We start from the raw sequence: 56978 nt of genomic DNA, 5'->3' as shown, positions 1-56978 counted from the left end.
GCGTGACGGCCAGCTGTTCAGCTTCGGTGACCCGGTGCCGTTCAAGGTGAAGGTCACCGACCCCGAGGACGGCCGCGCGATCGACTGCGCCAAGGTGAAGGTCACCTTCATCCTCGGCCACGACAGCCACGGCCACCCCCTCACCTCGGCGAACGGCTGCTCCGGCACCCTCCAGACCAGCGCCGACGGCGGCCACGACGAGGACGCCAACATCTTCGGAGTCCTCGACGCCGAGTACACCGACGGCGGAGGCGGCGGCCAGGCCCCGCTGACCACCCACGACCAGAACGTGCTCCAGCCCAAGCACCGCCAGGCCGAGCACTATGGCGAGGCCTCCGGCATCACCGTCCAGTCCAAGGCCACCACGCACGGCGGCAAGACCGTCGGCGACATCGACAACGGCGACTGGATCTCCTTCACGCCCTACTCCCTGAGCGACGCCAAGAAGATCACGGCACGCGTCTCCTCCGCCGGCGCGGGCGGCACCCTCGAGATCCGCGCGGGCTCCCCGACCGGCCGCACGCTGGGCCGGGCGACCGTACCGGTGACGGGCGGCTGGGACACCTTCCAGGACGTGAGCGCCGATCTCGCACACGCCCCGCGCGGCACCACCACGCTCTACCTCGTCTTCAAGGGGAGCGGCACCGGAGCGCTCTACGACGTGGACGACTTCACCTTCACGACGAGCTGACGGGGGGTGACGGTCATGCGCACATCGGTACGCATGCTGACCGTGGGTGCCGCTGCCGCCCTGCTCCTCGGCTGTGTGTCGGGACCGGCGGCGTCGAAGGGCGCGCACGGTCCCGACAGGAGCCGGGTGCTGGTCTTCTCGAAGACCGCGGGCTTCCGGCACGACTCGATCCCCGAGGGGATCGCGGCCGTACGGGAGCTGGGTGCCACGGGCGGCTTCACGGTCGACACCACGGAGGACGCAGGCGCCTTCACCGCACGCAACCTGGCGCGGTACGACGCCGTCGTCTTCCTCTCGACGACCGGTGACGTCCTCGACACCACCCAACAGGCCGCCTTCGAGCGGTACATCAAGCGGGGCGGCGGCTATGTGGGCATCCACGCGGCCGCCGACACCGAGTACGACTGGGCTTTCTACGGCGGCCTCGCGGGCGCGTACTTCCAGTCGCACCCCGCGATCCAGCCCGCGACGGTCACCGTCGAGGACCGGTCCCACCCGGCGACCTCGCAGCTCCCGAGATCCTGGGAGCGCACGGACGAGTGGTACAACTACCGCTCGAATCCGCGCGAGCGGGCCCACGTCCTCGCCTCGCTCGACGAGTCCTCGTACACCGGCGGCACGATGAGCGGCGACCATCCGATCGCCTGGTGCCAGGAGTACCGGGGCGGCCGCGCCTTCTACACCGGGGGCGGCCACACCAAGGAGTCCTACGCCGAACCCGCCTTCCGGCAGCACCTGCTGGGCGGCATCCGGTACGCCATCGGCGCCGCCCAGGCCGACTGCCGCCCGGAGAACGGCTACCGGCCGCTCTTCGACGGCACGGCCGGGTCGCTGGCGGCGTGGAAACAGGCGGGCCCTGGTTCGTTCTCGCTGAGCGACGACGGCACGCTGACGTCGCACGACGGCCTGGGGATGCTCTGGTACGCCGGTTCCGGGTTCGGCTCGTACTCGCTGAAGCTGGACTGGCGGGTGGCCGGGGACGACAACTCCGGAGTGTTCGTCGGGTTCCCGGAGTCCGACGACCCCTGGTCGGCCGTCGACAACGGCTACGAGATCCAGATCGACGCGACCGACGCCCCCGACCGCACCACCGGGGCCGTGTACAGCTTCCAGTCCGCCGACCTCAAGAAGCGCGACCGCGCGCTGAACCCGCCGGGGGAGTGGAACACGTACGAGATCCGCGTGGAGGGCGAGCGCCTCCGCGTCTGGCTCAACGGCGTGAAGATCAACGATTTCACCAACACCGATCCGGTACGAAGCCTGCGCGACGGACACATCGGCCTCCAGAACCACGGAGCCGACGACCAGGTGTCCTTCCGCGACGTCCGGATCAAGGAACTGCCCGCGAAGGGCGACTGACCGGCGGCGGGCGGGGGACGCCGGACCCCCGCCCGCCGTCTCGCTCCACCGCGATTCTCTCTCCTCCCCCCTGTGTGGCTGACGTACGACAAGGAGGCTGCCCATGTCACCCATGCCCGCGTCGCTTTCCGAACCTCGGGTGGGGGTGTGGCTGATCGGAGCCCGCGGCTCCGTCGCCACCACCGTCATCGCGGGCTGCGCGGCTCTCACCGCAGGCCTGCACCCCCCGACGGGCATGGTCACCGAGACATCCCTCTTCGCCGAGTGCGGCCTGCCCACCCTGTCCTCCCTCGTCTTCGGCGGCCACGACACCATCGACTGCCCCCTGCCGAAACGGGCCGAGGCACTGGCCGCCGGCGGTGTCCTCCCGCACGGCCTCCCCGCGGCGATCGCGGCCGAACTGGAGGCCGCCGACGCGGAGATCCGCCCCGGCGGCCCCGCCCCCGGCGACACACGGGACGAGTCCGAACTGGTGGACGCCTTCGCGGCCGACCTGCGCGACTTCGTACGACGACGGGACCTGACCCGGGCGGTCGTGGTGAACGTGGCCTCCACCGAACCGGCACCGGTGGGCCCCGCCCTGCCCCCGAGCTCGCTCTACGCGGCGGCAGCGCTGGCGGTCGGCTGCCCCTACGTGAACTTCACCCCGTCCACCGGCCTGCACCACCCGGCGTTGGCCTCGCCGGCACGCTCCAGCCGCCTCCCGTACGCCGGCCGCGACGGCAAGACGGGCCAGACCCTGCTGCGGTCGGTGCTCGGCCCGATGTTCGCGCAGCGCGCGCTGGCGGTCCGCGCCTGGTCCGGCACCAACCTGCTCGGCGGCGGTGACGGCGCCTCCCTCGCCGACCCGGCCGCCGCCGCGGCCAAGAACGCCGGCAAGGAACGCGTCCTCGCGGACACCCTGGGCGGTGCCCCGCAGGGCGAGGTCCACATCGACGACGTACCGGCCCTCGGCGACTGGAAGACCGCCTGGGACCACATCGCCTTCGACGGCTTCCTCGGCACCCGGATGATCCTCCAGACCACCTGGCAGGGCTGCGACTCCGCACTGGCGGCGCCCCTGGTCCTCGACCTCGCCCGCCTGGTGTCCCGCGCGCACGAGGCCGGTCTCTCGGGCCCTCTGAGCGAACTCGGCTTCTACTTCAAGGACCCGGTGGGAGACGGGCCCGCGGCGCTGGGTGAGCAGTACGCGGCCCTCGCGGGTCTCGCGGGGCGGCTCCGCACACTCCCCGGGGAGACCCGATGACGCCGCACTCCCGCAGACCGGACCGACCGTCCACGACGAGCCCGACGCCGAACCGGAGCCCGCGAGCGAGTAGACCCGCCAGGGCCTGGGCCGAACTCCTACGCCTGCCCGCCCTGTTCACCGTCCCGGGCGACGCCCTCGCCGGAGCCGCGACCACCGGTGCCCGCCCCGACCCCCGCACCCTGCTCGCCATCGCCTCCTCCCTCTGCCTGTACGAGGCGGGCATGGCCCTCAACGACTGGGCCGACCGGACCGAGGACGCCCTCGAACGCCCGCACCGCCCGCTGCCGTCCGGACGCATCCGACCATCCGCGGCCCTGGCCGCCGCAGGCGCCCTCACGGCGGCGGGCCTGGCCCTGGCGGCACGCGCCGGACGCCCGGCCCTCACGGTCGCGGCCCCTCTCGCGGCCACCGTGTGGGCGTACGACCTCGCGCTCAAGCGAACCCCCGCCGGGCCGGCGGCGATGGCCACCGCGCGCGGCCTGGACCTGCTCCTCGGCGCGACGGCCACCGGCGGCAGCGCCCGCCCCGCCCTGCCCGCGGCGCTGACCCTGGCCACCCACACCCTCGCGGTGACCACGGTGTCCCGCGGCGAGACCCGCGGAGGTTCGCCGCTCGCACCGCTGGCCGCGCTCGCCACGACGGGCACGCTGGCCTGGAGGCTGACGAAGGCTCCGCAGGCTCTGCGGACCCAGAGGGCCTCGGGGACAGTCCCCTCCCGGCGCCCCGCCGCGGACGCCCTGCACACCGCCCTCACCGCCGCCTTCGTCACCACCTCGGGCCGCCCCCTCCTCCACGCCGCCCTCAACCCCTCACCCCCGCTCACCCAGCGAGCCGTCGGCGGCGGAATCCGCGCCATGATCCCCCTCCAGGCCGCCCTCGCGGCCCGCTCCGGCGCCCTGACCTCCGCCCTTCTCACGGCCGCCCTCGCCCCGGCGGCCCGCCACTTCGCGAGAAGGGTGAGCGTCACATGACCACAACACCCCGGCCCACGAACCCCGGCCCCCACCCCCTCCGCTTCGGCTACGGCACCAACGGCCTCGCCGACCTCCGCCTCGACGACGCCCTCGCACTCCTCGCGGACCTCGGCTACGACGGCGTCGGCCTGACCCTCGACCACATGCACCTGGACCCCCTGGCCCCGGACCTCGCCGCCCGCACCCGGAAGGTGGCCCGGAGACTGGACACCCTCGGTCTCGGCGTCACCGTGGAAACCGGCGCCCGCTATGTCCTCGATCCGCGCCGCAAGCACGGCCCCTCGCTCCTCGACCCGGACCCGGCCGACCGGGCCCGCCGCGTCGACCTGCTCATCCGCGCCGTCCGGATCGCCGCCGACCTCGGCGCCCACGCCGTCCACTGCTTCAGCGGGGTACTCCCGGCCGATATGGCCGCGACGGCCAACCCACCCAACACGGCCGAGGCAGCCAACCCGGCCGCCACGGCCAACCCGGCCGAGGACATCGCCTGGAAGCACCTCGCCGAGGCACTCACCCCCGTGCTGGACGCGGCCACCCACGCCGGCATCCCGCTCGCCGTCGAACCCGAACCCGGCCATCTCCTCGCCACCCTCGCCGACTTCCACCACCTCCGCCGTCTCCTCGGCGACCCGCCCGCTCTCGGCCTCACCCTCGACATCGGCCACTGCCAGTGCCTGGAGCCCCTGCCGCCCGCCGACTGCGTCCGCGCCGCCGCGCCCTTGCTGCGGCACGTCCAGATCGAGGACATGCGCCGCGGCCACCACGAACACCTCCCGTTCGGGGACGGGGAGATCGACTTCCCGCCCGTACTCGAAGCCCTGGCCGCCACCGGCTACCAGGCGCTGACCGTCGTCGAACTGCCCCGCCACTCCCACGCGGGCCCCCACTTCGCCGCACAGTCCCTCCCGTTCCTCCACCGCGCGGCCCGGGCGATCCCCGACGGCGCCGAAGGGAGCACCCCGTGAACCACCACCCACACGCACCTCACGGCAGCACGGCGAGCCACCCGGCCGAACCCGCCCTCGCCGCCCTGCACGCCCGCCTGAACACCTCCCTCGCGCCCACCGCCCGCGCCTGGCTGGACCAGGCCCTCGACGAGGCCGCCGACCACCCCGGCACCCACGGACCCATCTCCATCTGGGAGTTGCGCATCGCCGAGGCTGGCCGCCGCTGCGGTCCCGAGCACGCCGACGCCGCCCGCGTGCTCCTCCTGCACGCCGCCCGCGCCGACCCGGACGCACTCGCCCGCGTCTACCGGCAGGGCACGGCCGCCGAACGCCGGGCCGTCCTGCACGCCCTGCCCCACCTCGTGCCCGGCCCCGACGCACTGCCCCTCGTCGAGGACGCCCTGCGTACCAACGACACCCGGCTCGTCGCCGCCGCCCTCGGCCCCTACGCCGCCCGCCACCTGGACGCCCACACCTGGCGGCACGCCGTCCTCAAATGCCTGTTCACCGGCGTACCCGTGGACGTCGTGGCCGACCTCGCGCCGCGCGCCCACGCGGACGCCGAACTCGCCCGGATGCTCGGCGACTACGCGCGCGAACGCACCGCCGCGGACCGTCCCGTCCCCGAGGACCTGTACCGCGTCCTGGCACTGACCGAGCCCACCGCCGCCCCCGCCGGCCCGTGCGGCGGCTCCCGCACAGCCCGCAAGGAGTCCTGATGCGCATCTTCGACCCCCACATCCACATGACGTCACGAACCACCGACGACTACGAGGCCATGTACACCGCCGGTGTCCGCGCCCTCGTCGAGCCCTCCTTCTGGCTCGGCCAGCCCCGCACCTCGGTCGCCTCCTTCCTCGACTACTTCGACTCCCTTCTCGGCTGGGAACCCTTCCGCGCCGCCCAGTACGGCATCGCCCACCACTGCGCGCTCGCCCTCAACCCCAAGGAGGCGAACGACCCCCGCTGCGTCCCCGTCCTCGACGAACTGCCCCGCTATCTCGTCAAGGACCAGGTCGTGGCCGTGGGCGAGATCGGCTACGACTCGATGACCCCCGCCGAGGACACCGCCCTCGCCGCCCAGCTGCAACTCGCCGCCGACCACGAGCTCCCCGCGCTCGTCCACACCCCGCACCGCGACAAGCAGGCTGGCCTGCGCCGCACCCTCGACGTCGTCCGGGAGTCCGCCCTCTCTCCGGACCGCGTCCTGGTCGACCACCTCAACGAGAACACCGTCAAGGAGGCCAAGGACAGCGGCTGCTGGCTGGGCTTCTCCGTCTACCCCGACACCAAGATGGACGAGGAACGCATGGTCGCCGTCCTGAGGGAGTACGGGCCGGAGCAGGTACTCGTCAACTCGGCCGCGGACTGGGGCAGAAGCGACCCCCTCAAGACCCGCCGCGTCGCCGACGCCCTGCTGGCCACCGGGTTCACCGACGACGACGTCGACCAAGTGCTGTGGCGCAACCCCCTCGCCTTCTACGGCCTCAGCGGACGGCTGAACCTCGACGTCACCACCCCCGACATCACCCACGCAGGCAACTCCATCCTCCGCGGCGGGGAGTGAGCGATGCGCTTCCGCCATCCCGACGGCTCCACCGTCCACCTCGCCTATTGCACCAACGTCCACCCGGCCGAGACCCTCGACGGCGTCCTCGCCCAACTCCGAGACCACTGCGAACCCGTCCGCCGTCGGCTCGGCCGCGACCGGCTCGGCATCGGCCTGTGGCTGGCCAAGGACGCCGCCCACGCCCTCGTCACCGACCCCTTCGCCCTGCGTGGCCTGCGCACCGAACTCGAACGCCGCGGCCTCGAAGTGGTCACCCTCAACGGCTTCCCCTACGAAGGCTTCGGCGCCGAAGAGGTCAAGTACCGCGTCTACCAGCCGGACTGGGCCGACCCCAGACGGCTCGCCCACACCACCGACCTGGCCCGAGTCCTCGCCCAGCTCCTGCCCGACGACGTCACCGAGGGCAGCATCTCCACCCTGCCGCTCGCCTGGCGCACCGCCTACGGCCAGGAGCGGGCGACGGCAGCGCACACCGCTCTGACCACGCTCGCCGAACGCCTCGACGCCCTCCACGAACTCACCGGCCGCTCCCTGCGCATCGGCCTGGAACCGGAACCCGGCTGCACCGTCGAGACCACCCGCGACGCCCTCGCCCCACTCACCGCGATCGGTCACGACCGCATCGGCATCTGCGTCGACACCTGCCATCTCGCCACCTCCTTCGAAGACCCGCGCACCGCCCTGGACGCGCTCACACAGGCCCGCGTCCCCATCGTCAAATCCCAGCTCTCAGCCGCCCTGCACGCTGAACACCCCCATCTCCCCGAAGTCCGTACGGCCCTCGCCGCCTTCGACGAACCCCGCTTCCTGCACCAGACCCGCACCCGCACCGCCGCGGGCCTGCGCGGCACCGACGACCTCGGCGAGGCCCTCGCCGGTGACGCCCTGCCCGACGCCTCCCCGTGGCGCGCCCACTTCCACGTCCCGCTGCACGCGGCCCCCGCCGCGCCCCTCACCTCCACATTCCCCGTCCTGCGGGCCGCACTGACCCGCCTTGTCGGCGGCCCGGACCCCCTCACCCGCCACCTGGAGGTCGAGACCTACACCTGGCAGGCCCTCCCGCCGGATCTGCGCCCCCGTGCCCGTGCCCAGCTCGCCGACGGCATCGCCGCCGAACTCACCCTCGCCCGGGACCTGTTGACGGACCTCGGCCTCAAGGAGCTGCCGTGACCCCACCACCACAGGAGCCGGCCCGCCCCACTCCTCTCCTCGTCCTGGACGTCGTCGGACTCACCCCCCGTCTCCTCGGCCACATGCCCCATCTCCAGGCCCTCGGCCAGTCCGGCTTCCGCGCCCCGCTCGGCACCGTCCTGCCCGCCGTCACCTGCGCCGCCCAGTCCACCTTCCTCACCGGCACCCACCCGTCCGAGCACGGCATCGTCGGCAACGGCTGGTACTTCCGCGAACTGGGCGACGTACTGCTGTGGCGGCAGCACAACGGTCTGGTGTCCGGCGACAAGCTGTGGGACGCCGCCCGGCGCGCGCACCCCGGCTACACGGTCGCCAATATCTGCTGGTGGTACGCCATGGGCGCCGACACCGACATCACCGTCACTCCCCGTCCCGTCTACTACGCCGACGGCCGCAAGGAACCCGACTGCTACACCAGGCCCCCGGCCCTGCACGACGAACTCACCGAGAAATTCGGCACGTTCCCCCTGTTCCACTTCTGGGGTCCGGGCGCCGACCTCGTCTCCAGCCGCTGGATCATCGACGCGACCCGCCACATCAACCGCACCCGCCGACCGGACCTGACCCTCTGCTACCTCCCTCACCTCGACTACGACCTCCAGCGCTTCGGCCCCGACGACCCGCGCTCCCTCCAGGCGGCCGCGGACCTCGACGCGGCCATGGCTCCCCTCCTCGACGACGCGAAGACGGAAGGCCGCACCGTCGTCGCGCTCTCCGAGTACGGCATCACCCGCGTGGACCGCCCCGTCGACATCAACCGCGCTCTGCGCCGCGCCGGACTCCTCGAAGTGCACACGCAGGACGGCATGGAGTACCTCGACCCGATGGCGTCCCGAGCCTTCGCGGTCGCCGACCACCAGATCGCCCATGTCTACGTGCGCCGCCCCGAGGACCTGGAGGCCACCAAGGCAGCCCTCGCCGACCTGCCCGGCATCGAGCGGCTGCTCGACGACGAGGGCAAGAAGACCCACCACCTCGACCATCCGCGTTCCGGCGAACTTGTCGCCGTCGCGGAGCCGGACGCCTGGTTCACGTATTACTACTGGCTCGACGACGCCCGCGTGCCCGACTTCGCGCAGCTCGTCGAGATCCACCGCAAACCCGGCTACGACCCGGTCGAACTCTTCATGGATCCCCTCGACCCCTACGTCAAGGTGAAGGCGGCCACGGCACTGGCCCGCAAGAAGCTCGGCCTGCGCTACCGCATGGCGGTCGTGCCGCTGGATCCCTCACCTATTCGCGGCAGCCACGGGCGCCTTCCCACGAGCGACGACGAAGGTCCGCTCCTCATCTGCTCCACCCCCCACACCGCTCCCGGCCGCGTCGCGGCCACCGAAGTGAAATCCCTGCTGCTCGACCTGGCCGGCCTCACCTGACGAGACCTGACAAGGCGTGACGAGCAACTACAGAAAGTGAAGCACGCGCCACTGACAACGCGTCCGGCGAACGCTTCGCACGCCTCTGACCTGCGCACGAGCAGCAGACCGCCGGGCACCCGACACCGCCGTACACCGATCCGAAAGAGAGAAACCGTGACCGCGTTCAACGACGAATCCCCCGCCGGCGACGCCCTGCGCCGCACTCTCGGCATCAACCGCCGCCGTTTCCTCAGCACCTGCACCGCCGTCGCGACCGCGGCGATCGCCGCACCCGTCCTCGGCGCCTCACCAGCCCTGGCCCAGGACCGGGACAGAGGCCACGGCCACGACCACGGCGGTGACGTCCTCGTCCCCGCGAACAAGCGCGGCATCATCCTCTACACCGTCCGGGACGCCACGGGCCGCGACCCGCTCGCCACCGACCTGCCCTCCGGTTTCCGCGAGGTCTTCAAGCAGCTCTCGCGCTTCGGCTACCGGCAGGTGGAGTTCGCCGGATACGGCCAGCACGCCAACGCTCAGGGCGGCGCGAACCTGGAGTCCGTGCAGGGCGCCAAGCTGCTGCGTTCCTGGCTCGACGAGTACGGGCTGCGGGCGCAGGGCAACCACGGCTTCATACCCTCGTCCTGGCCCTTCACCGTGGCCGACCTGGACACCTTCAAGAAGCACCTGGAGATCGCCAACATCCTCGGCATGGCGCACATGGGCACCGGTGGCGACCCCACCGGCAGCGCCTACCGCGCCGACTGGGACGTGGCCGCCGACAAGTGGAACGCGCTCGGCGAGATCGCCCGCCGCGAGGGCATCAAGCTGTACACCCACAACCACGACGCGGCGTACGGCTTCCTGCTCGACGGGGGCCCGCTGGACGCCCAGGGCAACCCGACCCGCAGCTCCGGCATCCGCAAGTTGGAGTACTTCCTGAAGAACACCGACCCGAAGGTGGTCTGGCTGGAGATGGACATCTTCTGGGCGCACGTGGCCCAGTACAAGTTCCACACGTACACGGCCCACGACGGCGCCACCCGGGAGAAGGTGTTCGATCCCGCCGGGCTCGTCGTCCGCAACAACAAGCGTTACCCGCTCTTCCACGCCAAGGACGGCGTCGTGAACACGACGAACGGCATGGGCTACGACATGGTGCCGTTCGGCACCGGCGTCATCGACTACACCACGTTCTTCTCGCGCGTCGGCGCCCGGAACTACCACAACCCGATGGTCGAGCAGGACAACGCCCCGAGCGCCACGGACCCCGGGCAGTCACTCACGCACGCGAAGATCGGCTACGACAACCTCGCGGCCCTCCGCAAGCGGTGTCACTAGCATCGCGGGAGTGCACCTGCACCGGGCGGCCCTCCCCACAACGCGCCACGTGGGGAGGGCCGCCCGATTCTGTGCTCCGTGCTCAGTGTCGGTAAGAGACCTTTCAACCCGTTGGCCAGGGGACCTCTCAGCCCGCGGGCTGCGGCTGGGGAGTGAGCACCTCGCCCTCGCGCCCGGGCTGCTTCAGCAGCAACGCGATCGCCGCCGCCAGCATCGAGATACCGCCGGCCAGTGCGTAGGCGCCGTTGTATCCCCAGGCCGCGACCACCATCGAGCCGAGACCGCCGCCGAACAGGCCGCTGATCAGCTTGCCGCTGTACACCAGGCCGTAGTTGGTGGCGTTGTAGTTCTCGCCGAAGTAGTCCGGGGTCAGTGCCGCGAACATCGGGTAGAACGCGCCGCCGCCGAATCCGGAGAGGAAAGCGAAGAACAGGAACAACCACTCGCTCTTGATGTTCCCGGCCCAGATCACGCCGAACTGCGCGAGCCCCAGCACGACGATGACGAACACCAGGGTCAGTTTGCGGCCCCAGGTGTCGGACAGCCAGCCCACCACGGCCCGCCCGATGCCGTTGATGACGGCCATGATGCCCATGGAGGACGCCGCCACCAGCGGTCCGAAGCCCACCTCCTTGGCGAAGTCGACCTGGAAGGAGATCCCGAAGATCGACACGCCCGCTGTCATGACCAGCGTGATCCACATCAGGGGCAGCACACCCGTCCTGATGGCCTCCTTGGGCGTGTACTGCTTCACCGCGGGAGGGTTCTTGGCGAGGGCGGCGGAAGTCTTGCTGTTGCCGCCGTACGTCAGCGGGTCGATGTCCGCGGGCCACCAGTTCTTGGGCGGGTCCTTGAAGAAGAACGCGCAGGACAGCACGACGATCATCACGTAGCAGCCGATGAGGTCCAGGACACGGTGGTAGTTCCCGGTGTCGAACGCGTAGTTGAAGATGAAGATGAACGGCAGCGAGCCGTACGCGAATCCGCCGTTGACGAATCCGGTCCGCGCGCCCCGGCGTTCGGGGAACCACTTGCCGACCATGTTGATGCAGGTCGCGTACACCAGGCCGGAGCCGAGACCGCCGATGACACCGAAGCCCAGGATGGCCAGGAGCACGTTGCTCAGGTGCGAGAGGGCCAGGAAGCCGATCACACACATGACCGCGCCGACGTACATGGCCCTTCGGGCGGTGAGGATGCCCCGCTCCCGCAGCCAGCCCGCCGGGAAGGCTATGCCGGCCTGGAAGAAGACCCAGACGCTCAATATCCAGAAGGTGTTGCTCTGGGTCCAGCCATGGGCGTGGGACAGGGTGTCCTCGGCCGAGCCATACGCGTATTCGAAGACGCTGATGGCCATCATGGCGATCCACGGCAGATACACCATGAACTTCCGGGAGTGGCCCAGGATGTCCCGGTCGGACTCACCGATCCGGTAGACACGGCCCCGGGTGTCGGTGACTTCGCGGTACGAGCGGTTCGAGGCGTCGGCTGAGGCCGACGCGCCCTGGGTGGCGATGGGTTCTGTCGTCATGTCACGCCATCTCCTCGCCGAGCGGTTGCGGGTTGGGGACGATGCTCCGGGCTTTCGGCCGGCCCGGTGATTTGAGGAACAGCGCCAGCACGGCGGAGGCGAGGCCGATGGAGCCCGCGAGGACGAAGGCTCCGTGGTAGTCCCACGCGCCGACGACGACCGCGCCCATGCCCGAGCCCACAAGGCCCGAGATCAGCTTCGAGCTGTAGACCATTCCGTAGTTGGACGCGTTGTTGTTCTCGCCGAAGTAGTCCGCCGTCATGGCCGCGAACAGCGGGAAGATCGCCCCGCCGCCGAATCCGGAGACCATGGAGCAGAACAGGAAGAACGGCATGCTGCCCATCTGGCCGGAGACCAGGACCCCGAACTGCGCGGAGCCCAGCACCAGACAGACGATGATCAATGTGTTGCGGCGTCCGCAGCGGTCGGAGATCCAGCCGATCACGCCGCGTCCCGTGCCGTTGACGATCGCCTTCAGGGACATCGCGGTGGCCACGATCCCGCCCGCGAATCCCATGTCCTTGCCGAACGGCACCTGGAAGGCGATGCCGAAGATGTTGATCCCGGCGGTGCACAGCAGACAGAACCACATCATCCACAGGACGGGTGTACGGGCGGCCTCCTTGGGGGTGTACTGCTTCACGGCGGGTGGGTTCTTCTCCAGCGCCCGGCGGATCCTCGGGTCGTCGGACACCTTCAGCGGGTCCACGTGCGGGGGCCACCACCCCTTGGGCGGGTCCTTGAAGAACCAGCCGGCGAAGGCGACCACGGCACAGCAGACCAGGCCCACCGTCACCAGGACGCCCTGATAGTTCCCGAGGTCCATGTACGAGGTGAACAGGAAGACGAAGGGCACCGAGCCGTAGGCGAAACCGCCGTTGACCAGGCCCGTCTTGCCGCCCTTGCGCTCCGGGTACCACTTGCCGACCATGTTCACGCAGGTCGCGTAGACCAGGCCGGCGCCGATGCCGCTGAACATGCCGAAGCCGATGTACGCGACGGTCACATGCGGCGCGAACGCCAGGGAGAGGTACCCCAGGACCGTGCCCAGCGCGCCGAGCATCATGGCGTACCGCGCGGGCAGCCGTCCGCTCTCCCGCAGTTGCCCGGCGGGGAAGGCGACGGCGGCCTGGAAGAAGATCCAGACGCCCATCAGCCAGAAGATGTGCCCACTGCCCCAGAGATGGGCGTCGTGCAGGGTGTCCTCGGCGGAGGTGAACGCGTACTCCGAGGAACTGATGCCCAGCATCCCCATCCAGGGGAAGAGCACCATGGTCCAGCGTGGTCGCCCCATGATGTCCCGATCGGTCTCGCCGACGCGGTACAGGCGGCCGTTGCGATCCGTCACCTCCCTGTAGGGGACGGATGTCGATAGGTCGGTGGTTGTCATGTCGGTTCAGCACCCCTCGCGTCGAAAGATCTGGCCAGCGCCCCCTGTCCAAATGCCTTTCGTGTGCGCACGGGTCCTGGGGGCGGCCGACGCGCACCGTCGGCCGCCCCCGCCCTGGTTCACCTCATGAACCGCCCCCCAACAGGCCCGCCGCCCGCGCCCAGCGATACTTCGCGCCGAGCACGGCCACCGGCTTCTCCGTCGTGTACGGGTACGCCACGACCCCCCGCTCGTACAGGTACTGGCAGGCCTCCTCGACCTCGACATCGCCCGCGAGCGACGCCACCACGGGCTTCTCGATGCCGCGCGCACGGAATTCGGCCACCACGCGCGCGGTGAGCTCGGCGAAGACCATGGGCGGGGTCACGATGGTGTGCCAGTAGCCGAGGACGAGCGCGTGGATGCGCGGGTCCTCCAGGCCCAGCCGGATCGTCGCCTCGTACGTCGACGGCGGCTCGCCCCCGGTGATGTCCACCGGGTTACCCGCGGCCCCGAAGGGCGGGATGAAGGCCTTGAAGGACGCGTCCAGGTCCGGCGGGATCTCCATCAGGGACAGGCCGTTGTCCGTCACCGCGTCGGACAGGAGCACACCGCTGCCGCCCGCGCCCGTGATGATGACGACGTTGTCGCCCTTGGGGGTGGGAAGTACGGGCAACGCGCGCGCGTACTCCAGCATTTCGTTCAGCCCCGGAGCCCGGATCACGCCGGCCTGCTTCAGGATGTCCTCGTACACGGCGTCGTCGCCCGCGAGCGCGCCCGTGTGCGAGCCGGCGGCCTTCGCCCCGGCTGCCGTACGACCCGCCTTCAGGACGACGACCGGCTTCTTCGGGACCGTCGCGCGCGCCGCCGCCACGAAGGCACGGCCGTCCTTCAGGTCCTCCAGGTGCATCGCGATGCACTCGGTGTGCGGGTCCTCGCCGAACCAGGTGAGCAGGTCGTCCTCGTCGAGGTCCGACTTGTTGCCGAGCCCGACGATCGCGGAGACACCCGTCTTCGTAGTGCGCGCGAAGCCCAGGATGGCCATCCCTATGCCGCCTGACTGCGAGGTGAGCGCGACGCCGCCCTTCACGTCGTACGGTGTGCAGAACGTGGCACACAGGTCCTGCCACGTCGAGTAGTAGCCGTAGATGTTGGGCCCGAGCAGCCGGATGCCGTGCCGCTCGGCGATGGCCACGATCTCGTCCTGGAGTTCGTGCTCGCCGGTCTCCGCGAACCCGGAGGGGATCAGTACGGCGTTGGGGATCCCCTTGCGTCCCACCTCCTCCAGGGCCGAGGCCACGAACTTGGCGGGGATCGCGAAGACCGCCACATCCACCTCACCGGGAACGTCGGTGACACTCTTGTACGCCTTGCGGCCCTGAATGTCATCGGCCTTGGGGTTCACCGGATGGATCTCGCCGGAGAAGCCGCCGTCGACGAGGTTGCGCATGACCGAGTTCCCGATCTTGCCCTGCTCGTTGGAGGCACCGATCACCGCCACGGACGAGGGCTCCATCAGCCGGCGCATGGAGGTGAGGATCTCCTCGCGCGTGTACTTGCGCCGCTCCTTGGGGACCGAGTCCGCCAGGATCACGCGGATGTCCGCAGCGACCGCCCCCTCCGGGGTGGCGATCACCGGATTGAGGTCCACCTCGGCGATCTCGGGGAAGTCCGCGACGAGTTCGGAGACCCGGCGGATCTGCTCGGCGATCGCCCACCGGTCCACCGGCGGGGCCCCGCGCACCCCGCGCAGGATCTCGGCCGCCCTGATCGAGTCCAGCATCGACAGCGCCTCGTCGGCGTCCACGGGGGCGAGCCGGAAGGTGACGTCCTTCAGGACCTCCACCAGCACCCCGCCGAGTCCGAAGGCGACGACCTTCCCGAACGTCGGGTCGGTCACCGCGCCGACGATGACCTCCTGCCCCTGGGGGAGCAGTTCCTGGACCTGGACGCCCTCGATACGGGCCCGCGGGTCGTAGGCCCGCGCGTTCTCGACGATCTTGTGGAAGGCGGCGCGTACGTCCGCCGCGCCTTCCACGCCCACGATCACACCACCGGCGTCGGTCTTGTGCAGGATGTCCGGCGAGACGATCTTCATCACGACGGGCCCGCCGAAGCGCGCCGCGTACGCCACCGCCTCGTCGACGTCCGTCGCGAGCTCCTCGCCCGGTACGGCGATCGCGTACGCGTCGGCGATCACCTTCCCCTCGGGCGCGGTGAGCGCGGCCCGTCCCTCGGCCCGCACGGCGTCGAGGAGCGCGCGCACCCTCAGCACCCGGTCTTCGGCCATCACTCAGATCACTCCGTTCGACTTGAGCAGGCGCAGCTCCTCGTCGCCGAGGCCGAGCTCGCCGATGTAGACCTCTTCGTTGTGCTCACCGAGCAGGGGCGAACTGGTCACGTCCACGGGGGAGTCGGAGAGCTTCAGCGGGCTGCCCACGGTCATGAACTCGCCCCGCTCGGGGTGTGGCACCGTCACGACCATCTCGTTGGCGACCAGCGACTCGTCCTCGATGATCTCCTTGGTGGACAGGATCGGGCCGCACGGGATGTTGTGGGCGTTGAGCCTCTCCAGCACCTCCCATTTGGGGAGCGTGGCCGACCACTCCTCGATGAGCTGGAACATCTTGGTGAGCTGGGGCAGGCGGGCCTCAGGGGTCGTCCAGTCGGGGTCGTCCGCCAGTTCCGGCCGCCCGATGAGCTCGGTGATCGGCTTCCAGCCCACGGGCTGCACGATGACGTACACATAGTCGTTGGGGCCGCCCGGCGCGCACTTGACCGCCCAGCCCGGCTGGCCGCCGCCGGACGCGTTGCCGGACCGGGGAACCTCGACGCCGAAGTCGTCGTTGGGATATTCGGCGAGCGGTCCATGTGTCAGTCGCTGCTGATCGCGCAACTTCACCCGGCAGAGGTTGAGCACGGCATGCTGCATGGCCACGTTGACCCGCTGCCCGCGCCCGGTGTTCTCCCGCTGGTACAGCGCCGCGAGAATCCCCGCCACGGCGTGGATGCCCGTGCCCGAGTCCCCGATCTGGGCCCCCGTAGCCAGCGGTGGCCCGTCCTCGAAACCGGTGGTCGACATCGACCCGCCCATGGCCTGCGCGACGACCTCGTACGCCTTGAAGTTGGTGTACGGGCCGTCCCCGAACCCCTTGATGGAGGCATAGACGATTCGCGGATTGATCTCCTGGATGCGGTCCCAGGTGAAGCCCATACGGTCGACCGCGCCCGGTCCGAAGTTCTCGACCATGACGTCGGAGCGCCGGATCAGCTCGGTGAGGATCTCCTTGCCGCGCTCGGTCTTGGTGTTGAGGGTGATGCTCCGCTTGTTGCAGTTGAGCATCGTGAAGTAGAGGGAGTCGACGTCGGGGAGGTCGCGTAGTTGCTTGCGGGTGATGTCACCGGTCGGCGCCTCCAGCTTGACGACGTCCGCGCCCAGCCAGGCGAGCAGCTGTGTGGCGGACGGGCCCGACTGGACGTGCGTCATGTCGAGGACGCGGATGCCTTCGAGAGCCTTGGTCATGCCAGGGTCACCTCACTTGTACATCGTCTGGTTCATGGTTCCGGGGGCGTACGCGTCCGGGTCGACCCAGACGTTGATCAGCGACGGCTTGCCCGACTCCCGGGCGCGCCGCAGCGCAGGGCCGATGTCGGCGGGGTCGCGGACCTCCTCGCCGTAACCGCCCAGCATCTGCGCGAACTTGTCGTAGTGGACGTCGCCGAGGGTGTTGCCGATCCGCTCGCGCTCCAGACCGTATTTCTGGGCCTGGCCGTAACGGATCTGGTTCATGGAGGAGTTGTTGCCGACGATGCCGACGAAGGGGAGGTTGTAGCGGACGAGAGTCTCGAAGTCCCAGCCGGTCAGGGAGAACGCGCCGTCCCCGAAGAGGGCGACGACCTCCTTGTCGGGCCGTGCCTGCTTGGCCGCGAGGACGAACGGGATGCCGACGCCGAGCGTGCCGAGCGGGCCCGGGTCCATCCAGTGCCCGGGTGACTTGGGCTGGACGACCTGCCCGGAGAAGGTGACGATGTCGCCGCCGTCCCCGATGTAGATCGAGTCCTCGGTGAGGAAGTCGTTGATCTCGCTGACCAGGCGGTACGGGTGGATCGGCGAGGCGTCCGACTTCAGGCTGGGCAGCCGCTTCTCGAGGGCCGTCTGCTCGGCGGCGCGCAGTTCGTCCAGCCACTCCTTGCGCTTCGACGCGCCTCCGTTGAGGCGCCCGGAGGCCGCCTCGGTGACCGACTTCAGGATCAGCCCCGCGTCGCCGACGATCCCGAGGTCGATGTCCCGGTTCTTGCCGACGGTCCGGTAGTCGAGGTCGATCTGCACGACGGTCGCGTCCGGGGAGAGACGCTTGCCGTAGCCCATGCGGAAGTCGAAGGGCGTACCCACGATGACGATGACATCGGCGTTGGAGAAGGCGTACCGGCGCGAGAGCTGGAAGTGGTGCGGGTCCCCGGGCGGCAGGGTGCCGCGCCCGGCGCCGTTCATGTACGCCGGGATGTTGAGGGTGCGGACGAGCTCGATGGCGGACGCGGTGCCGCGCGTCGTCCACACCTGGCTGCCGAGCAGGATCGCGGGCTTCTCGGCGTGGACGAGGAGGTCGGCGAGCTTCTCGACCGCCTCGGGGTCACCGGCCGAGCGGGTCGAGGCCCGGTAGTGGCCGGCGGCCGGGATCCGGGCCTTCTCCACCGGGACCTTGGCGTCCAGGACATCGCGCGGGATCTCCAGGAAGGAGGGGCCGGGGGCGCCGTGATAGCACTCCCGGAACGCCATCGACACCATGTCGGCGGCGCGCGCCGTGTCCGGCACGGTCGCCGCGAACTTGGTGATCGGGGTCATCATGTCGACGTGCGGCAGGTCCTGCAGGGACCCCATCTTGTGCTGGGTGTGCGCCCCCTGGCCGCCGATGAGCAGCATGGGGGACTCGGCGCGGAAGGCGTTCGCGACGCCGGTCACGGCGTCGGTCGTACCGGGACCCGCCGTGACGACGGCGCATCCGGGCTTGCCGGTGATGCGTGCGTAGCCGTCGGCGGCGTGGGCGGCGACCTGCTCGTGTCGGACGTCGACGACCTCTATGCCTTCGTCGACGCAGCCGTCGTAGATGTCGATGATGTGGCCGCCGCACAGGGTGTAGATGACCTCCACACCTTCTGCTTTGAGTGCCTTGGCGACCAGATGCCCACCGGAGATGGAGTCCTGGCTGATGTCGTCGGGCATGGCGAAGTCCTGTCCCTTCGTAGGGGGTTGGAACGCTCTCGCGGTACATTGCATACAGTCGACGAATACTGTATGAAGCTTGTTATCCCGCATCCGGTGGGTGGTGTCCAGGGGGCGTGCGGCACTTTTCGGGGGGCCGGGCGTCGCTCCCCGGACAGACACAGCAGTCAGGAGCCGGTGATGGACCTGTACGAGCACCAGGCAAGGGAACTCTTCGAGGAATACGGCATCTTGGTGCCGAGGGCCGAGGTCACGGACTCGCCCAAGGAAGCACGCGCGATCGCCCGCCGACTCGGCGGCCGAGTCGTGGTGAAAGCCCAGGTGAAGACCGGTGGACGCGGCAAGGCGGGCGGGGTCAAACTCGCCGCCGACCCGGCCGCAGCCGAACTCACGGCACGTCAGATCCTCGGCATGGACATCAAGGGCCACACGGTCGGCAAGGTGATGCTGGCCCAACCGGTCGACATCGAGAGCGAGTTCTACGTCAGTTACGTCCTCGACCGCGCAGCCGGACGCTTCCTCGCGATCGCCTCGGCGGAGGGTGGCATGGAGATCGAGGAGGTGGCCGCGAGCCGCCCGGAAGCGGTGGCGCGTGTCCCCGTCGACCCGACCGAGGGTGTCACCTCGGCGAAGGCGACCGAGATCGCCGAGGCCGCGGGACTGCCCCCGGAGACCGTCGACGTCCTCGTACGCCTCTGGGGAGTGCTGACCCACGAGGACGCCGTGCTCGTCGAGGTGAACCCCCTCGTACGCACGGCCAGAGGGCAGATCCTCGCCCTGGACGGCAAGGTCACCCTGGACGACAACGCCCGCTTCCGCCAGGCACGTTGGGGGGAACAGGAGGTCGCGCACGACGACCCGCTCGAGGCGGCGGCCGCGGCCAAGGGCCTCAACTACGTCAAGCTGAACGGCGAGGTGGGCATCATCGGCAACGGCGCGGGCCTCGTCATGTCGACACTCGACGTGGTCGCGGGCTGCGGCGCCCGCCCCGCCAACTTCCTCGACATCGGCGGCGGGGCCTCCGCCCAGATCATGGCCGACGGCCTCTCCGTGATCCTGTCCGACCCGGCCGTGAATTCGGTCTTCGTCAACGTCTTCGGCGGCATCACGGCCTGCGACGCGGTCGCCGACGGCATCGTGCGGGCGCTGGAGACCGTCCGGCTGACCAGACCGCTCGTGGTCCGCCTCGACGGCAACAACGCCGTCCACGGCCGCGCCATCCTCGACGGCCGCGCGCACCCCCTGGTCGAGCAGGCCACCACCATGGACGACGCCGCGCGCCGCGCGGCCCGACTCGCCACCGCCGGCTGAAGGAGGAACAGGACATGGCCATCTTTCTCACCAAGGAGAGCAAGGTTCTCGTCCAGGGCATGACCGGCGGCGAGGGCATGAAGCACACCCGGCGGATGCTCGCCGCCGGCACGGACGTCGTCGGCGGGGTCAACCCGCGCAAGGCGGGGCAGGCCGTCGACTTCGACGACCGGGTGGTGCCCGTCTTCGGTTCGGTCCGCGAGGGAATGGCGGCGACCGGCGCCGACGTCACCGTCGTGTTCGTTCCGCCCGCGTTCGCCAAGGCCGCGGTGATCGAGGCCGCCGACGCGGGCATCGGGCTCGCCGTCGTCATCACCGAGGGCATCCCCGTCCACGACTCCGTCGCCTTCCACGCGTACGCCACCACGAAGGGCACCCGCGTCATCGGCCCCAACTGCCCGGGCCTGATCACTCCGGGGCAGTCGAACGCGGGCATCATCCCCGCCGACATCACCAAGCCGGGGCGCATCGGTCTGGTGTCCAAGTCGGGCACGCTGACGTACCAACTCATGTACGAACTCCGCGACATCGGCTTCTCGACATGCGTGGGCATCGGCGGCGACCCCGTCGTCGGCACCACCCACATCGACTGCCTGGCCGCCTTCCAGAACGACCCCGACACCGAACTCGTCGTCCTCATCGGCGAGATCGGCGGCGATGCCGAGGAGCGGGCGGCCGCGTACGTCCGCGATCACGTCACCAAGCCCGTCGTCGCCTACGTCGCCGGTTTCACCGCGCCCGAGGGCAGGACGATGGGCCACGCGGGCGCGATCGTCTCCGGCTCGGCGGGCACCGCACAGGCCAAGAAGGAGGCCCTCGAAGCGGCCGGCGTACGGGTGGGCGGCACACCGACCGAGACGGCCCGGCTGGTGCTGACCCGATGGGAATCGGAGCGTGTCGCCGCACAGGAGTGAGATGAGACGTCACTCATAGTTGATGTGAGGTGACTGTCACGAGCGGAGCCTCCTCAGTACCTTCCTCCGTACGTACGCGACCACCCACCCGCGTACGGACCCTTCCCTCCGTACGTACGCGACCACCCACCCGCGTACGGACCCTTCCCTCCGTACGTACGCGACCACCCACCCGCGTACGGACCCTTCCCTCCGTGCGGACGCGACCACCGTCCTCCTCCGCACGGATGCGACCACTCCTCGTCCGGGCCCGTGCACCATGCAGCTCGGCAGGAGCCAGGCACCTCCCGCCCCCGACTGTGCACCGAGAGCGGAGACATCCGAATGGCATCCACCCTCAACACCCCCCTCGTTCTGAAGTCCGGTACGTCCTGGGCCGACGCCTGGCAGCGCTGCCTCGCCGTCGCCCCCGAGGCGTTCCAGGAGGACCGCGTCCTCAATCTCTGGGACGCCTCCTGGCGGGCGGACGGCCGGGCACTGCCCGCCACCAGTCCGGTCGACGGAAGCCCCATCGCGGGCCCGCCCCGCCTGAACGCCGCAACCGCCCACCAGGCCGTACGGGCCTCACTCGACCAGCACCGGGCCTGGCGCCACGTCCCGCTCGCCGAACGACGGGCGCGCGTCGCGGCCACCCTCGACGCCCTGACCGAGCACCGCGAGCTGCTCGCCCTCCTCCTCGTCTGGGAGATCGGCAAGCCCTGGCGACTCGCGCAGGCCGACGTGGACCGGGCGATCGACGGCGTGCGCTGGTACGTCGACGGCATCGAGCCCATGGTGGACGGCCGGGCTCCGCTCGAGGGGCCCGTGTCCAACATCGCGAGCTGGAACTACCCGATGAGCGTGCTCGTTCACGCAATGCTGGTACAGGCATTGGCAGGGAACGCGGTCATCGCCAAGACCCCCACCGACGGCGGCGTCGCCTGCCTCACCCTGGCCGGCGCGCTCGCCGCACGCGAAGGGATCCCCGTCACCCTCGTCAGCGGCAGCGGAGGCGAGCTGTCGGAGGCGCTGGTCCGCGCGCCCGAGATCGGCTGCGTCTCCTTCGTCGGCGGCCGTGACACGGGTGCCGCGGTGGCCACCGCCGTCGCCGACCTGGGCAAGCGGCATGTACTCGAACAGGAGGGACTCAACACCTGGGGCATCTGGAACCACACGGACTGGGACGCACTGACAGCCGTCATCCCCAAGCTGTTCGACTACGGCAAGCAGCGCTGCACCGCCTACCCGCGCTTCGTCGTCCAGCGCACGCTGTTCGACGAGTTCCTCGCCGCCTACCTCCCCGCCGTCCGCACCCTGCGGGTCGGTCACCCGCTGGCCGTCGAGCACCCCGAAGACCCCTACCCCGCGCTGGACTTCGGGCCCGTCATCAACGCCGCCAAGGCGAAGGAGCTGCACGACCAGGTGGCGGAGGCCATCGACCGCGGCGCCGTCCCGCTGCACCGCGGCAAGCTGACCGACGCACGCTTCCTGCCCGGCCAGGACACGGCGGCGTACGTCCAACCGGTCACGCTCCTGAACCCGCCGCCGTCCTCACCACTGCACCACGCGGAGCCCTTCGGCCCGGTCGACACCATCGTCCTGGTCGACACCGAGGCGGAGCTGCTCGCCGCGATGAACGCGTCGAACGGCGCGCTCGTCGCCACGCTGTCCACGGACGACGAGGCGACGTACGCCCGACTGGCCCCGCAGATCCGCGCGTTCAAGGTCGGCCGCGGCAAGCCCCGCTCCCGCGGCGACCGCGACGAGCTCTTCGGCGGCCTCGGCGCGTCCTGGCGCGGCGCCTTCGTCGGCGGCGAGCTGCTCGTGCGCGCCGTCACGCAGGGGCCGGCGGGGGAGCGGCTGCCGGGCAACTTCCCCGAGTACCAGCTCGTTCCGTGAGGTGGGGGTGGGCGGTACCCGCTTCAGGGTGCCGCCCGCTCTCTCGGACTCTCGAGATGATCTCGTCCACCAGCCAGTGGGCGACACCCGGTGGGTAGGGCTGGGGCAGGCCCAGCACGACATGGTTCACGCCGATGCCGATGAGCTCGGCGACGGTGGCGCGGGTGGCGGCGGGATCGTCGTACGAGACGACGACCTGTACGGAACGGGTGATCTCGCGCGGATCCCGTCCGATGTCCGCGCAGTGCGCGTCCAGCACCCGACCGCGCTCGGCGACGAACTCCACACTGTGGTGCGGCGGCCCGGGGATGTTCCAGATGTCGGCCCGCTCGGCGACGAGCCGCAACAGTCGAGTCCCCCAGCCGCCGATCAGCAGGGGTGGCCCAGGCCGCTGCACCGGCTTGGGCTCGTTGCGCGTGCCCCGCAGCCGGTAGTAGCGCCCCTCGAAGTCGAAGGGGTCGTCCTCCGTCCACATCCGGCGCAGGATCTCGACCGTCTCGCCGAGCCGGGCGACCCCCTCGCCGGGCGGGACGAGGGAGAGCCCGTACGCCTCGTACTCGGCGATCGCCGGATTCTCACCGGCGATCCCGCCCGCGCCGGGCGGCTGATGGGTGCCGCCGACACCGATGCCCATGACCAGCCGACCGCCGGAGATCACGTCCACGGTCGAGGCGATCTTCCCGAGGACGGCGGGCGGGCGGATGCGGTTGCTGGTGACGAGGAGCCCGAGCCGCAGCCGCTCGGTCTGGGCGGCCAGGGCGCTGAGCAGCGTCCAACTCTCATGGATCTGGCCGTCCTTGGGGCCACGGAGCGGAAGCAGATGGTCCCAGAGCCAGGCGTCCTCGATCTCTGGCAGGGCGTCGGCCTCCTGCCAGACGCGGCGGATGTCGTCGTAGGAGACGTGCATGGGGGTGGTCTTGATACCGAAGCGCACACGCTGATCGCTCATATCGATCACCGTAGACAATCATCAGCTCAGCTGACAATCAGTTTTGGGTACAGTTCCCGGCATGACCGGTGAGCGCCCTCCCGTACCTCCCGTACCTCCCGCACGTCATGTCCCTCCCGTGCCCCTTGAGTCCCGGCTCGGCTATCTGCTCAAGCACGCCCAGCAGCGGCTGGCGCGGGCGTCCGCACAGGCGCTGGCGCCCATCGGGATCGACGGCCACGAGCTCGCGGTGCTGGCGGTACTCGCCGCCGAGTACCCGTTGTCGCAGGTCGAGGTGGCCGGACTGCTCGGTGTCGACCGCACCACGATGGTCGCGCTCATCGACGGCCTGGAGGATCAGGGGCTGGTCGAGCGGCGCCGCAGTCCGCAGGACCGGCGCAAGAACATCGTCGAGCTGACGCCCGCGGGCCGGGACTGCCTCGACCGGGCCGAGCGCGCGCGCCTCGCGATGGAGCGGCACTTCCTCGACCCGCTGGGTGAGGAAGCGGCGGCCGCGCTTGTGCGGGCCTTGCGGATCCTGGTGGTGGAGGAGCGTCGGATCGCGGAGTGACGGTGCGGGTCCGGGGCCCTTCGGCCCCCCGTTCCGGGAACCCTCGGTGGCCGTCTTGTCACCTGCCGTTATCGGCTTCGCGCCCCCTCGTTCGGCCTCGCGCAGCCGCTCCCGCAGCCTGGATATGCAGGTGAAAGGCACTCTGAAACCTTGGTATTGTTGTCCATGTCGCCGCGGGGAACACCTCCGGCCAGGCGGCAGACACCTAGTCCGGGTGGCGGAATGGCAGACGCGCTAGCTTGAGGTGCTAGTGCCCTTTATCGGGCGTGGGGGTTCAAGTCCCCCCTCGGACACTCGCTGGGACGTTCACGAGATCGTCCCCGATGCGTTCACGAATTACCGGTTGAGTCATGTGACTCACCGGTTTTTCGTCGTTCCGGAGGCCTTCGGGTCGCGTGATCGGCTCGGTGAGGGGTTGGTGCGGTGGCGGTCCGGGTGCTGCACCTCTCACCTGCAGAAACAGGACATGCCTGTGCGACGACTCGTGGCCGTGGCGCAGGCACGTGGGGCTTTCAGGGGATGGAGTGCGGCGGGGGCGCGTCACTCACGTGGCGGAGGCTCGGCCGGCCCGGTCGGAAGCGGTTGCGACCGAGATGGCTCGATGGGCTGGCCGCTTGTGGGTGCTGTAACTCGCTATAGCGATACGCGGACAAGGGCCTCGACCTAGCGGTCGCGGCCCTACCTGCGTGTTCGTAACTGATCGTGATCCCGAGTGCTTCGTAGAGCGGGCTCTTCTTCTCTGCGTCGACGGCCTGCACGCGTTGTGCGATGTCTCCGAGTCTCTCAGTGATCTCCCGGATCTGGTCGGCGCTGAGGGGAGATTTCTTCTTTCGAGTGGCGGCAGGTGGGGTGTCGAGCTTCTTGCGTGCTGTCTCCTTGTCCGCCTGCGCTTCGTTGATCCATTGGGTGACGACGGCGGGGTCGGCGCCGGCTTCGAGGGCGGCCTGGTAGCGGGCGAGACGCCGCTCGCACTCCTTGACGATTTTGCGAGCCTGAGCCTGCTCCGGCGTGAGTGTCTCTGCCGCGTTTGCTGCCGCGCTGGCTTGGGCGAGGGCGGTGATGGTGGCGGTGAGCCGGTCGGGGGCGAAGGCTTTCGCGATCCTGTGGGGCTCGTAAAGTCATCGCTGCACCCATGAGGGCCGGGGTTGTCAAGGCGCGTGAGCCCCCTCCCCGGTGAGGTTGTGGCCTGGTTCACCGGGCTGTCGTGGCTGGTGGGTGGGGATGTCCAGGCGGTGGTCCCCCGGTTTGTGGTCCTGCGGAGGGAAGCCTCCACGCACCCATTCGATCCCGGCCGGCCGGGCCGGATCATGACCTTGCTTCGGGGGCCGGGCTGCTCATTCAGGTCATCGAGCGCGGCATGGCCGGCTCATGCAGCGATGCGAGCTCGCCCGGGGCTTGGTGTTCCACTCTTTGGATGTGGTCGTCACGCGGGGGTGCACGGCTTTGTTGGCTGGCGTGCCGCCTCGGCGTCGCGCATCAGGTGATAGGCGTGGGTGAGGAGTTTGCGGGCGATCGCGATGGTGGCGATCTTCTTCCCGCGGCGGTGCGCGATCTGCTCGTAGTGGGCCGCGAACTGCGGGGAGCGTTTCGCGGTCTGTGCCCCCTCGTTCATGATCCAGCGGAGCCAGGGGTCACCCTGTTTGGAGATGTGCCCGTAGCGCACGGTGCGGTCCGAGCCTCGGACGGTGGGAGTGAGCCCGGCCCAGGAGGCGAGCTTGCGGGCGGAGGGGAAACGCGCGATGTCGCCGACCTCGGCCACGATGATCTGGGCGGTAAGCCGGCCGACGCCGGGCAGTGTGGTGAGCGCCTTCACCCGCGGATCCGTCCTGGCCGTCTCGGTCAAGTCCTGGTCGGTCCGGTCGATGACCTGCTGGAGTGCGTCGATGATCTCCAGCAGGTCGGCCACCACGTGCCGGGAGGCTTCCGGCAGCGGCAGTTCGTCCAGCCAGGCCCGGCCCGGTGCGCTCCAGCAGCTGGACGCACGGTCGCAGCCATGGTGGGCCAGCACGGCGTGGATCCGGTTGCGCAACAGCGTGCGCAGTCGCACGAGTTGGGCGCGGTGGCGCAGCACGGCCCGCTGCTCACGCACGTGCGCTGGGGCGATCCACGCCTCCGGCAGCAGGTCCTCGCGCAGCAGATGGGCCAGGGTCGCGGCGTCGACCTTGTCGTTCTTCAGCCGCGCCGAGGCGATCGCCTTGCACTGCAGCGGATGTGCCATGTGCGCCTCGAAGCCGTAATCCTGGAGCAGCTCGATCAGCCAGCCCCACCCGAACGCTGCCTCGAACGCCACCGGTGTGCCCACCGGCAGCTCTCCGATCACCCCCAGCACCGGCTCCCGACCGTTCGGCACGTTCCGGTTCACCGCAATCTTCCCGCCCTCGTCCGTTACGGCGATCTGTGACCGACGGCGGTGTACATCAATCCCGACACAAGCCTGCATCCCGGGCCTCCTCCCCGAGTCCGAACCATCCGTAACCGATGATCCTCCGAGCCCGCCGCGATGGGGCCCCGGCCCTCATAGGGTCAGGTCATGCGGCGTATCGGTACTCGTTGATGAGGCCGCCGAGGATTCGGGTGCGCAGCAGTCTGCGGGTGCCGATGTTTGTTGCCGTGGGTTGTTCGTGGGCGTTTGGTGGTATCTGGTTGCGGGCCTGGTGGGGACGGTGTTCGTTGTGGTGCTGCTGGTACGCCGCGAGGACCTGTCGAGCATGCGCTTCGTTCAGGATGAGGACGTGGTCCAGGGCCTCGCGGCGGATGCTTCCGATGATGCGCTCGCAGTGCGCGTTCATCCGCGGCGCCCGCGCTGCACTCTTGATCACGTCCAGTTCTTCGGCCTCGAAGACGGCGTCGAACGCCGTGCCGTACTTGCCGTCCCGGTCGCGAAGCAGGAAGCGCAGGGACTCCATACGCATACCGAGGCCCGCGGTGAGATTCCTCGCCTGCTGCAGCGTCCACTGCCGCGTGGGGTTGGCGGTGACGCCGGTGATGTGCAGGCGCCTCGTGCAGTGCTCGAGGAAGGTCAGTGCGTACAGCCGTCTGCCGAGCGCCGTATCGATATGGAAGAAATCGACTGCGAGGATGCCCTCGGCCTGGGCAGTGAGGAACTCGCGCCATGTGGGGCCGGAACGACGTGGCGCCGGGTCGACGCCTGCTGCGTGGAGAATCTCCCACACTGTCGAGGCGGCGATCCGGTGGCCCAGTCGAGCCAACTCGCCTTGGATCCTCCTGTGCCCCCACCGCGGGTTCTCGCTGGCGAGTCGTAGTACGAGCTTCTTCAGTGCTGCGTCGGTCGGTGGCCGACCGGTGCGCCTGCGTGCGCTGTAGTCCCACTTCGCGGCGACGAATCGGCGGTGCCAGCCGAGCAGGGTGCCGGGCGTGACCGGGAAGGCCTCGTGCCAGCGACGCCGGGGTATGAGCCCCGAGAGAGCAGCGAACCAGAACCGATCGTCTGCCTCGTAGCGGACCGGAACGGCCAGCTGTCGGCGCAGCACCGCGTTCTGGTGCCGCAACACAAGAAGCTCCGCGTCTTTCGCCGCGTCGCTGCGCAGCAGCACCGATGGTAGGGAGAGTAGCTTCCGGGTCAGCTTGTACAGCATGGACACGATCACCCGGCCATGCTCCCAGTTGACGAGCTGTCACCGCGCCGACCTGCGGCGATGACTTTTCGAGCGCCACACCCTGCGCCCATGGTTCCCTGCTGTTCCCCCTTCGTTCCGGCATGCACGTGGCACGATGTCATGACCTTGATCGCGCGGAGGCCACCCTGCATGGCATGGACACGCCGTGCGCTGACTGGATTAATATTGTGGCCCACGAGAACCAGCCCGGCCGCCTCCAGCCGATGGCGGCCGACCCCGACCGTGCGGAGCTGCCGGGAGTCCGACACCGGCGTCGGGCAGAGCGGGAACGGATTCGGCAAACCCCCCGCCAAACAGACCAGTTGATCGGCATCATGGTCATGTGACGTATTTCGCCGAGATACTACTGCCCGATGAAACCTCCGTGCGCATGGAGCTGGCGCCCGTGGGGGCTGTTGGCAACGGTACGGGCGGGGACCTGCCCGGGGGCATCGACGGGGTCACTCCGGTCGGGCGGAGCGACCGGGCCGCCACCGTCGCCACCGACACGCTGCGCGCCGTGCTGCGTCCCCTCGGTCCGCTGCTGCAGGAGGTGCACGACGCGGTAGGCACCGCGCACGACCGGCCGCAGGAGATCACGGTGCAGTTCGGCGTGCAAGTCGGGCAGGATCTCAAACTGGGGATCGTCGGGGCAGGTGCCCAGGCCAACCTCAGCGTTTCGGCGACCTGGCGAATGCCGAACAGTACGGAGTGACCGTGGGGTGGTTCCGCAGCGTGGGCGCCGACTCGCGTCCCCCCGCCGTTTCGATTCTGAGCCGGGCGGACGGCGAGCCCACCGGCTCGGGCGTGCTGATGCCCGGTCAGCACATACTGACCTGCGCCCACGTGGTCAACTGTGCCGTCGGCTGCGAGATGTTGGCTGTGCAGCACCCCGGACCGGTCTCGTTGCCGATCCGGGTGTACGGGCCGGACAGCACCCACATGTGCCAGGCCGAGCTGACGGCGTGGATAGCTCCACGCCCGGGGGACGGGGGGCTCGGGGCGTATGAGTGGAACGGCGACCTCGCCGTGCTCCGCCTCGACTCCGCACTGCCCCACAACATCCAGCCGCCGCGCTGGCGTCCCATGGTGGAAAAGCAGCTCGTGCGCGCCTGGCACGGCGGCGCGGAACGCGGCTCCTTCGCCGACGTCGAAGTGACCGAGTGCAACGGCCGCTTCGGCTACGTGGACGCACTGCGCGACAAACTCGCCGTCGGCCGCGGTTACAGCGGCGGCCCCCTGTGGTCGGGCCACGAGCGGGCTGTCGTCGGTCTCGTGACGGCGAAGCTCAACACCGACGGCGCGCTGCGGCGTGCCTGGGGTATTCCCTGGCAGCGGATCCGCGACGAACTGGCCTGTGCGGGTCTGGCAGATCTCACCACGCAGCCCGACGACAACGTGCGCGGGGATCCCTTCTACGCACAACTCGTCGCCCTCCTGGACCGGAGGCTGCCCCATCCCGAGGACTGGGCCCGCTGCGGGAGAGCCGTGGCCTGGGAGTGCGGGCTGGAGCACAGCGGAGACGGGGAACCGTCCGCCGAGGAATTCGCTCACCTGATGCTCACGCACGAACGCGCTTTGCCGACACTGGTCGGAGCGTTGCGCCACGCCGCCCCGCATCTGGCGGACGAACTCCTGCGCACCGGCCGTGGCACCCGTTTTCCGCGGCTGCTCACCCCCGGCGAGTACGACCTGCTGGTGCGGCGCCTGGAGTCGCTGGACGCGGCCTCCACAGTCCGCGTACCGGCAGCCCTGCGGGCGGCGCTGCCGCTGGCCGTCGTGCCCGAGCCGCTGGTCTCCCAGGCGTCACGGGGGCAGGGCATCGGGGATCTCGTCGGATACCTCGAACGCCTTCCCGGCCCCCGCGTGTCTTCCTTCGGTCGCCCCGGGGAGACGGTCCCGGTCCCGGGCCTGGTGCGCGCCGTCGAGTTCCTGGCCGCGGGCTGCCCTCCGGAGCAGCGGGACGCGCTGCGCCAATGGGGCGCGCGGGTCGTCGCGCGGCTGGCCATCCACCAGTCCGCACTGGAGGACCGCCTGTGGGGCTCGTAAAGTCATCGCTGCAGGTAGGTGAACGCGGTGCCGGAGATCGTCAACCCAAATCATGGTTGCCTCAAGCGAGGCTTTCCGCCAAGCCGTGATCATTCCGGCAGCGAAGCCGAAGACAAGCGTGCTCCCGTCGCGCCGGTAGGCTGCCGGGCCGTGAGCGAGTACCAGTACTACGAGTTCCTGGCCGTCGACCGCCCGCTGACCAAGGCCGAGATCGCCCAGGTGAGAGCGCTGTCTACGCGGGCCCGGATCACCTCCACCAGCTTCGTCAACGAATATCACTGGGGTGACTTCCACGGCGATCCCGCCAAGCTCGTCGAGCAGCTTTACGACGCCCACCTGTACTACGCGAACTGGGGCAGCCGCCGCCTTCTGCTGCGTATCCCCGCCTCCGTGCTCCCGGCCAAGACCGCGCAGGGCTACGCGCTTCAGGAGACACTCGCGGTGTGGACGCGCGGCGGCCATACCCTGCTGGACTTCTCCCTGAGCGCCGAGGACGGCGGCGAGTGGGATTTCGAGACCTCCTTCGAGCTCGCCTCGTTCGCCGGGCTCCGCGCCGAGCTCGCGGCTGGGGACCTTCGCCCGTTGTACCTGGGCTGGCTGGCCGCCATCGCCGTCTGGGAGCTCGCGGACGATGACGAAGAGGAGTACCGGCGCGAAACGGAGCCATCCGTCCCCGCCGGGCTGGCCGAGCTGACCGGGCCGCAGCGAGCCCTCGCGGACTTCCTGCGCGTCCCGCAGGACCTGCTCGCCGTCGCAGCGTCCAACAGCGCTCCGGCCACCGAGTCGGCGGCCGCCACGGACAGGCTCGCCGCCTTCATCGCCGGACTTCCGGCGCCCGAGAAGGACACCCTGCTGCTCCAGGCAGCCCTCGGCACAGCCCCCCAGCTCGGCCCCGGACTCCTGGCCCGCTTCCGGCAATCCCTACGCCCCAGCGAGGGCAGCCCCGGGGCACGCCGCAGCGCGGCCCAGCTCCTGGACGCGGCCCACCGCCACCGCACCGTGAGCGCCCAGCGGGAACGGGCCGCACGCGGGGCAGCGGAGCAAGCCCGAGTACGGGCAGTTGCCGAGGCCCGCGACGCGCGCCTGGACCACTTGGCTCGCGACCAGGCGACCGCCTGGCGCACCGTCGACGACCTCATCGCCCAGCGCAAACCGGCCGCCTACGATCAGGCCGTCGCGCTGCTCAGCGACCTGCGCGCACTCCACGCACGTCAGGGCAGCGCCGCCGACTTCGACCGCAGATTTGGCGAACTGCGCACAGCCCACCGAGGAAAGCCCTCGCTCATGCGCCGATTCGACGCCCTGGGCTTCCCCAACCCCTGACCGTCCGGCCGGGAACGAGCCGAGCCAAGACGCCTTCATACAGGGGTGTGCGCCAAAGCCACCCACTAGAAGCCGGGCGGCTTCGGCACGGAGTTGGGGACGGCCAGAGGCGGGCGCGTGCGGCACGTCCAGGCACAGCCCGACCGCAGCGCGGCGATGTCGGCCGTCGATACCACATGGCCCGTCCCGGTGTCAGGCCTGTACACGCAAGGGGAGTTCGGCTGCCGGTCCTCGGTAGGGTCGCGCTATGAGCAGCGCATCCCCTTCGCCTATCCGAGCCGTCGACTTCCCGTACGAGCAGTTCCTCGCGACGGTGGGCAGGCAGCCGACGGCGGCGCAGTGTGAACAGTGGGCCGACGAGCACCCCGGGGATCCGGACCAGGGCCGCGCCCTGGTGCACGCCGGATGGCTGACCGCCCGCGGCAAGCAGGGCCAGGGCGACGACGCAAAGGCGCTGGAGCTGTTCACTCGGGCGACGAAACTCAGCGGCGCGGCCGGCCGACAGGCGCAGGTCGGGGTGGTGGAGACGCTCTACGCGCAGGACCGCGAGCGGGACGCCGAACAGGCCGAGCAAGCCCTACGCGAGGAGCTGACCGAGCAGCCCGATGAGGCCGTGGCCGATCTGCAGGTCTTCGACGACATGGTCGACATGCTCGGGGAGATCGGCAGGTCCGAACGGGCCCTTGACTGGTGTCTGGCCGCCCTGGCACATCCCGCAGCGCGGGAGAACAAGGGGACCGTTGGTGGCGAGGCCGCCCGACTGCGCCGCGGGCTGCGCATCAGCCGGGCTCTCCTGCGCCGGGACCTCGGTCTGGAGCCGACCGACGACGACCTGGCCGCCGAAGCCGAGACTGACGCCGAACTACGGGAATTCGGCGAAGAGTTGGACCGGGCGCTGAGTGGGCTGCCGTCGGGGAGGCCGGTGGAGGTGCCCGAGGACACAGCGGCCTTCGACGGGATCGTGCTGCGCTGGGTACGCGAGGACTTCGCCGCGGTACGCACCCGCTGGCCCGAGTCGACCGACTCCTACGGGGACGACTACACCGCCTACATACAGCGGCTGCAGACCGACGCGCGCACCTACGCGGAGGCCGGCGCCGCCCGGGTGCACATCGTCAGCGCCACCCTGGCCGCGTACGAGGAGTTCGCCGTCCGGGAAGGGCGTGATGCCGACACCCCGGACACCCGCCGCGCGTTCAGCAGGCATGTGGTGCGCGCCCACCCGGACGAGTCGCTGGCCTGGCCCCCGCCGCGGAACGGGCCATGCTGGTGCGACTCGGGCCGAAAATACAAGAAGTGCTGCGGCGCCCCGGCCAGGAACTGATCTCGCAGGGAAGGACCACACAGTGGAGGGTCTGTCGGACCAGGACCTCGACGCCATGATCGCCGAGGCGCTCGTTGACGCCTACGGCGAGGACGAAGAGCTGGTCGGCTTCCATGCCGTGCTCAGCGACCGCGTTACCGTGCCCTTCACCACCGAAGTGTTGGGAGTCGACGTCATCGTCGAGGAGATCGACCTGCGACCAGGCAGCGGAGTGGTAGCGATCTGCCGCCGCGGACGGATCCTCCAACCCATAGGTCTTCGAGACCTCCCGCTGCCCGACCCTCCGCCCGAGGGCGCCGAATGGATCGAAGCTTTCCGCCACTGGGCCCTGTGAAGCCCTTCGGTGAAAAGCGTCCCGTAGAGGGAGGGATTCGTGCTCCGGTATCAACAGGGCCCTTGACCCTGCCCCTCGACAAGGCCGGAGCCAGAGAGCGCCACCCCTGTGAGGGATGTCGACCGGCGTCCAAGCTCAATGCGCTGAGTGCTATCTGCCCTACACCGATAGCTCAAGTACCGCGGTGAGACACGCATTCCGAAGACTCTCGGTATCGATCCCCCCTCGGACACAACGTTTACACACACGGATGGTGCTGGCCGACTCTCGGTCGGCACCATCCGTGTTTCGTGCCCCACGGTGAGGTCATGGAGGGGAACCCCGGCAAGGGTGGGCCCAGGTGGTCCCGGCAGTGCCTCGGTCGGCTCGTCGAGGGATGTCTCAGCGCCGCAGGTGCTCCAGGACGGATCGCACCGCTCGCTCCACGGCGTCGCGCGCCTGCTCGGTATGGTCGATCGTCTCGAAACCATGGTGACCGAGCGGAACGTCGATCACCTCGACATCGGCGTCGCACTTCTCGGCGGCGGCCAGGAATTCCTCGACCGTCACCGCGATCTCCGCGCGCTCCAGCTCCACCCGGGTCAAGACGATCGGCAACCGCCCCGCGGTACGCACCGCGTCCGCCGGGCGGAACCGGGAATCGACAAGCCCCCAGTTCGGCAGCGGTGCGAGTATCGGATAGCTCGCCGCGACGCACCGCAACCACGGCGGGGGCGCCGCGAGCCGGTCCGCCGACAACAGCCCGCCACTGGAGAAGTACCACAGCGCCACGCGGTCCCCGTCGACGCGCGGATCGGCCCGTACGAGGTCGACCGCTTCGGCTATGTCCTCGGCGGCCCGACCGTAGTCGGCGAGATCGTGCAGTCGATGGTCCAGCGTCACGCCGACGACCCCCATACCCGCCACGTACCGGCCGTAGCCGACGAAGCCCGGCCAGTCCCGGGGAGTCGGCCGCACGTCGGGGTGGACCGGGCCACCGTGGACGAACACCACCGCCGGCCGCGGGCGGTCGGCTTCAGCGAGGTCGTCGGGGAGGTGGAGATCGACCCGTCCCACCCGCTCGCGAGGCCGCTCCGGTACATCCAGCAGGAAGGGGCGAAGATGCGCCGGTTGTTCGTTCACCGCCGCGGCCACCCGGTGCCCTTCTCTCGCGGCGGCCCGCACCAGTGTCTCGGCCACCTCGTCGGGGCAGGAGAGCATCGGCCAGTGCCCGGTGTCGAGTTCGAAGAAGCTCACCCGGGGGTCGGTGAGCACCTGGAAGCGCGGGTCCCCCAGTCCCACCAGGGCCTCGACCATGGCGATGCTCGAACCGTTGGCGGTGCACAGGACGCCGGTCTTCGGCAGCTCGGAGACCGCTTTCGACAGGCGGAGCGGCTGGGTGAGCGTGCGGGCCGGCTGCGGTACGGCGTCTCCCGCCAGCCGAGCCAGCACGGCGGGCGAGAGGCCGGCGACGCTGCCCCAGCGCTGCCACGCCTGAAGTGGCGGCGGGGGAATCCGCCAGTCGTCCTCGGCCGGCCCGGCCCGGTGCAGCAGCCGGTCGCGGACCGCCTGGTCGGGCACCAGGGTGAGGGCCTGGTCGCCGTGCTGGGGCATGCCCGCATCCAGGTGGACGATCCGGGCGATCCGTTCCGGGCGCCGGTCGGCGGCGCCGAGCACCGGGTAGATGCCGTAGCAGTGACCGACCAACACCACCTCAGCCGCGTCCGTCCGGTCGATCACCCGCAGCAGATCGTGGATGTGTGTCTCCAGGTCCGTGTCAGGTCCCGCCGCATGGCCGCGCTCACCCATGCCGGTGAGCGTCACCGGATACGCCTGCGCCCCCGACTCCCGCAGCCGATCGGCCACCGCCTGCCATATCCAGCTGCCGGTGTGGGCGCCCGCCACCAGGATGAATGCCGTCATCGATGTCTCCTCGCACGCCGTGGTCGCAGGGCCGTCCGTACCGGCCGTCCGCGCTCGTGGGTACGGTAGGAACTCCCCCTGAGGGAGGTTCAAGTCGTGCGCCCTGAAAGCACATGGAGCATCGGAGAGCTCGCCGAGCACGCGGGCGTCACCGTCAAGACCGTCCGCTTCTACTCGGACCGCGGTCTGCTGCCCGAAGCCGCCCGCAGCGCGGGCGGCCACCGCCGCTATGGCCCCGAGGCACTCGACCGGCTCCACCTGATCCGCTCCCTGCGCACCCTCGACCTGCCGCTCCCCGAAGTAGGCCGGGTCCTCGACCAGGAGGACACGCTGGAGGACGTCGTCGCGGGGCAGCTGCGGCAGATCGGCTCGCGGCTGGCTGCCCTGCGCTGGCAGGAGGCGGCCCTCCAGCTGGTCCAGGAGTGTGCCCCGGAGGAACGCGCCGAGCGGCTGCGGCTGATCGGCGCCGTGTCCGTCCCGCCCAGCACGGCCGCATTGGCACGCTTCTGGCGGCGCTGGCTGCCGCCGCGGCTCCCGGCCCGGCTGGTCTCCGTCATCGTCGAACACGCGGTTCCGCAGCTTCCCGACGGTCCGACCCCGGCCCAGGTGCTGGCCTTCACCCGGCTGCACGCCCTCGTCTCCGCCCCCTGCCCCGGCACCGGACACGGCCAGCCCGCGGCACACCAGCCCGACGGGGGCCGCCCGGCCGTGCTCTACGACGGCCTCGTCGAGGCGTACGCGCTGGCATCGCCGCAGCTGCGGGCGCAGCGGCCACCGCACGAGGGCGAGGCACTCGACTGCTTCGTCTCCGCCTATGCCCGCTCACGCGGCACGCGGGACACTCCCGCCTTCCGCCGCGGACTCATCCGGCTGCTGGCCGCGGATCCCCGTATCGACCGCTACTGGGAACTCACCGCCGAGCTGTCCGGCCCGTCGGAACCGACTGCAGGCGCCGCCCACGACTGGCTCTGCGCCGCGCTGGACACCCAGACCGCCCGGTCGGCGCACTGAACCGGGTGCCTTCACCCGGCGTCCGGGGAGTAGGGCGTTGCCCGTCCCGGGCGACGGTCGGCACGGGCGCCCTGCGGGGCCCCGCCAACCAGGACGCACCATCCGCCGACTGAAGCGCGACGCCTCACGGTGCAGGTCGCGCGGCTATGCCCGTTCCCACAGCCGGCGTCTGTCCGACGTGGCCCGCGCCTTCATCGATGACTCCGAACGCCTTCCCGGCCTGGGCGCCTGACCACCCGGGCCCGCTACTGTTCTGCGCGGTCCTCGATCAAACGGCTGTGGAGTTCCGTGGTCATGGCGTGGATCGCCCGGGTCAGCTCGGTGTTGGTCTTGAGCTCCAACTCCTGCTCGACGAAATCGTGATCGGCCTTGATCTGCTGGAAGGCGGCCTGCCGGTTCTGGCCGATCATGACGAACGCCGACAGGAAGATCGCCTCCAGTGACACCACGAGCGTCAGCGTGGGCCAGGGGCCGGCCTCGAAGAACAGCATCCACAACGCGAAAGCGATCGCGTGGATGTAGACGAACGGCATTGAACCGGCGAACTTGGTGATGGCGTCGGCGATACGCAGTTGGACGTCCCCGGCGCGGCTCTGGTGGTGAGCGACCACTGCGGGATGGTGCATGGCCTGGTTGTCCCGCGCTCATCGCAGCGTGCCTCTCGCAGATAGGAGTGCCTTTGGAGTCAGCCGACGGCACCAGCGGCCTTATCGCCCCGGCAGCCCGATTCTCCTGTTCGCAGCCTTCCCGGACATGGTCCTACAGGTCCCCCTGTGCCGTCCCCCTCATCCCTGAGGCGTCGAGGACAATCAGCCCGGTCGCCGCCCGTGCAGCCGGGATGTCGTCACGATGCCCTCCTCGGATCGTGGGTGTCGGCCATCACCTGGTCGCGCAGGAGTGCGCAGGTGCGGGTGATCAGTCGGGAGACGTGCATCTGAGAGACACCGAGCTGTAGGCCGATGCGGGCCTGTGTCATCTCGCAGAAGAACCTCATGTACAGGATCTGCCGTTCGCGATCGGGCAGTGCCCGCAGCAGGGGTCGGAGCGCCTCACGGTTGACGACGCGGTCGAAGCCGGGCTCCATGCCACCGAGGGTGTCGGCCAGAGGGTGGCTGTCCTCGGAGTGGCCGGGCACGGCGTCCAAGGACCGGGCGGTGAAGGGTTCCGGTGCCCCCTGACCCAGCCGTACCTCGGCCTCGGTCAGCCCGGTGTGTGCGGCGATCTCGTGGACGGCGGGTGTACGCCCGCCCAGCGAAGAGCACAGCTCATGGTCGGCGGAGCGGACCTGGCTGCGCAGCTCCTGTAGGCGCCGCGGCACATGCACGACCCAGAGTTCGTCACGGAAGTGCCGCTTCACCTCGCCGAGGATCGTCGGTATGGCAAAGCCCTGGAAGGCGGTGCCGAGACTTGGGTCGAAGCGGGATACCGCCTTGACCAGGCCCAGTTGGGCGACCTGCTTGAGGTCTTCGAAGGTCTCACCGCGGTGGCGGAAGCGCCGGGCCAGCCGTACGGCCATCGGCATCCAGGCGCATACCACCTCCTGCCGCAGCGCGGACCTCTCCGGGCCGTCCGGCAGGGCGGCGATACGGCGGAACGCGGCGGCGGTGTCCGGTGCGTCGTCGGAAAGACGTGTGCTTCGTGCGCTCTGCGTGCGTTGATACGTCACGGGCACGTGCCTCCCTGATCAGTGGCATCACTCACCGTGGGAGCCGATCGACCGCAGCGCACTGGGGAGCAGCGAAGGCTGCTCCCACGGGCGTGCCTCCGGTCCGAAGCACACCGGACGGCTTCCCGGACAGCCCGCTTTCAAACAGGGTCTCCGCCACTCAGGGCCACCTACGGGGCGCGGGCAGAGAACATGGAGGGCGCGGCAGCGGACTCGGCCGAACGAGAGAACCCGACAGACGGCCCGTTGCAACCACGGCGCACGCCGTGTCGCACTGCGCGCCACCGGCTCCCTGGCCTTGGCCTCCGGCGCCGTCGACATCGCCCCCCCAGGTCGGCCTCCACTCATCGGCTTCTGCCTCGGCCCGCGACCCGGGCGTTGCCGTCCGGGCACGTGGCCGCCGTCGCCGCCCTTACCACCGACGCCGCGCTCCGCCAGAGTCCCTCCTGGTCAACAGCCGCGGGAGCACGGGAGAGACCGGCCGGTGTTTGAGAGCCACGAGGCGGGCTACACAGGAGAGGCGTCCGACGGCCGGCCTGGACGAAGGCACCGGAGGGTTGAGCTCACAGCTCCCGGTGCCGGCCACAGGGCGTGCCCGACGTCACCGCCGGTCTGCCGCATGAGCACGTCGCAGCGCCCGGCGCAGCTCCCGCTGAAGCTGCTCCGGGAGGGCCTCGCCCGTCGTCGTGGCGACGAGGGCCGCGGCCACGTCTCTGAGTTTGACGTTGCAGTGCTGCGACACGTCCACCAGCAGATCCCAGGCCCTCGCGGTGCTGCACGGCGCCAGAGCCATCACCATGCCGCGCGCCTGGTCGATCACCGCTCGGCTCGCCAGAGCCTGCCCCAACTGCTCATTTGTGGCGCGCAGTTCAAGGACTTCTGCAGCCAAGGCCGTTTCCCCCGCCGAAGCCGCAACCGTCAACAACAACTGATCTTCACGGGGCCTGGTCACCTGATGCATGACGCGTACCTCACAACGCGGAGCTTGAAGATCGCTTCCTCCTGGTCGGCGGGCAGCACGTCGTGGGGGGTGGTGTCGGCGAGGGCCGCCTCGAAGACACCGGACTTGCGCGGCTCGGTATCGACGGCGTCGAGGTTGCGCCACTCGCGGACACCGGCTGCGTGAATCATGACCTTCTCCTTTTCGACGGCTCATCTGCCGAGGGTGAGTCGCACCTCCGGTCTTCCGTGTGAAGCCGCCGCAGCGCATATCGCAGCGCCCGCTGTATAGGCCGCGCGACATCGACCAGCAGGCCCAGGACCGCCCCATGGCGGCAGGGGGTCAGGACCCACGAGGAGAATGAGAAGCGAGACGAACACGGCGGGCCTTCCCGGAGCGGAACAAGGCATCACTGCCGGGGGCTGGGGCCTGTTCGAACAGCCTAGCCCTGCCCAGAGGTTACGGACAGCGCCCCACGTCGACGTCTTCCGCCGTAACCGGATGGCCACTTGGCGCCTGTTCAGGGAGTGCGGAAAGGGCTAGCGTGCCTGGTGCGGCCCGTGCCCCCGGCAGCGTCGATCACCTCTCTCGCGCTCCCTCGAGGGCGCACCTCGCGCATCAGCGCCGGAACCTGCCCGGCCACCAACGGGCGGCTCCCGCACTCGCCGTCGCTACGCGATCCCGGCGCAGCCTCGATGCGCCCCATGCGGGCAACGATCCACTGCCCGCCGCGTCGCACGCATCCCATCGCAGGCGGTACGCATGTACGCGCTGATTGTTCCGGCTTCGACCCCCCTTCGTTCTGCTTGCCACCGTCATGGGCCTGTCTTGGTGGGAGGACCATGTCCTGCCGTCGGCCGAACCGGCCGAAGCCTCCGCCGAGGCTCCGTTCACCCCAGCGGCCTCTGCCCAGTACCCAGAACTCCTCCGTGTCGACACTACGTTGACAAGGGAAGTTGCCAGGCGTTGACTGACAGCAGGCGTGGGGCTGTACCGCTCCGGAAATCTCCGGGCAAGGCCTTCCGCCTCCCGCTTCGCCCGGCCCCCGCGGAACGCAGGACCTGTCCCTGTGACCGTGTGGAGGCCCGGCCATGCCGCTTCTGATTCCTCTCCTTCCGCCGGTCTTCGAGGCCGTCGACTTCGCCCCGCATGGTCGCAGCCGTGGCGGCCGCCGGCACAACCGCACGTAATCCACGCCGGGGCCCGATACCACCCCCGTGGGAATGACCGCCCGCACACGAGTCGGGCGGGATCCCGTCCCAACAGACAGCCGAGGGCGGCCAGGACAAGGACGCCTTGGGCGCCGACCACGGACGCCCGATGGCACTGACGTCGCGTGGACGCCACTCGGCGGCACCGACGCTCAATGAACCGACAGGAACTGACGGCAACGCAGCAGACCGACCAGCGAACCAAGAGCCAAAGAAGGCAGCCATGATCACCGTCCTAGTCATCGCCGTACTCGTCATAGGCCTGGCCACCCTTCTCTACACCGGACGTGGACGAGCCCGGGGCAGCGGCGGGCGCGGGCTCAAACGGCAGTTCGGGCCCGAGTACGAGTGTGTCGTCACCCGCCAGAACGGTGATGTCCGGGCTGCGGAGCGGGAACTCGCCGAGCGCGTGCAGCGCCACGGCGCACTCCGGGAACAGCCGCTGTCGCCCGAGGCCCGCGAGCGGTACGTGGCTCAGTGGGCCGCCGTCCAGGAGCAGTTCGTCGACTCACCGCAGAAGGCCGCCACCGAGGCGGATGCGTTGTTGGCACGCCTGGTAAGGGACCGTGGCTTCCCGGACGGCGAGCAGTTCGAGGAGCAGCTGGCTGCCCTCTCCGTCCACCACGCCTACTTCGTCGAGGGCTACCGCAGCCTGCATGCCGCAGCCCGCGACCAGAGCGGCACCGAGGAAATGCGGGAGGCCATGGTCGAAGCCCGAAGCCTCTTCGAGTCACTCGTCGCCGAACAGCAGGTCGACCCGAACCGGCGCCGCCCGCCGTCTCCCGACGGCCAGGGCCACGCGCCGTGGCCACTGACGACCCGACGTCATGCGAAGGGAAGCAGCACCTGATGTCGCACAACGCCGAACACGCACCGCGTGAGCACGCCATCAGCGTCGGCCGCCGTGTTCGCCCGCCAGGTGTGGCACTGGTCCCGCAAGGCGAACGGGACAAGCTCGCCCTGCGCCTCCAAGGGGCCCTCAGCACCTTCGTGGACAGCCCACGGCGGGCAGTGGAAGAGGCCGATGCGGCCTTCGACGATGTCGTCACCCAGTTCATCGACACCCTCGTAGAACAGCGGCGCGTTCTCCGTACAAGCTGGGAGGACCCGGACACCGATACGCAGACCGAGGAACTACGGCTCGCGCTGCAGCAGTACCGGGAGATCACCGAACGGCTACTGCAGATGTGAGCGCCTGCCGGTCAGTGACACTGCCACCGCTGCTCCTCCAGGTGCTCGCGGCGTCGTTGTCCACCACGCCGCGACCAGTACGCGCAGTACGCGGCGAGGACAGCTGTTTGCGTCCGCTCCACTCCTGGCTCGACTCCAGCAGACCGCCCGTCAATCGCACCCACCACGCCGATGCCGTACCCACCCACCGTCGACGAGGCGCAGCTCGAGACCCCGGCCGCACTGTCGTCACCGAGGTCAAGGACCACCCATGTCTTTCCAGTCCCTCCATTCCCCGTCCGCCGCCGCGCCGGAAAGCACCCTGCCGCCCCCGGAGTACGACGGGAGGACACCCTTCCCGCGCGACGCAACGGGCCCCGAGCGCACCGGCAGCGAGCGGCTGTCCCTAGCGATCACGGCATTGATCGTCTTCCTGCCGTTCCTGGCACTCGTGCCGGCCTGCTGGTTGCTGTGGGGGCGTCTGATCCATCCCGTCGATGTCCTGCTTGCCGCGGTGCTCTACACGGTCACGGGCCTCGGTGTCACGGTCGGCTTCCACCGGGGCCTGACCCACGGCAGCTACCGGGCCGTACGGCCGCTGCGCATCGCGCTCGCGGTGGCCGGGTCGATGAGTTTCCAGGGTGACGTGATCGGCTGGGTCGCCATTCACCGCCGCCACCACGCCTTCACCGACCGGCCGGGCGATCCGCACTCCCCGTACCGGTACGGCACGTCCGTAGGCGGCCAGTTGCGGGGTCTGGTGGACGCCCACGTCGGCTGGCTGTTCCGCAACGACGCCACGTCCGCGGCGCGTTACGCTCCCGATCTCATCGCCGACCGCGACATCCGGACCGTGTCCCGGGCCTTCCCGGCCCTTTGTGTGCTCACCCTCGCCCTGCCCTTCGTCGCGGGCCGGCTGATCGGCGGCACCTGGGTGTCCGCCCTGGCCGCCCTGCTGTGGGCGGGACTTGTCCGCATCGCCCTGCTCCACCACGTCACCTGGAGCGTGAACTCCCTCTGCCATGTGATCGGTGAGCGCCCGTTCCGCACCCGTCGCCACGATCGCGCCACCAACCTGTGGCCCCTGGCCCTGCTCTCCTTCGGCGAGAGCTGGCACAACCTCCACCACGCCGACCCCACCAGCGCCCGGCACGGCGTCGACCGCGGCCAGGTCGACCCGTCCGCCGCCGTCATCCGCCTCTTCGAACGTCTCGGCTGGGTCAGAGACGTGCGCTGGCCCACCCCGGACCATATCGCCGCCCGTCGCGCGTGAACCGGATCGACCGCGTCCCCTACAGGAGTTCTCATGACACTCGCCCCGCCGCCCCCGCTCTCCTCATTGTCCGCCGTCCGCCTGCGCCTGTTGGCCCAGCCGGCACAGGGCCACATGCCCCGGCGCATCGACGGCGCATGGTGGCCCCGCTCGCCCGATCTGACGTCCGAACTGCCCTGGCTGCTGGGCGGACTGCCGCATGCCTGGGGGCAGGTCAGCAGTGTCCTGGTGGACGGGGCAGTATGGTTTCCGTTCCCGGGCCGGGTGCTCGTCGCGGACCAGGTGGTACGCCTGCGCCGGACGACCACCCAACACACCCCGCCCACCGTCTGCCTGCTGGCGCCCGGCCGAGGTCGGTGGGACCTGCTGGTGGTACCGCCCGCGGCCACGGAGGCGGAGGCCGGGCGGCTCATGGACAGTGTGGACACCGCCGTGAAGGACAGCGTGGGGTTGTGAACCGCAATTCCCGTGAGCCCGCCTTCCTCTCCGTCTTTCGGGACGATTTCTGCTCCCTTTCGTACCTCGCGGACGGCCGTGCTCGATCCGCGGTGGGGTCGGATCACCGGGGGCCTGGCGAGCCACCCGTGTTGGCCGACTCTCCCGGGCGCCGTACCCGTCGGTGGGCAGGTACAGCTGACTCCCGTCTCGGCCGTCTGGTTGATGGCCGCCGGGAGGCACTGCCTGCGCACCTCGCACATGGGCGGGCTGATGGTGGAGGCGGCGCGTCTGCGCACGGTGTCGGAGACCGACCGGGCCGTTCAGGCGGCCTGGGACTCCGAAGGGGACCACGAAGTCCGCGATCCGGCAGCACGCCCGCAGATCCCGGCCGTTTCCGTTGAGTAGACCGCACCGCCGACGGTGAGGTGAGGACCGTGGAAACGCAGGTGCGGCCGTCGCCGGTGGTCGCGCACGCGGTGCTGGCCGTCTCCTCGGAGTTGGGCGGGATGGTGGTCTCCTTCGACGACCTCTGGGGCCGCGACGCCGCACGAACCCAAGAGCGACAGCGCGCTGCCGGGTCATGGGACGACCGGTTCGCGATCGCGGAGGCGGCGCTTGTCCGACGACACGAGGCAGGCCGAGCGATCGAGCCCGAAGTCGCCGTCGTGTGGCGGCAGATGGTGACGAACCTGGGAGGGGTTCGGGTCGAGCGGCTGGCAGCCGAGGTCGGCTGGAGTCGTAAGCGACTGTGGTCCCGGTTCCGAGCCCGGATCGGTCTCCACCCCAAGCGCGCTGCGGTTGCGCCGTGGCTCAGACCTGACTCGACGGCCACGGGGGAACATTCCTACAAGACGCCCGGCAGTTGAGCTTGTGACACTGCGCGTATGTCCATGAACCGGGATGACTCCCCCCTGCCGCACCGCCGGCGGCCGCGATACGGCGTCGACGCTCCAGCGTTCCCAGCGGTACTCGGCGCCGCCGGCACGGCCTGCTGTCTGGCCGCCGGCCGGTGGCGGCCGGGACGGAACGCGATGATGACCGCGGGGACGGTACTGCTTGCCGGCACCCGGCCAGGCGGCTGCCGACGGGACGCGCCGTGGGCGTGGACCTGTGGTCCGGAAAGGATCAGAGCGGCAACCGGCCCGAAGCCACGCTCGCCAACGCCGCCGCGGCAGGAGTCGCCGACCGGGTGGAAGTGCGTACGGCCGACATGACCGCGTTGCCGTTCGCGGACGGCTCCTTCGACGTCGTGACGAGCGCACTGGCGATCCACAACATCCCCTCGCCCGAGGGGCGATACCGCGCGGACTCGGCCCCGAGTACTGGTACAGCGGCCCGTGGCTCGGCATCACATTGCTGCGTGCCGTTAAGGAGCACTGAGCATGTCGCACAGCTCCTGAGCTGAGCATCTTTCCCTCCGCACGCGGAAGCGCGACAGATCAGCCGTCTACTATGGCGCTACGTACTCGGCGGCGAGAGGGAGTCGGGCCATGCGGCGGCTGGGGGACCTGGAGGCGGAGATCATGGATCGCCTCTGGACGTGGGACCGTCCGGCGACCGTGCGCGAGGTCGTCGACGACATCAACAGGACCCGCCCCCTCGCGTACACCACGGTGATGACCGTCACGAACATCCTCTACACGAAGGGCTGGCTGCTGCGGGGCAAGCAGGGCCGCGCGTGGCTGTACGCGCCGGTCCGCAGCCGGGAGGCCTACGCCGCCGCACTCATGGAGGACGGCCTGGGGGAGAGCAAGGACCGCTCGGCCGCGCTGCTCCACTTCGTGGAGAACATGTCGGAGGAAGAAGTGGCCGCTCTGCGCAGGGCTCTGCGGAACGTGGGACGACAGGCGAAGCAGTGAACGCCGTCCCCGTCGTGGTCGGCTACACGGCGGCCGTCCGTGACCTCGCTCCGGAGCAGCTCGGCGCCGTGGCGGTCCCGATGCTTCCGCTGCTGGTCGCTGCCCGACAGGGGCTTCTCCACCGCCGACGGTCAAGGCTTCGCCATGTGGCACCGGTCGCTGAGCGGACGGGAGTTGTCCTACGTACTAAGGGAGTAAGTAGTACGACCGGCGAAGGGAAACTCCGTGATCCAGCGACGCATCGTCCTCCTCTCGGCCGCAGGGCTCGCCTCCGCGTTCCTTCTGGCGGCATGCGGCGGCTCGACGGAGAACACGTCCACCGGTATGGGCCCCGGCAGCGCCGTTCCGGTCGCCACGGCCGCGTCGGACTCCGCGTCCCCCGTACCGACCGCCCCGCAGTCCGTGACCTCCGCACCGGCCGGCAGCGGGGACACGGCCACGACCACCACGGTGGTGGCCAGGGCGGTCCAGGGCGTGGGCAGCGTGGTGACCGACGACAAAGGGATGACCCTCTACCGCTACGACAAGGACCAGGCGAACCCGTCCAAGTGGACGTGCGCCGGCGAGTGCACGAAGACGTGGATTCCCGTCATAGTGCAGGACTCCGTACAGACCACGGGGGTGGAGAAGAGCCTTCTCGGCACGGTCCACCGGAACGGCGAGAAGCAGCTCACCCTTGGTGGCTGGCCGCTGTACCGATACGTGGGTGACACGCAGGCCGGACAGCTGAACGGCCAGGCCAAGGGCGGGATGTGGTACGCCGTCACTCCCTCCGGGGCGAAGTCCACCACGACGGGCTGAGCGCAGACGGGTCTCGGTGCGGCAGCCGGTCCACGTCGTCACCGCCGCACTGGTCGTAGTCGGGGAGCGTTTCGGTCTGGGTGCGCCCGCAGGGAAATGCGAAGTTCCCGGGCCTGGTTGGTCGGGGCCGTCATCCGTCGGCCCGGCCGGCTGGGACTGCCTCAATCGCCTGAGTAACCGAAGATCCCCAGGTGGGTCGGCTCTCCCAGGTTGAGCCGAAGGGCTGTAGCAGGCGGCGCGAGGCCGAGTTGAGCGTCGTAGGCCAGGAGCCGGGATGAAGCACGCCGGTAGCGGCGTCACCTCCGTCATCGATGGTGGCGACGGGCGCCGCGGGGAGCGAATCGGCACCCTAGGCTTCGACCCGGCACCGCCCTCGATCCCAGGAGCGCACACCATGTTCGACCCCGCACCGGAGTATCCGTACCCCGACGTCCATCGACCGGATGAGATGCCCGCCCCGCACGCGCTTCTCGCACCGGTGATCGGACTCCTGGGTACCTGGCACGGGCGGGGCCACGGCGGGTATCCCACGCTCCCCGGAGATTTCGCGTACGCGCAGGAGGTCACCTTCAGCCACGACGGCCGCCCCTTCCTTCGCTACGAGGCCCGAGCCTGGTTGCTGGACGCCGACGACGCACCACTGCGCCCGTCCGCTCGGGAGAGCGGCTGGTGGCGGCTTCAGCCCGAAGGACGGGTGGAGGCGCTGATCACCCAGCCCACCGGCATCGCCGAGATCGCCGTCGGCCGTGCGGCCGACGACACGGTCGAGCTCTCCACCCGCGAGGTGGCCCTTACGCCCACGGCCAAGGAAGTCAATGCCACCCGCCGGACCTACTCACTGATCGACGACACGCTCACGTTCGTCCACGACCTCGCGGCGATGGGGCAGCCGTTGCAGCACCACCTCTCTGCGACGCTGCGGCGCAGGGGGTAGGCCCGCACCCGCCGTCACGTGCATGGACGTCGCCGTTTTCCATGACGAATCGTCTCCAGGCTTGCCCGCCATGCGGCTGGATCCTCCGCCGGTCGACCCTGTCCGGTGCTGGCCGCACCGGGACTGGGCGTCGGCGTCAGATGTCGGGTGCCTGGGGCGCTGTCGGCCGCAATCCGTCCAAGGTGAGGTCCAGGAGGCGTTCCGCCTGCTCGCGTTGTTCGGGGCGGGCCGAGGTGAGGGCGATGCCGGCGAGGGCGGCGAACATGTCGGTCGGGCTGATGTCGGTCCGGATCGCGCCGGTGGCGGTGCCGGCGTTCATGAGGGAGGTGAGGGCGGCCTGAATCAGCTCGTGGCTCTCGGCGTAGGGGTTGGTTCCCGAGGCGACGACAGCCCTTAGGGCGTCGGCCATGCCGAGTTTGGCGGTGGCGTAGTCGATGAAGCGACGCGTCCAGGCGCGCAGGGCCTCACGGGGCGGCATGGTCGCCAGGAGCCCGGGGACGGCCTCGCACAGCCGGGCCACCTCGTTGCGGTACGCGGCCTCGATCAGGGCCTCACGGGTCGGGAAGTTGCGGTAGAGGGTGCCGGTTCCCACACCCGCTTCCCTGGCGATGCGTTCGAAGTGCGCGTCCAGTCCCTCCTCGGTGAACACACGCACCGCGGCGGCCAGGATCTTGTCCCGGTTGCGCTGTGCGTCCGCCCTGAGTGGACGTCCTGCATCGCGGGCCATCGTCGTCGTTCCTCCCTGTCCGATTGCTAAGTGGAGGGACCTCCGCTTAGAGTCCATGAAGTGGAGGCTCCTCCACTTCTACTTTAGGGCATGCGTGTGACCCGCCCTGGTTCCTGCTGCGAGAGGACTGTCGATCATGTCTGGAATCGAAGGCAAGGTAGTGGCGATCACGGGTGCCGGCAGCGGTATCGGTGAGGCGACCGCGGTCCTGCTCGCCGAGCGCGGCGCCCGCGTCGTTCTCGGCGCGCGCCGTGCGGAGCGTCTCGAGGCCCTGGCCGCCCGTATCGAAAAGGCGGGCGGTGAAGCCGCCTGGGTCCGTACGGACGTGACGCGCCGCGAGGATCTGTCCGGGCTCGTGCGACTGGCGCGCCAGCGCTACGGCAAGCTCGACGTCCTCGTCAGCAACGCCGGAGTCGGTCTGATCTCTCCCCTGGACGACCTCCGTGTCGAGGACTGGGAGGAGATGATCGACGTCAACCTCAAAGGGGTGCTGTACGGGATCGCCGAGGCCCTGCCGCTCTTCCGGGAACAGGGCTTCGGGCACTTCGTCAACATCGTGTCCACCGCCGGACTGTGCGTCGTTCCGCTCCAAGCGGTGTACGCCGGTACGAAGAACGCCGTCCGTACTATCTCCGAGGGCCTGCGCCAGGAGGCCGGCGAGGGTCTGCGCGTCACCGTCGTCTCGCCGGGGTTCGTCCGCACGGACTTCGCCGACCGTATGGATTCCGAGATGAAGGTCCAGATCGTCGAAAAGATGGACAGCATCGCGATTCCGCCGGCCGCGGTGGCCCGCGCCATCGCCTTCGCCGTCGAGCAGCCGGACGGTGTCGACGTGGGTGACATCGTGGTGCGTCCCACCGCGCAGGATTGAGGTCCGTTCGCCGCCGGACTGTCGCCTGCCGACGTCGGGGTGCAGGGTGTGCGCGTGATCTGAGTCACGTCAGGTTCCCGTCAGTGAAGTGACCCGTAGCTGTCAGTCCGCTCCGATCTCATGCGAGCAGGACCGTGAGTCGAGCGTCGCGCTCGGCGAGTACCTGGCCCGGCAGATCCACGCCACGCGTACGGCGTCGCCGCGCTGCCGGTCACCTGGTAGCCCGCGGCTTTCCGGGCAGGCGGCATGGCGGGTGGTGTCACGCACCACTCCGGCTGCGCTATGATTGATCTTGAGCAGCCCGCCGGAACATCTCGGCGGTAGGCCTCGCGTTGGTGGTCCAAGGAAAGACGCCCCGCTTCCTGCGGGGAGATGCAGGTGCAAGGCCTGCCCGGCGCTCCACAGCCCCGCCTCCTGTGTTCCGGAGGCGGGGCTTGTTTCATTTCGCCTCCGGCCTCGGGCTCCCTGTGCTCCTGCCTTTCACCCGCGGGAATGCGCCGACCATGTCCGCTGTTACAGCACACGTAGCTGACATGCGCGAGTCAAGATCGCGTGATGTGGGCGGAAGGAGGACCTCATGGCACGCAGCAGCGCGCGACCCGTCGTCACGTTGAGGTCGACAGCCGGGACCGGCGTCACCTACGTGACGCGGAAGAACCGCGCGAACGACCCCGACCGACTCGTCCTGCGTAAGTACGACCCGGTGGTCGGTGAGCACGTCCCGTTCCGGGAGGAGCGCTGAGCCGAGCCCGGCGCCACCGGGCGGAGCATCACGACCGTCGACCGTCACAAGGGAGGAAACCTCATGAAGCCTCGCATCCACCCCGAATCCCGTCCCGTCGTCTTCCGTGACCGGGCCGCGGACGTCGCGTTTCTGACCCGATCGACCGCCCACTCGTCGAAGACGATCGAGTGGGAGGACGGGAGTGTCTACCCGCTGGTCGACGTCGAGATCTCGTCCGCGAGCCATCCGTTCTACACCGGGACCTCGCGGGTCCTGGACACCGCCGGCCGTGTGGAGCGCTTCGAGCGCCGTTACGGCCGTACGGCCTCGCCGCGGCACTGACGGGGGCCGGTCCCCAGCGGGATGCTGTTGGCGAATCCGCCGCTGGGGACACCCTCCTCGGAAACCGTGAACACTTAAGCGGTTAAGTGTTCAGGGTTTCTGGCACGCATGGGGTGGGACCGACATCACCAAATGGATTCGCCCACGAGGAGGACAGATTCATGAAGGTGCGCAAGTCCTTGCGTTCACTGAAGTCCAAGCCGGGGGCTCAGGTGGTCCGTCGACGAGGCGTGGTCTTCGTCGTCAACAAGAAGAACCCGCGTTTCAAGGCCCGACAGGGCTGACGGGACCCGGGGGACGACCGGCACACACCACGCCCGTACCGCATGCCCGAAGTCGGCGTGCGGTACGGGCGTGAGTCTTGTCCCGACGCGTACGGACCAGGGCGTCGCGCTCAGTCCGCGTCGGTCGGGATGCGGAGCGTCACGCGGTAGCCGCCGTCGAGGGTGGGGCCGGATTCGAAGGTGCCGTCCAGGAGTTCGGCGCGCTCCCGAAGGCCGACGAGGCCGTGCTGGGAGCCGGGTAGGGGCAGGGAGGGCCGGGTGGGGGCGTTGTTGGTCACGGTGACGCCGAAGCGGTCGCCGGTGTGCCAGAGGCGGACGTCGGCGGCCGCGCCGGGCGCGTGTTTGCGTACATTGGTCAGGGATTCCTGCACGGTGCGGTAGAGGGCGCGTTGCGCGGGGGTGCCGATGGCGGAGGGGAGCTCGCCGGTCAGCGTCGTCTCGATGCCGCTGGTCGACACGAGCTTGTGCAGGTCGGCGAGTGTGGGCTGTGGGCTGAGTTCGCCGACGCGGCCCCCGGAGGCCCGCAACAGCGCGACCATGTGGCGCAGCTCGTCGAGTGTGTCGACGCTCAGCGAACGGATGATGCGGGCGCCCTCCTTGAAGTCAGGGTCCTTGGCGGCGACCTGAAGAGCGCCCGCCTGTACGGCGATCAGGCTCACCTGGTGGGAGACGACGTCGTGCATCTCGCGGGCGAGCTGGGCGCGTTCCCGGGCCAGGACGGCCTGGGAGTGCAGCAGCCGTTCGTGTTCGCGTGCCTTCTCGATCTCCGCGAGCCGGTCGGCCAAGTCCCGCCGGGCCTGGACGAGTTGGCCGAGCAGGACGGGGGCGGCGGCCGTGGCCAGGGTGTAGAGGAAGTAGATCAGCGTCCAGGCGCGTTCGTGTGAGCCGACGTTGCCCAGGGGCCAGGGCACGGCGGAGGCGCCGGCGAACAGAAAGGCGCCCGCGATCAGGAGCCGACGGTCGCGAGAGTGCTCGGCGAGGGTGAACAGTGCGGCGAACGAGGCGAAGACGATGTCCACCATCAGGCTGGCCGGGAGCGTGAGCAGGAACACCGTGAGCGGAAAGCGGCGGCGGAGGGCGAGCGCGCCACAGGCGACCGCTGCCGTCGCCGTCGCGAGGCGGCTCGCGTTCCCCAGGTTGATCAAGACGTCCACGGCGGCTACGGCGACGACCACCGCGTCGACGACCGGGTCCGGGATCCGCGCCCACCACGGCCTGCCCGCCCTCATCGCTGGTCCTCCGACCCGTTCCGCCCGTCCAGCAGGCCCGCCCGCTGGGCGAGCAGCGCGGCCCGCACCCGGCTGTTCACGCGCAGCTTGGTGAGGATCGCACTGACATGGTCCTTGACGGTGCCCGCGCTGAGGTGGACGCGACTGCCGATGTCCGCGTTGGACAGGCCCTCCGCGATGAGCACCAGTACTTCGCGCTCCCGCTCGGTGAGCCGTCCGACGCGCGCGGCCTCCTCGTCGTCCGGGGCGGTCGCGCCCGGGTGGCTCTGCCATACGGCACGGGACGCCTTCGGCGACATCACGACACCGCCGGCGCGCAACGTCCGTACGAGTTGCGCGAGTTGGTCAGGCTCGGTGTCCTTGAGCAGAAAGCCGGCCGCGCCGGAGCGCAGCGCGGTGAGGATGTACTCGTCGGCGTCGAACGTCGTCAGCATCGCCACCACGGGCGCGTCCGGCAGTGCCCGCAACTGCCGCAGTACGGTCAGACCGTCGACGTCCGGCATCCGGATGTCCAGCAGCACGACGTCCGGTCCCTCCCGCCGTACGGCGTCCACCGCCTCGGCGCCCGTCGTGGTCGCGACGACCTCGATGTCGTCGGCCGCACCGAGGATGAGCTCGAAGCCGGACCGCACCAGGGCCTCGTCGTCCACCACCACTACCCGGATCACGTACGTTCCGCCTCGTCCTTGATGTCATTGATGTCGTCGATGTCGATTGTCGTCACTGCGACCGTAGAACGGGGAAAGCCCGGTGCGGCGCGCTGGCGGGACGGCCCAGCCACCTGGCGGGTAGGTTCCAGTCGTCCGGGGGGCGTTGACTGGACGCCTGCCGGATAGCGCGTGATCGGCGCCCTCTCCAGCCTGTGGGCCATGACGCTGAACGCAGACGACACGGCGCTCGTTGCACGGCCTCGACCGGCCCGGAGGCTCGCGGTCTTCGGAATGTACGCGGCGCACGTCGGCCCCGATCCCTCCGACGGCGGATCGACCGGCTTCTTCAATCATGTCGGCATGGTGGTCCGACACCGCGGGCTACCCGACCGGCACCACCCCGGCCTGGCTGCTGGCGGCCTCGCCGCACAGCGAGACGACTCTCTCGATCGTGGCCAATACCGGCGTCGCCATCGTGGTCCTGGCCGCGTGCCTCGCCGCCACCGACGCCTTCCCGTACTTTCGCCGACTGGCCGCTCCGGTCATCGCGGTGGGCACGATGTCCTTGACCGCGTACGTCTTCCACATCGTCGGCATCCACGTCCTGGGCATAGAGGAACTGCCCGGCGCTCCGCTGCACGTGCTGTTCGCCTTCGTCGTGGCCGTGACGGCGTTCGCGACCCTCTGGTCCCGGTTCTTCGCCCGCGGACCGCTGGAGTGGCTGCTCGGCCAGGCCACCAGGGTCGCGGAGCGCGTCCGGTGAGGCCCCGTCGAACGGCCGTCAGGAGCCCTGGCCCCTGACGGCCGCCGCCCTGAGCGAGGCTCTCAGCCCGCCGCTGTCACTCGGGAACGTGACGGTCTTCGACGTGCCCACGGTGACGTTTCCGCCGCCGTTGACGACGGTCTTCACGACCCGGACGTCGCCTCTTCCCTCGGCGTGCGCGCCGGTCGCCGTCAGCAGCACCAGGACCGCCGCCCCGCCCGCCGTGGCCCAGCTCCCGCCCGGTCTGAGACGTGTTCTTCCCCGCATGGTCCTCCCCTGTTCGTCGGTCCCCGGTTTCCGTACGGCGTCGACAAACCAAGATGGGGGCGCCCCTTCGTGGCGGGCTCTCAGAAGGGTTCCGGGAGAGGCACCCGGCCCGACCTGCTGCGTACCTGTTCGATGAGCGCGGCGTACGCGGCGATCATCCGGGTGCGGCTGAACCGTTCGCGGCTGAGGGCCAGCGCCGGTGCGAACTCGGGGCCACGCGCCACCGCCTCGGACCAGGCCAGGGCGATCGCTTCGGGGTCGGGCGGGGTGAGGAAGCCCTGCCCGGTCACGATCGAGGCGCTGTCGCCGACGTCGGTGGCGACCGGCACGGCCCCGCACATCATGCCCTCGATCAGGCACAGCGGAGCCGCCTCGCCGCTGGAGGAGGTCAGCGACACCACGTCGGCGGCGGCGTAGACGGTCTCCATGTCGTGCCGCACGCCGAGCAGCGAGAGGCGGTCGGCGAGCGGGGCGTCGTCGCCGAACGCGGTGGCGATGTCCTCACGCAGGCAGCCGTTGGCCCGCGTCATGCCCGCGCCGCACATCAGTACATGGCCGTCGGGCTGTCGGCGCAGCCAGGCCCGGGCGGCCCGGAGGAACAGCGGCACGTTCTTCATCGCGGCGTAGCGTGCCGCGAAGACGATCACGGGCGCACCCTCCGGGATGCCCAGGGAGGTCCGCAGCTGGGCGCGTCTGAACGGGTCGGGGCGAAACCGCAGCAGATCCACGCCGTTCGGGATGACGTGCAGCAGTCCGGCCGGGATCCCGGCCGCGGCGTACGCCGCGCGCGTCGACTCCGCGCAACAGATCCCGGCGGCGATCCGGCCGTCGGCGACCGCGGTCCGCAGCTCGTCCAGCGCCGCGCCCTGGTTCTCCGGGTCGGAGCGGTGCAGGCAGACCACGACGGGCCGGCGGGGCAGTCCGGCCTGGTTGAGCAGGCCGAGCGGTTGCTCCTTGAGGGACAGGATGACGTCCGCGGCCGCCACCGCCCGCGTGGTGGATGCCAGTTCCGGTCCGGTGAAGGTCTCCGGGGCGCCGGGAGTCCCGGGGGTGCGGCCCAGCGAGGTGACCGGCACGCCTGCCGCGGTCAGTGACCGGTAGCAGGCGTCGTCCTCCATCCGCTGCCGGGTCTCCTCCCGATACATTTCGCCATTCACGCTCAGCACCACATGCCGCTGGCCACCCTCGTGGAGCCCCAGCACCACATCGCTGTGCACGATCCGGGCCCCGCCCGAGAAGAATCCTTCATAGATCGACAGCACACGCAGTTCGTCCATCACGCGCACCTCTTGGCCTGTCTCGCAGAAAGGGAGGAAACCTTTTCAACCCCTGTGATCTGCGGGTTCTCCGCTATGGACACAGGGGAAACTTGCGGGCTCGTGAACTCGTCGTTTCGAATTCGGACACGATTGGTTACGGCGTACTGTTCGGGTGATCAGCCGAATGGAGAGGCGGAGGTCGCGGGCCTGACGGCCGTTCTCACACCAACCGGACGGTAAAAAACAGGCCAGAAATTTCCTGTCCCGGGGATGCGCGGCACGTACAATCCACCGGCCCCTCCGCCGGGCAGGCCGGCCGTGCGGTCAACGGCGTCGGAACGCGAGCTCGGCTGAAGCGGAAGGGTGAATGTCTGGGGTAGCCATGACGCCCGCGCCGGTGAGATCGAGCCGGGCGAGTCCCGCCAGGCGCAGTCGCGGGCACAGCGGGGCGCTCGGGGGGAACGCCATGCGCCACGGCCGGTTCCGCTCCCGTTCCAGGCCGAGCCTTCCGTGGCCACCGCCCCGGTGCCGCCCGACGAGCTCGACGAGGTGCACCCGGGCCTGGGCTTCGGATTCGCGTACCGCGGCGGTCAGGACGTGCACCAGGATGTCGGACACATCGGCGATCACATCGGCACTGCCCACCGCGACCACCCCCTGAGTGTGCCCGGGGCTTCGTACACCGCCCAGGCCGATCACCTGCGAGGTTAGGGCGGAGGCACACCCCGGCTCTTCGGGGAAATCCCTGGGTCCCTCCCTAGGGCTTCCCCAGGGCTGTCCTAGGGCCTGTCCTGGGCGACGAACAGGCGTGAGAGCAGGCCTTCGAGGGTGGCCCGCTCGGCGTCGCTGAGGGAGTCGAGGGCCTGGTGCGTGCCGTGCATGCCGTCACGGATGCTCGACACGGCGGCCGCCCCGTCCTCCGAGAGGACGACGTTCTTGACGCGGCGGTCGGTGGGGCTGGGCTCGCGGTAGACGAGGCCGCGGGCCTCCAGCCGATCGACGATCCCCGTTATGTTCGAGGCGTCGCAGCGCAGTGTGCCCGCCAGCGCCCGCATCGGGGCCGGGCCCTGGCGCAGCACGTTGAGCGCCTTGGCCTGACTGTAGGTGAGGCCGTGTGCGGCGGCGGAGCTGGTGAGATCCGCGTAGAGGCTGACCATCGACGCCCACAGGGTGTCGAGGAGCATGACGTTGGAGACGGCGAGGGGGCCGGCGTCGGACGCCTCGGTGGAGCGGGTCGTTCCAGGTGTCGCGGACATGGAGCCAGCGTAACCCGAAACTTGACTACCTCAATCTTCGATGCTTACCTCTATCGAGTTACTTGAGGACCTCAAACTTCTATGCTCTACAGCTTTGCGACTTCAAGTTTCCGTCCAGTAGTCCCTCGCCTCGTTCGACCTATGGAAGAGACCGTGACACCCACTGATCGCGTGGCGCCCGGGCGCCCCACCGGCGACCTCTCGCTTGTCCTGGTTCTCGGCCTCGCGGCCATGATCGTCTCGATGATGCAGACCCTCGTCGTGCCGATCCTGAGCATCATCCAGAGCGACCTCGGTACCACCACCGCCAACGTCAGCTGGGTCACCACCGCGACCCTGCTGTCCGCCGCGGTCTTCACCCCGCTGTTCGGCCGGTTCGGCGACATGCACGGCAAGAAGCCCACGTTGATCGGGGTTCTGCTGCTGATGATCGCCGGTTCGGTCCTGGCGGCCACCACCACCTCGCTGCTGTGGCTGATCGTCGGCAGGGTGCTCCAGGGCGCGGCCACCGCGATCTTCCCGCTCGCCCTCTCGGTCCTGCGCGAGGAGATACCCCCGGCGAAGCTGCACGGCGCGATGGCGCTGGTGAGCGGCACGCTCGCGGTCGGCAGCGGACTCGCCCTGGTGGCGGCCGGACTGCTCACGCGGGGCTCGGACCCCGACTACCACCGGGTGTTCTGGCTCGCCGTGGTGCTCGCGGCCCTCGCCCTGGTCGGCGTCGTCCTGCGCGTCCCCTCCGCACGCTCGACGACCGGCGGCCGTACCGACTGGCTCGGCGCGGGGACGCTCGCCGCGCTCCTCGTACTGCTCCTGCTGCCGATCTCGCAGGGGCACGAGTGGGGCTGGTCCTCCGCCCGTACCATCGGCCTGTTCGTCGCCGCGGTCGTCATGGCGGCCGTCTGGGTCCTGGTCGAGCGCAAGGTCCGCGCGCCGATGGTGGACATGGGGATGTTCGCCCACCGTCCGGTGCTCTTCACGAACCTCGCCGGCCTCTTCCTCGGCTTCGCGATGTTCTCCCAGTTCATCGGTGTCGCGTACCTGGCGCAGATGCCCAAGGAACTCACCGGGTACGGATTTGGTGCCTCGGTGCTGCGCGCCTCCGTCGAGTATCTGCTGCCGACCACGCTGATCTCGCTGCTCGCCGCACAGTTCGGCGGGATCCTCGTCGGGCGGATCGGGGCGCGGTTCACCCTCGCCGTGGGTGCGGCGTTCGGCGTCGCCGGCTTCGCGTGGCTGACCCTGGCGCACGACACCTCGGCGTCGGTCATCCTGGCGGGCCTGCTGATCGGTGTCGCCATCAGCTTCGGCTACGCCGCCATGCCCGCGCTCATCGTGGCGAGCGTGCCGCACCACCAGACCGGCATCGCCAACGGCCTCAACTCCATCTCCCGATCCGTCGGCAGCGCCATCGCCAGCGCCGTGATTACCTCGCTGCTCGCGTCCAAGTCCATCCAGCACCTGCCGGCCGGTGTGCCCGCGCTGCCCGCCGAGAGCCAGTTCACCCTGAGCTTCGCGATCGCCGGGGTCGCGTGCGTGCTGATCGTGGCCGTGGCGCTGGTCGGTCTGACCCGGGGTGCGGCGCAGGAGTACACGGTCGAGAAGAAGGCCGCCGCCACCGACGATGCCGCCGCCATCGGCGGCGCCGCGGCGGACGAGGCCGTCGTGGAGACGGCGGGCACCTCGTCCTGATCGGTGCGCGGGCGACGGTTCGCCCTTAGTGCGCAGGTAACGGCTCGCCCCGTCCGTCGGGGCGAGCCGTTTTCGTGTCCGCTCCTTGCCCCGCCTTGCCCCGTCTCGCCTCGCCCCCGCCTTGCCCTTGGAAACCGATCGGTTTACTCTTCGAATGAACGGAAACCGATCGGTTTCCCGTAGCTTCGGGAGTTCTCATGACATCCATCGAAGGTTCGGTCGCCCTGGTCACCGGCGGCAGCCGCGGTATCGGCCGGTCGCTGGTGCAGGCCCTCTACGAGCGCGGCGCGTCGAAGGTGTACGCCACCGCACGCGACCCCCGGACCGTCACGCACCCCGACGCGGTGCCGCTGGCGCTGGAAGTGAGCGACCCCGCGTCCGTCGCCGCGGCCGCCGAGCGCGCGCAGGACGTCACCGTCCTGATCAACAACGCGGGCGCGTCCGTGAACGCGAACTTCCTGGACTCGCCCGTCGAGGACGTCCGCCGCGAGTTCGAGACGAACTTCTTCGGCCCGCTCCTCGTCACGCGCGCCTTCGTGCCGATCATCGAGCGCAACGGCGGCGGCCACATCCTCAACGTCCACTCGGTGCTGTCGTGGATCGGACTCCTGGGCTCCTACAGCGCCTCCAAGGCGGCCTTCTGGTCGCAGACCAACTCCCTG

The 56978-nt window shown here is 69.9% G+C and carries 55 protein-coding genes, 2 tRNA genes and 2 pseudogenes (2 of these 59 cut by a window edge); 39 read left to right on the top strand and 20 right to left on the bottom strand.

The window, feature by feature from the left end:
• From OG819_RS43975 to OG819_RS43930, 10 genes are all read left to right on the top strand, one after another.
• Positions 1-691: the 3' end of a PQQ-dependent sugar dehydrogenase gene (locus OG819_RS43975; RefSeq protein ID WP_266654984.1), read on the top strand. 1823 nt of this gene lie to the left of the window's left edge; the window shows 691 of its 2514 coding nt (coding positions 1824-2514); the start codon falls outside the window, past its left edge; its stop codon occupies positions 689-691.
• Positions 692-706: 15 nt separating this feature from the next.
• Positions 707-2050, top strand: a complete 1344-nt coding sequence (locus OG819_RS43970; protein ID WP_266654982.1) for a ThuA domain-containing protein — start codon at positions 707-709, stop codon at positions 2048-2050.
• A gap of 112 nt (positions 2051-2162) precedes the next feature.
• The gene (locus tag OG819_RS43965) at positions 2163-3296 is read left to right on the top strand and encodes an inositol-3-phosphate synthase (RefSeq protein ID WP_266655567.1); all 1134 of its coding nucleotides are present in this window, start codon (positions 2163-2165) and stop codon (positions 3294-3296) included.
• Complete coding sequence (locus tag OG819_RS43960) at positions 3293-4270, top strand: SCO3242 family prenyltransferase (protein WP_266654980.1); 978 nt, start codon at positions 3293-3295, stop codon at positions 4268-4270. The genes OG819_RS43965 and OG819_RS43960 overlap by 4 nt, the downstream gene beginning before the upstream one ends.
• Entirely contained in the window at positions 4267-5238 is a 972-nt protein-coding gene (locus tag OG819_RS43955; protein ID WP_266654978.1) for a sugar phosphate isomerase/epimerase family protein, read from the top strand. Before OG819_RS43960 ends, OG819_RS43955 begins: the two co-directional genes overlap by 4 nt.
• Positions 5235-5939, top strand: a complete 705-nt coding sequence (locus tag OG819_RS43950; protein WP_266630933.1) for an EboA domain-containing protein — start codon at positions 5235-5237, stop codon at positions 5937-5939. Before OG819_RS43955 ends, OG819_RS43950 begins: the two co-directional genes overlap by 4 nt.
• Entirely contained in the window at positions 5939-6787 is an 849-nt protein-coding gene (locus OG819_RS43945; RefSeq protein ID WP_266654976.1) for a TatD family hydrolase, read from the top strand. The genes OG819_RS43950 and OG819_RS43945 overlap by 1 nt, the downstream gene beginning before the upstream one ends.
• A 3-nt stretch (positions 6788-6790) precedes the next feature.
• Positions 6791-7960, top strand: coding sequence for a metabolite traffic protein EboE (gene eboE, locus OG819_RS43940; RefSeq protein WP_266654974.1), 1170 nt, complete (start codon positions 6791-6793; stop codon positions 7958-7960).
• A complete protein-coding gene (locus OG819_RS43935) occupies positions 7957-9357 on the top strand; it encodes a nucleotide pyrophosphatase/phosphodiesterase family protein (RefSeq protein ID WP_266630939.1) in 1401 nt (466 codons plus the stop codon). Before eboE ends, OG819_RS43935 begins: the two co-directional genes overlap by 4 nt.
• Before the next feature lie 156 nt (positions 9358-9513).
• The gene (locus OG819_RS43930) at positions 9514-10680 is read left to right on the top strand and encodes a sugar phosphate isomerase/epimerase family protein (RefSeq protein ID WP_266654972.1); all 1167 of its coding nucleotides are present in this window, start codon (positions 9514-9516) and stop codon (positions 10678-10680) included.
• 127 nt (positions 10681-10807) lie between these two features.
• Here OG819_RS43930 and OG819_RS43925 read toward each other — a convergent pair whose 3' ends face one another.
• From OG819_RS43925 to OG819_RS43905, 5 genes are all read right to left on the bottom strand, one after another.
• On the bottom strand, positions 10808-12211 hold the full coding sequence (locus tag OG819_RS43925) for an OFA family MFS transporter (RefSeq protein WP_266630943.1): 1404 nt from the start codon (positions 12209-12211) through the stop codon (positions 10808-10810).
• 1 nt (position 12212) lies between these two features.
• The gene (locus tag OG819_RS43920) at positions 12213-13601 is read right to left on the bottom strand and encodes an OFA family MFS transporter (protein ID WP_266630945.1); all 1389 of its coding nucleotides are present in this window, start codon (positions 13599-13601) and stop codon (positions 12213-12215) included.
• Between the two features lie 124 nt (positions 13602-13725).
• A complete protein-coding gene (locus OG819_RS43915) occupies positions 13726-15870 on the bottom strand; it encodes an acetate--CoA ligase family protein (protein ID WP_266630948.1) in 2145 nt (714 codons plus the stop codon).
• A gap of 3 nt (positions 15871-15873) precedes the next feature.
• Positions 15874-17103 carry a formyl-CoA transferase gene (gene frc, locus OG819_RS43910; protein ID WP_266630949.1) on the bottom strand — a complete coding sequence of 410 codons (1230 nt, stop codon included), beginning with the start codon at positions 17101-17103 and terminating at the stop codon, positions 15874-15876.
• A gap of 12 nt (positions 17104-17115) precedes the next feature.
• On the bottom strand, positions 17116-18801 hold the full coding sequence (locus OG819_RS43905; RefSeq protein WP_266654970.1) for a thiamine pyrophosphate-binding protein: 1686 nt from the start codon (positions 18799-18801) through the stop codon (positions 17116-17118).
• A gap of 180 nt (positions 18802-18981) precedes the next feature.
• Between OG819_RS43905 and sucC the strand changes: the two genes are divergently transcribed.
• The 3 genes from sucC to OG819_RS43890 all read left to right on the top strand — a co-directional run bounded on the left by sucC (position 18982) and on the right by OG819_RS43890 (position 22904).
• A complete protein-coding gene (gene sucC, locus OG819_RS43900) occupies positions 18982-20112 on the top strand; it encodes an ADP-forming succinate--CoA ligase subunit beta (RefSeq protein ID WP_266654968.1) in 1131 nt (376 codons plus the stop codon).
• A 14-nt stretch (positions 20113-20126) separates the two neighbouring features.
• A complete protein-coding gene (gene sucD / locus OG819_RS43895; protein WP_266654966.1) occupies positions 20127-21026 on the top strand; it encodes a succinate--CoA ligase subunit alpha in 900 nt (299 codons plus the stop codon).
• A gap of 324 nt (positions 21027-21350) precedes the next feature.
• The gene (locus OG819_RS43890; protein ID WP_097224065.1) at positions 21351-22904 is read left to right on the top strand and encodes an aldehyde dehydrogenase family protein; all 1554 of its coding nucleotides are present in this window, start codon (positions 21351-21353) and stop codon (positions 22902-22904) included.
• Here OG819_RS43890 and OG819_RS43885 read toward each other — a convergent pair.
• Positions 22840-23853, bottom strand: coding sequence for an LLM class flavin-dependent oxidoreductase (locus OG819_RS43885; protein ID WP_266630953.1), 1014 nt, complete (start codon positions 23851-23853; stop codon positions 22840-22842). The genes OG819_RS43890 and OG819_RS43885 overlap by 65 nt on opposite strands.
• A gap of 118 nt (positions 23854-23971) precedes the next feature.
• On the opposite strand from OG819_RS43885, the gene OG819_RS43880 reads away from it, so the two are divergent.
• Positions 23972-24403, top strand: coding sequence for a MarR family transcriptional regulator (locus OG819_RS43880; protein ID WP_266654962.1), 432 nt, complete (start codon positions 23972-23974; stop codon positions 24401-24403).
• A 208-nt stretch (positions 24404-24611) separates the two neighbouring features.
• Positions 24612-24696, top strand: a tRNA-Leu gene (locus OG819_RS43875).
• A gap of 1130 nt (positions 24697-25826) precedes the next feature.
• Here OG819_RS43875 and OG819_RS43870 read toward each other — a convergent pair.
• Both OG819_RS43870 and OG819_RS43865 read right to left on the bottom strand, forming a co-directional pair.
• On the bottom strand, positions 25827-26843 hold the full coding sequence (locus tag OG819_RS43870; protein ID WP_266654960.1) for an IS110 family transposase: 1017 nt from the start codon (positions 26841-26843) through the stop codon (positions 25827-25829).
• Positions 26844-26931: 88 nt separating this feature from the next.
• Positions 26932-28011, bottom strand: a complete 1080-nt coding sequence (locus tag OG819_RS43865) for an integrase core domain-containing protein (RefSeq protein WP_266654958.1) — start codon at positions 28009-28011, stop codon at positions 26932-26934.
• Between the two features lie 352 nt (positions 28012-28363).
• On the opposite strand from OG819_RS43865, the gene OG819_RS43860 reads away from it, so the two are divergent.
• From OG819_RS43860 to OG819_RS43840, 5 genes are all read left to right on the top strand, one after another.
• Positions 28364-28735, top strand: coding sequence for a CU044_2847 family protein (locus tag OG819_RS43860; RefSeq protein ID WP_266654956.1), 372 nt, complete (start codon positions 28364-28366; stop codon positions 28733-28735).
• Positions 28736-28737: 2 nt separating this feature from the next.
• A complete protein-coding gene (locus OG819_RS43855) occupies positions 28738-30069 on the top strand; it encodes a trypsin-like peptidase domain-containing protein (protein ID WP_266654954.1) in 1332 nt (443 codons plus the stop codon).
• Positions 30070-30219: 150 nt separating this feature from the next.
• Positions 30220-31392, top strand: coding sequence for a hypothetical protein (locus tag OG819_RS43850; protein ID WP_266654952.1), 1173 nt, complete (start codon positions 30220-30222; stop codon positions 31390-31392).
• 247 nt (positions 31393-31639) lie between these two features.
• Complete coding sequence (locus tag OG819_RS43845) at positions 31640-32716, top strand: SEC-C domain-containing protein (RefSeq protein WP_266654950.1); 1077 nt, start codon at positions 31640-31642, stop codon at positions 32714-32716.
• A 22-nt stretch (positions 32717-32738) separates the two neighbouring features.
• Positions 32739-33050: a hypothetical protein gene (locus tag OG819_RS43840; protein ID WP_099498388.1), complete on the top strand. Its 312-nt coding sequence runs from the start codon at positions 32739-32741 to the stop codon at positions 33048-33050.
• A 381-nt stretch (positions 33051-33431) separates the two neighbouring features.
• On the opposite strand, the gene OG819_RS43835 is transcribed toward OG819_RS43840, so the two are convergent.
• On the bottom strand, positions 33432-34952 hold the full coding sequence (locus tag OG819_RS43835; protein WP_266631085.1) for an alpha/beta fold hydrolase: 1521 nt from the start codon (positions 34950-34952) through the stop codon (positions 33432-33434).
• Positions 34953-35048: 96 nt separating this feature from the next.
• Between OG819_RS43835 and OG819_RS43830 the strand changes: the two genes are divergently transcribed.
• Positions 35049-35963 carry a MerR family transcriptional regulator gene (locus OG819_RS43830; protein WP_266654948.1) on the top strand — a complete coding sequence of 305 codons (915 nt, stop codon included), beginning with the start codon at positions 35049-35051 and terminating at the stop codon, positions 35961-35963.
• Between the two features lie 245 nt (positions 35964-36208).
• Here the strand turns inward: OG819_RS43830 and OG819_RS43825 are convergent, their stop codons facing one another.
• The 4 genes from OG819_RS43825 to OG819_RS43810 form a co-directional block, all read right to left on the bottom strand.
• Positions 36209-36589: a DUF1003 domain-containing protein gene (locus tag OG819_RS43825; RefSeq protein ID WP_266654946.1), complete on the bottom strand. Its 381-nt coding sequence runs from the start codon at positions 36587-36589 to the stop codon at positions 36209-36211.
• A 218-nt stretch (positions 36590-36807) separates the two neighbouring features.
• Positions 36808-37629, bottom strand: a complete 822-nt coding sequence (locus OG819_RS43820; protein ID WP_266631091.1) for a SigB/SigF/SigG family RNA polymerase sigma factor — start codon at positions 37627-37629, stop codon at positions 36808-36810.
• A gap of 601 nt (positions 37630-38230) precedes the next feature.
• Positions 38231-38590 (bottom strand): ANTAR domain-containing protein, encoded by a 360-nt coding sequence (locus tag OG819_RS43815; RefSeq protein WP_266631093.1) that lies wholly within the window; start codon positions 38588-38590, stop codon positions 38231-38233.
• Positions 38578-38760 (bottom strand): hypothetical protein, encoded by a 183-nt coding sequence (locus OG819_RS43810; protein ID WP_266631095.1) that lies wholly within the window; start codon positions 38758-38760, stop codon positions 38578-38580. The genes OG819_RS43815 and OG819_RS43810 overlap by 13 nt, the downstream gene beginning before the upstream one ends.
• Before the next feature lie 1243 nt (positions 38761-40003).
• Between OG819_RS43810 and OG819_RS43805 the strand changes: the two genes are divergently transcribed.
• The 10 genes from OG819_RS43805 (at position 40004) to OG819_RS43760 (ending at position 46255) form a co-directional block, all read left to right on the top strand.
• Positions 40004-40630, top strand: coding sequence for a hypothetical protein (locus OG819_RS43805; RefSeq protein ID WP_266631097.1), 627 nt, complete (start codon positions 40004-40006; stop codon positions 40628-40630).
• On the top strand, positions 40630-40971 hold the full coding sequence (locus OG819_RS43800; protein ID WP_266654944.1) for a hypothetical protein: 342 nt from the start codon (positions 40630-40632) through the stop codon (positions 40969-40971). Before OG819_RS43805 ends, OG819_RS43800 begins: the two co-directional genes overlap by 1 nt.
• A 250-nt stretch (positions 40972-41221) precedes the next feature.
• Entirely contained in the window at positions 41222-42223 is a 1002-nt protein-coding gene (locus OG819_RS43795; protein WP_266654942.1) for an acyl-CoA desaturase, read from the top strand.
• 33 nt (positions 42224-42256) lie between these two features.
• Positions 42257-42679: a DUF5994 family protein gene (locus OG819_RS43790; RefSeq protein WP_266631103.1), complete on the top strand. Its 423-nt coding sequence runs from the start codon at positions 42257-42259 to the stop codon at positions 42677-42679.
• 204 nt (positions 42680-42883) lie between these two features.
• Entirely contained in the window at positions 42884-43066 is a 183-nt protein-coding gene (locus tag OG819_RS43785) for a hypothetical protein (RefSeq protein ID WP_266654940.1), read from the top strand.
• Positions 43067-43095: 29 nt separating this feature from the next.
• A complete protein-coding gene (locus OG819_RS43780; protein WP_266654938.1) occupies positions 43096-43527 on the top strand; it encodes a hypothetical protein in 432 nt (143 codons plus the stop codon).
• Positions 43528-43757: 230 nt separating this feature from the next.
• Positions 43758-44066: a class I SAM-dependent methyltransferase gene (locus OG819_RS43775; protein WP_266631114.1), complete on the top strand. Its 309-nt coding sequence runs from the start codon at positions 43758-43760 to the stop codon at positions 44064-44066.
• Positions 44067-44151: 85 nt separating this feature from the next.
• Positions 44152-44520: a BlaI/MecI/CopY family transcriptional regulator gene (locus OG819_RS43770; RefSeq protein ID WP_266631115.1), complete on the top strand. Its 369-nt coding sequence runs from the start codon at positions 44152-44154 to the stop codon at positions 44518-44520.
• Between the two features lie 225 nt (positions 44521-44745).
• A complete protein-coding gene (locus OG819_RS43765; protein WP_266654936.1) occupies positions 44746-45321 on the top strand; it encodes a hypothetical protein in 576 nt (191 codons plus the stop codon).
• Positions 45322-45715: 394 nt separating this feature from the next.
• Positions 45716-46255: an FABP family protein gene (locus OG819_RS43760; protein ID WP_266634865.1), complete on the top strand. Its 540-nt coding sequence runs from the start codon at positions 45716-45718 to the stop codon at positions 46253-46255.
• A 136-nt stretch (positions 46256-46391) separates the two neighbouring features.
• On the opposite strand, the gene OG819_RS43755 is transcribed toward OG819_RS43760, so the two are convergent.
• Positions 46392-46982, bottom strand: a complete 591-nt coding sequence (locus tag OG819_RS43755) for a TetR/AcrR family transcriptional regulator (protein WP_266631119.1) — start codon at positions 46980-46982, stop codon at positions 46392-46394.
• Between the two features lie 136 nt (positions 46983-47118).
• Between OG819_RS43755 and OG819_RS43750 the strand changes: the two genes are divergently transcribed.
• The 5 genes from OG819_RS43750 to ykgO all read left to right on the top strand — a co-directional run bounded on the left by OG819_RS43750 (position 47119) and on the right by ykgO (position 49203).
• On the top strand, positions 47119-47853 hold the full coding sequence (locus tag OG819_RS43750; protein ID WP_266654934.1) for an SDR family oxidoreductase: 735 nt from the start codon (positions 47119-47121) through the stop codon (positions 47851-47853).
• Between the two features lie 329 nt (positions 47854-48182).
• A tRNA-Gly gene (locus OG819_RS43745) sits at positions 48183-48255 on the top strand.
• 175 nt (positions 48256-48430) lie between these two features.
• Positions 48431-48595 carry a 50S ribosomal protein L33 gene (gene rpmG, locus OG819_RS43740; protein WP_266428130.1) on the top strand — a complete coding sequence of 55 codons (165 nt, stop codon included), beginning with the start codon at positions 48431-48433 and terminating at the stop codon, positions 48593-48595.
• A 63-nt stretch (positions 48596-48658) separates the two neighbouring features.
• Positions 48659-48919, top strand: a complete 261-nt coding sequence (locus tag OG819_RS43735) for a type B 50S ribosomal protein L31 (protein WP_266428127.1) — start codon at positions 48659-48661, stop codon at positions 48917-48919.
• Positions 48920-49080: 161 nt separating this feature from the next.
• Positions 49081-49203 carry a type B 50S ribosomal protein L36 gene (gene ykgO / locus OG819_RS43730; protein ID WP_054244622.1) on the top strand — a complete coding sequence of 41 codons (123 nt, stop codon included), beginning with the start codon at positions 49081-49083 and terminating at the stop codon, positions 49201-49203.
• 110 nt (positions 49204-49313) lie between these two features.
• Here ykgO and OG819_RS43725 read toward each other — a convergent pair whose 3' ends face one another.
• A complete protein-coding gene (locus OG819_RS43725) occupies positions 49314-50432 on the bottom strand; it encodes a histidine kinase (RefSeq protein ID WP_266654932.1) in 1119 nt (372 codons plus the stop codon).
• Complete coding sequence (locus OG819_RS43720) at positions 50429-51100, bottom strand: response regulator transcription factor (RefSeq protein WP_266654930.1); 672 nt, start codon at positions 51098-51100, stop codon at positions 50429-50431. The genes OG819_RS43725 and OG819_RS43720 overlap by 4 nt, the downstream gene beginning before the upstream one ends.
• Positions 51101-51437: 337 nt before the next feature.
• Between OG819_RS43720 and OG819_RS43715 the strand changes: the two are divergent.
• Positions 51438-51845 (top strand): annotated as a pseudogene (locus tag OG819_RS43715) (DUF418 domain-containing protein); the annotation flags it as partial.
• A gap of 81 nt (positions 51846-51926) precedes the next feature.
• Here the strand turns inward: OG819_RS43715 and OG819_RS43710 are convergent.
• The 4 genes and pseudogenes from OG819_RS43710 to OG819_RS43695 form a co-directional block, all read right to left on the bottom strand.
• A pseudogene (locus OG819_RS43710) lies at positions 51927-52112 on the bottom strand (hypothetical protein); the annotation flags it as partial.
• A gap of 80 nt (positions 52113-52192) precedes the next feature.
• The gene (locus tag OG819_RS43705; RefSeq protein ID WP_266634867.1) at positions 52193-53374 is read right to left on the bottom strand and encodes a glycosyltransferase; all 1182 of its coding nucleotides are present in this window, start codon (positions 53372-53374) and stop codon (positions 52193-52195) included.
• A 321-nt stretch (positions 53375-53695) separates the two neighbouring features.
• Positions 53696-54016 carry a hypothetical protein gene (locus tag OG819_RS43700; protein WP_266654928.1) on the bottom strand — a complete coding sequence of 107 codons (321 nt, stop codon included), beginning with the start codon at positions 54014-54016 and terminating at the stop codon, positions 53696-53698.
• A gap of 134 nt (positions 54017-54150) precedes the next feature.
• The gene (locus OG819_RS43695) at positions 54151-54627 is read right to left on the bottom strand and encodes a MarR family winged helix-turn-helix transcriptional regulator (RefSeq protein WP_266631129.1); all 477 of its coding nucleotides are present in this window, start codon (positions 54625-54627) and stop codon (positions 54151-54153) included.
• Positions 54628-54798: 171 nt separating this feature from the next.
• Between OG819_RS43695 and OG819_RS43690 the strand changes: the two genes are divergently transcribed.
• Together OG819_RS43690 and OG819_RS43685 are read left to right on the top strand one after the other, a co-directional pair.
• Positions 54799-56316: an MFS transporter gene (locus OG819_RS43690; protein WP_353963269.1), complete on the top strand. Its 1518-nt coding sequence runs from the start codon at positions 54799-54801 to the stop codon at positions 56314-56316.
• 197 nt (positions 56317-56513) lie between these two features.
• On the top strand, positions 56514-56978 hold the 5' portion of the coding sequence (locus OG819_RS43685) for an SDR family oxidoreductase (RefSeq protein ID WP_266588053.1). The gene runs 237 nt beyond the window's last position; the window shows 465 of its 702 coding nt (coding positions 1-465); the start codon lies at positions 56514-56516; the stop codon falls past the right edge of the window.

The sequence above is a fragment of the Streptomyces sp. NBC_01549 genome (genome assembly GCF_026339955.1).
Lineage (GTDB): Bacteria > Actinomycetota > Actinomycetes > Streptomycetales > Streptomycetaceae > Streptomyces.
Note: the sequence above shows the minus strand (reverse complement) of the source record. Positions and strands in the feature narration are given on the sequence as shown.

Bases quoted from the DNA above. Each gene is read 5' to 3' on its own strand.
- OG819_RS43810 (WP_266631095.1), bottom strand. From the start codon at position 38,760: ATGATTCACGCAGCCGGTGTCCGCGAGTGGCGCAACCTCGACGCCGTC.
- OG819_RS43965 (WP_266655567.1), top strand. From the start codon at position 2,163: ATGCCCGCGTCGCTTTCCGAACCTCGGGTGGGGGTGTGGCTGATCGGA.
- frc (WP_266630949.1), bottom strand. From the start codon at position 17,103: ATGACCAAGGCTCTCGAAGGCATCCGCGTCCTCGACATGACGCACGTC.
- OG819_RS43825 (WP_266654946.1), bottom strand. From the start codon at position 36,589: ATGCACCATCCCGCAGTGGTCGCTCACCACCAGAGCCGCGCCGGGGAC.
- OG819_RS43885 (WP_266630953.1), bottom strand. From the start codon at position 23,853: ATGAGCGATCAGCGTGTGCGCTTCGGTATCAAGACCACCCCCATGCAC.
- OG819_RS43785 (WP_266654940.1), top strand. From the start codon at position 42,884: ATGGCCGCCGGGAGGCACTGCCTGCGCACCTCGCACATGGGCGGGCTG.
- OG819_RS43915 (WP_266630948.1), bottom strand. From the start codon at position 15,870: ATGGCCGAAGACCGGGTGCTGAGGGTGCGCGCGCTCCTCGACGCCGTG.
- sucD (WP_266654966.1), top strand. From the start codon at position 20,127: ATGGCCATCTTTCTCACCAAGGAGAGCAAGGTTCTCGTCCAGGGCATG.
- OG819_RS43955 (WP_266654978.1), top strand. From the start codon at position 4,267: ATGACCACAACACCCCGGCCCACGAACCCCGGCCCCCACCCCCTCCGC.
- OG819_RS43945 (WP_266654976.1), top strand. From the start codon at position 5,939: ATGCGCATCTTCGACCCCCACATCCACATGACGTCACGAACCACCGAC.
- OG819_RS43890 (WP_097224065.1), top strand. From the start codon at position 21,351: ATGGCATCCACCCTCAACACCCCCCTCGTTCTGAAGTCCGGTACGTCC.
- eboE (WP_266654974.1), top strand. From the start codon at position 6,791: ATGCGCTTCCGCCATCCCGACGGCTCCACCGTCCACCTCGCCTATTGC.
- OG819_RS43815 (WP_266631093.1), bottom strand. From the start codon at position 38,590: ATGCATCAGGTGACCAGGCCCCGTGAAGATCAGTTGTTGTTGACGGTT.
- OG819_RS43795 (WP_266654942.1), top strand. From the start codon at position 41,222: ATGTCTTTCCAGTCCCTCCATTCCCCGTCCGCCGCCGCGCCGGAAAGC.
- OG819_RS43800 (WP_266654944.1), top strand. From the start codon at position 40,630: ATGTCGCACAACGCCGAACACGCACCGCGTGAGCACGCCATCAGCGTC.
- ykgO (WP_054244622.1), top strand. From the start codon at position 49,081: ATGAAGGTGCGCAAGTCCTTGCGTTCACTGAAGTCCAAGCCGGGGGCT.
- OG819_RS43845 (WP_266654950.1), top strand. From the start codon at position 31,640: ATGAGCAGCGCATCCCCTTCGCCTATCCGAGCCGTCGACTTCCCGTAC.
- OG819_RS43925 (WP_266630943.1), bottom strand. From the start codon at position 12,211: ATGACGACAGAACCCATCGCCACCCAGGGCGCGTCGGCCTCAGCCGAC.
- OG819_RS43920 (WP_266630945.1), bottom strand. From the start codon at position 13,601: ATGACAACCACCGACCTATCGACATCCGTCCCCTACAGGGAGGTGACG.
- rpmG (WP_266428130.1), top strand. From the start codon at position 48,431: ATGGCACGCAGCAGCGCGCGACCCGTCGTCACGTTGAGGTCGACAGCC.
- OG819_RS43735 (WP_266428127.1), top strand. From the start codon at position 48,659: ATGAAGCCTCGCATCCACCCCGAATCCCGTCCCGTCGTCTTCCGTGAC.
- OG819_RS43805 (WP_266631097.1), top strand. From the start codon at position 40,004: ATGATCACCGTCCTAGTCATCGCCGTACTCGTCATAGGCCTGGCCACC.
- OG819_RS43770 (WP_266631115.1), top strand. From the start codon at position 44,152: ATGCGGCGGCTGGGGGACCTGGAGGCGGAGATCATGGATCGCCTCTGG.
- OG819_RS43790 (WP_266631103.1), top strand. From the start codon at position 42,257: ATGACACTCGCCCCGCCGCCCCCGCTCTCCTCATTGTCCGCCGTCCGC.
- OG819_RS43750 (WP_266654934.1), top strand. From the start codon at position 47,119: ATGTCTGGAATCGAAGGCAAGGTAGTGGCGATCACGGGTGCCGGCAGC.
- OG819_RS43970 (WP_266654982.1), top strand. From the start codon at position 707: ATGCGCACATCGGTACGCATGCTGACCGTGGGTGCCGCTGCCGCCCTG.
- OG819_RS43870 (WP_266654960.1), bottom strand. From the start codon at position 26,843: ATGCAGGCTTGTGTCGGGATTGATGTACACCGCCGTCGGTCACAGATC.
- OG819_RS43755 (WP_266631119.1), bottom strand. From the start codon at position 46,982: ATGGCCCGCGATGCAGGACGTCCACTCAGGGCGGACGCACAGCGCAAC.
- OG819_RS43760 (WP_266634865.1), top strand. From the start codon at position 45,716: ATGTTCGACCCCGCACCGGAGTATCCGTACCCCGACGTCCATCGACCG.
- OG819_RS43835 (WP_266631085.1), bottom strand. From the start codon at position 34,952: ATGACGGCATTCATCCTGGTGGCGGGCGCCCACACCGGCAGCTGGATA.
- sucC (WP_266654968.1), top strand. From the start codon at position 18,982: ATGGACCTGTACGAGCACCAGGCAAGGGAACTCTTCGAGGAATACGGC.
- OG819_RS43960 (WP_266654980.1), top strand. From the start codon at position 3,293: ATGACGCCGCACTCCCGCAGACCGGACCGACCGTCCACGACGAGCCCG.
- OG819_RS43905 (WP_266654970.1), bottom strand. From the start codon at position 18,801: ATGCCCGACGACATCAGCCAGGACTCCATCTCCGGTGGGCATCTGGTC.
- OG819_RS43695 (WP_266631129.1), bottom strand. From the start codon at position 54,627: ATGTCCGCGACACCTGGAACGACCCGCTCCACCGAGGCGTCCGACGCC.
- OG819_RS43725 (WP_266654932.1), bottom strand. From the start codon at position 50,432: ATGAGGGCGGGCAGGCCGTGGTGGGCGCGGATCCCGGACCCGGTCGTC.